This window comes from Streptomyces sp. NPDC051567 (assembly GCF_044454165.1).
Classification (GTDB): domain Bacteria; phylum Actinomycetota; class Actinomycetes; order Streptomycetales; family Streptomycetaceae; genus Streptomyces.
The window spans coordinates 57,672-115,024 of the sequence record NZ_JBITDK010000015.1; the positions used below are offsets into that span (position 1 = coordinate 57,672).

Consider the following 57,353-nt stretch of genomic DNA (forward strand, 5'->3'; position numbering starts at 1 on the left):
CTCGACCCCCGCGACCCCTTCCCCGCCGGCTTCCTGCTGTGACCCCACCGCGCGCCACCGCGCTGCCCCTCACCGGTCTGCGGACCACCGACTACCACACCGCGGGCGAGCCGTTCCGGATCGTCGACACCACCGCCGAGGGGTTCCCGGCCGTCCCCGGGGAGAGCGTCGCCGAGCGCTGCGCCGCCGCCATCGGACCGGGCGGGTCCGGGACCGCCCCGCGCCGGAGCGCGCTGGACGACGTCCGCAGGCTCCTCGTACGGGAGCCGCGCGGCCACGCCGGGATGTACGGCGGGTTCGTCGTCCCGGCGGACGACGAGGGGGCCCACTTCGGGGCGCTCTTCTGGCACAAGGACGGCTGGTCCACCGCCTGCGGCCACGGCACCATGGCGCTCGGGGCGTGGGCCGTGGAGAGCGGCCGGGTCGCGGCCCCGGACGACGGGGAGACGCGGGTGCGCATCGACGTGCCGTCCGGCCGGGTCACCGCCACCGTCCGGCGCGACGCCGGGCGCACCACCGGGGTCGCCTTCCGCAACGTCCCGGCCCGGGTGGGCGCCCGCAGGATTCCCGTCGCCACCACCCTCGGGCTCGCCGAGGTGGACATCGCGCACGCCGGGGCCTGTTACGCCTCCGTCGCCGCCCGCGACCTCGGCCTGGAGGTCTCCCCGGCGGCGCTGCCCGCGCTGGTCCGGGCCGGGCGGGAGATCCGGGCCGCGCTCGCCGCGCACCCGGCCGCCTGGCATCCCGGGGGAGCGCTCCTCTCGGGGGTCTACGGGGTGATCCTCCACGAGGATCTGCCCGACACCCCGTTCGGGCCGCACCAGCGCAACGTCACCGTCTTCGCCGACGGGCAGATCGACCGCTCGCCCTGCGGCTCGGGCACCTCGGCCCGGCTCGTGCTGCTGGCGGAGGACGGACGGCTCCCGGCGGGCCGGGAGCTGCTGCACGAATCGGTCGCGGGGACGGTCTTCACCGGGCGGATTCTGCCGGGGAAGGCGGAAGGCGGGCTGGTCACCGAGGTCACGGGCACGGCGTACCGGACGGGCGAACACACCTTCTTCACCGCCCCGCACGACGCCCTCGACACCGGGTTCCTGCTTTGACGGGAACTGGCGCGGGTGCGGGCGCGGGCGCGGGTGCCTGTTCCTGCGAGGCCGGAGCGGTTGCGGCGTCCGGTGCCGTGCCGTCGGGCGGCGGCGGGGCCCTGTCCGTGCCTCCGGCCGGGCCCGCGCCCGGTGCCGGTGGTGGTGGCGCCGTCGGAAGTGCCGGTGGCGGGCTCGTGCAGTGGGGTGCGCGGGAGACGGCCGGGCTGCTCACCCCGGCCGCGGCGGCCGACGCCCTGGCCGCCGCCCTGCTGGCCGGGCTGGACCCCGAGCGCTGCCCGCCGCGCGCCGCGGTCGCCGTGCCCGGCGGTGAACTGCTGCTGATGCCGGCCGCGTCCGGCGGGTACGCCGGGGTGAAGATCGCCGGGGTCGCGCCCGGCAACCCGGCCCGGGGGCTGCCCCGGATCACCGGGGCCTACCTGTTGCTCGACGGGCCCACCCTGCGCCCGCTGGCCCTGTTCGACGGCGCGGCCCTCACCGCGCTGCGCACCCCCGCGGTCTCCGCTCTGGCCCTGCGGTACCTGGCCCCGGCCGGGCGCCCGCTGCGGCTGGTGCTCTTCGGCTCGGGCCCGCAGGCGTACGGCCACCTCGAAGCGGCCCTCGCCGTGAGGGAACTGGCCGGGGTGGTGGTCGTCGCCCGCGACCCCGGGCGCGCGCGGAGGCTGGCCGCGCACGCCCGTTCCCTGGGCGTGGCCGCCCGCACCGGCACCCCGGCGGACGTGGCCGGGGCAGACCTGGTCATCTGCTGCACCAGCGCCCGGCGACCGCTCTTCGACGGGCGGCTCGTCGGCCCGGACGCGACCGTCGTCGCCATCGGTTCCCACGAGCCGCAGGCCCGGGAGATCGACACCGCCCTGGTCCGGCGCGCGGCCGTGTACGTCGAGTCGCGCGCGGCGGCCCTGCGCGAGGCGGGGGACCTGCTGATCCCGGCGGCCGAGGCCGGGGACGCATCCGGCGGCAACGGGATGACGGACGGGCCGGCCGGGTCCGCTGGCGCCGGCGGGCCCGTTCATATCAACGGCACCCTCGCCGACCTGGTGCGCGGCCGGAAACCGGGGGGAGGGCCGCCGGGTTGTCCACAGCTCTTCAAGGGCGTCGGCGCGGCCTGGGAGGATCTTGTCGTGGCGGTCGCGCTGTTCGAGGCCGCTGGGGCGAACAGCGCAACGTGACATTGTACGCTGTTGCCTCTGCCGATCGGTGGTGTCGGGGGTCTCGGAGGAAACGCAATGGGTGACCTGAAACAGCACAGTCTCATCAAGGCCCAGGAACGGCTCCGCGACCAGGTCGGCCACGCGCTGCGGGCAGCCCTGATAGCGGGTGAGCTCCGCCCCGGGAGCGTCTACTCGGCACCCGGCCTCGCGGCCGAACTCGGCGTCTCGGCCACCCCGGTCCGCGAAGCCATGCTCGACCTGGCCCGTGAGGGTCTGGTCGAACCGGTCCGCAACAAGGGCTTCCGGATCACCGAGGTCAGCGAGCGGGACCTGGACCAGTTCACCGAACTGCGCACGATGATCGAGGTACCGACCATCGGCCGGATCACCGAGATCGCCACGGCCGCGCAACTGGAGGCCCTGCGCCCGGTCGCGGAGGAGATCGTCACCAACGCGCGCGAGCACAACCTCATCGGCTACCTGGAGGCCGACCGCCGCTTCCACCTCACGCTGCTGGGGCTGGCGGGCAACGACCGCCTGGTCGAGACCGTGGGCGACCTGCGCAAACGCTCCCGGCTCTACGGCCTGACCGGCCTGGACGAGGCCGGCAAGCTCGTCTCCTCCGCCGAGGAGCACATAGAACTGCTCGACCTGATGCTCAGCGGGGACGCGCAGGCGGCGCAGGCGTGCATGCTCCGTCACCTCGGCCATGTCCGCTCGCTCTGGGCACAGGGCCGTGACGAGCCGGTGGGCCGACCGCCGAGCCGCCTGGGGAGCCCCGCCAAGGGCTGACCCGGACCCCGGTCCCGGGGAACGTCTCCCGGAACCCGGAGTGTCCGAGTGGTGGGGCCCGGAGCGCGGGCTTAGCGTCGAGAAGATGGACCAGAACGCAGCACCGAGCGGCGGCAGCGGGACCGGCGGCACGGTCCGGGGGAGTGCGAAGGGGAGCACGAAGGGGGAGCGGCCCGGCCTCGCACTGCTCGTCATCGCCTGCTGCCAGCTCATGGTCGTCCTCGACATCACCATCGTGAACATCGCGCTGCCGCACATCCAGAGCGCCCTCGGCTTCTCCACCGAAAGCCTCTCCTGGGTCGTCAGCGCCTACACCCTCACCTTCGGCGGCCTGCTCCTCCTGGGCGGCCGGACCGGTGACATCCTCGGCCGCCGCCGCGTCTTCGTCTTCGGCGTCCTGCTCTTCGGCCTGGCCTCCCTGCTCGGCGGCCTCGCCCAGAACGAGGGCCAGCTGCTGGCCGCCCGGGCGCTCCAGGGCGTCGGCGGCGCCATCGCCTCCCCGACCGCCCTCGCCCTGATCACCACCACCTTCCGCGAAGGCCCCGCCCGTAACCGGGCCTTCGGGGTCTACGCCGCCGTCTCCGCCGGTGGCGGCGCGATCGGGCTGCTGGCCGGCGGGGTCCTCGTCGAATGGCTCGACTGGCGCTGGGTGTTCTTCGTCAACGTCCCGATCGCGCTGCTGATCGCCCTGGCGGCGCCCCGGGTCATCCGCGAGTCCCCCCGCCACCCCGGGCACTTCGACTCGGTGGGCGCACTGCTGTCCACGCTCGGCATGGTCTCGCTCGTCTACGGCTTCATCCGCGCCTCCCAGGAGGGCTGGGGCGACGGGCTGACCCTCGGTTCCTTCGCGGCGGCCGTGGTCCTGCTCGCGCTCTTCGTCCTCAACGAACGGCACTCGCCCCAGCCGATCACCCCGCTGCACATGCTCTCCGACCGGAACCGGGCCGGCTCCTACGGCATCATGCTGCTCCTCGCCTGCGCCCTCTTCGGCATGTTCTTCTTCCTGACCCTGTTCGTGCAGGACGTGCTGGGCTTCAGCCCGCTGCGGGCCGGGCTCTCCTTCCTGCCGGTCAGCGTCGTGATCGCGCTGACCGCCGGGGTCACCTCACGGCTCCTGCCCAAGTTCGGCCCCAAGCCCTTCATGGTCTGCGGCGCGCTCTGCGCGACCGGCGGCCTGGCCTGGCTGACCCGGATCGACACCCACTCGACGTACCTGGGCAGCGTGCTGGGCCCGATGCTGCTCTTCAGTCTCGGCCAGGGCATGCAGTACATCTCGCTGACGCTGACGGCCCTGTCCGACGTGCCCGAGCGGGAGTCGGGCGCCGCCTCGGGGCTGCTCAACTCGATGCAGCAGGTGGGCGGATCGCTGGGCCTGTCCATCCTGGTGACGGTCTTCGGCACGGCCAGCCGCGCCGAGACCCGCCGCCAGCTGCCGGAGTTCCTCACCTCGGCGGACCCCGCACAGAAGGCCCTCTTCGCCCGCACCGGGCAACTGCCGGGGCCGTGGGGCACCCAGGTCCTCACCTCGGGCGTGAGCGCCGCCTTCGTCGTGGCGGCGGCGTTCGTCCTGGTCGCGGCCGCCATCGCGCTCTTCGTGATCCAGATCCGCCCCGCCGACCTCCAGCGCCTCCAGGGCAACCACATCCGTACGGCGGCCCCGGACACCACCCGGGCGCCCGGAACGCCGCCGTGACCCGTGGTCCCGGGAGGCCTCGGGCCGGTGTCAGCCGTCCAGTCGCCGGACCCGGCAGCGTGAGGGGCCCTTCGTCCGCAAGGTGATCCCGGCACCGACCGGGATCTCGGTGTCCACGGCCTCGAACTCGTAGGACCGCAGGATCATCGCCAGCGCGATCACCGACTCCAGCATGGAGAAGCGCTGGCCTATGCAGGCGCGCGGTCCGCCGCCGAAGGGGAACCAGGCGTAGCGCGGACGGGCCGCTTCCGCCTCCGGGGTGAAACGGTCGGGGTCGAAGCGGTCCGGGTCCGGCCAGTAGCGCGGGTGGCGGTGCGTCACCCACGGCGCGAGGATCACGTCCGCGCCCGCCGGGACGGTGTGGCCCCCGACCTCGGTGGCGGCGACGGCCCGGCGGCCGATGACCGGGGCCGCCGGGTAGAGCCGCATGGCCTCCTTGAGGACCTGGGTGAGGTACGGGAGCCGGTCCACGTCGGCGGCCTCCGGCGTACGGTCGCCCAGGACGCGGGAGATCTCCTCGCGGGCCCGGGTCTGCTCCTCGGGGTGGAGGGCCAGCAGGTGCAGGGCGAAGGCGAGGGAGGTGGCGGTCGTCTCGTGCCCGGCGAGGAGGAAGACCAGCACCTGGTCGCGGAGCTCGGTGGCGGCGAACTCGGCGTCCCCCGTGCTCCGGGCGGAGGCGAGCAGGCTCAGCAGGTCCTGTGCCGGTGCCGGTCCGTCGGCGCCGTCCCCGCCGCCACCCTCCGGGGCGGCGTCCCGCCGCTCGGCGATGATCTGGTCGCAGACCGCGTACAACTCGTCCAGCGCCGCCGCCGCCCGCTTGTTGGACGGGGTCGGCCAGGTGCGCGGAACGCTGACGGGGGAGTAGCCGCGGCGCAGCACGTAATCGGTGACGACCGGAAAGCACCGGTGCACGACATCGACGGTGGCGTCCACGTCGGTGCCGAAGAGGATGCGGGCGACCGCGCGCAGGGCCAGGTGCGCCATCGCCTCCGAGACGTCGACGACACCCTCCCCGGCCTGCGGCCAGTCCGCGAGGGCCGCCTCGGTCTCGGCGGCGACGGCCCCGGCGTAACTGTCGACCCGGCGCGGGGTGAACAGCGGCTGCACCAGCCGGCGCTGGCGCAGGTAGTCCTCGTCCTGGCTGGTCAGCAGGCCGTTGCCGAAGCTGTCCCGGATCTCCTGGTAGAAGAGGTTGTCCTTGCGGAAGTTGGCCGATTCCGAGGCCAGTACCTGCTGCACGCCCTCCGCGGAGAAGACGCAGTACAGCTCGGCGCGCAGCCCCGGAGGCCCGGCGGTGATCCGTACGACGTCACCGTGCTGGTGCCGGGCCCGCAGGTAGGTGCCGAGCGAGTCCGTCTTCAGATCGACGAGCGACCCGATCAGCGGGGCCCCGGAGAGCCCGGGGACCTCCGCCTTGGCACCTGTGTTCGTTCCGACCGCCATGGCCGCCCCCTCGTACCGTACCGACGTACCGACGAACCGATTCTCCGGGTTCCCCACCCCCACGATCACCGCCCCGCTCCCGCCATGGCCGAATCCCACCCCTGGGGGCCGGGAGGGGACCGCCACGGCCTCGGCGGGGTGCGGGGTCAGCTTTCGGCGTGGGGTCAGATGTCCCGGAAGATCTCGATCTGGGCGCCCACCGAGTTGAGGCGTTCGGCCAGTTCCTCGTAGCCGCGGTTGATGACGTAGACGTTGCGGAGCACCGAGGTGCCTTCCGCCGCCATCATCGCGAGGAGGACGACCACCGCCGGGCGCAGGGCCGGCGGGCACATCATCTCCGCCGCGCGCCAGCGGGTGGGGCCCTCGACCAGGACCCGGTGGGGGTCCAGGAGCTGGAGACGGCCGCCGAGGCGGTTGAGGTCGGTGAGGTAGATGGCGCGGTTGTCGTAGACCCAGTCGTGGATCAGGGTCTGGCCCTGGGCGGTGGCGGCGATGGCCGCGAAGAACGGGACGTTGTCGATGTTCAGCCCGGGGAACGGCATCGGGTGGATCTTGTCGATCGGGGCTTCGAGCTTGGACGGCCGGACCGTCAGGTCCACCAGGCGGGTACGGCCGTTGTCGGCGGTGTACTCCGCCGAACGGTCGTGGTCCAGGCCCATCTCCTCCAGTACCGCGAGTTCGATCTCCATGAACTCGATCGGCACCCGGCGGATGGTCAGCTCCGACTCGGTGACGACCGCGGCGGCGAGCAGGCTCATCGCCTCGACCGGGTCCTCGGAGGGCGAGTAGTCCACGTCGACGTCGATGTCCGGGACGCCGTGGACGGTGAGCGTGGTGGTGCCGACGCCCTCGACCTGGACGCCCAGGGCCTCCAGGAAGAAGCACAGGTCCTGGACCATGTAGTTGGAGGAGGCGTTGCGGATGACCGTGACGCCGTCGTGCCGGGCGGCGGCGAGCAGGGCGTTCTCGGTGACGGTGTCCCCGCGCTCGGTCAGCACGATCGGCCGGCCGGGGGAGACGCCGGCCTCGACCCGCGCGTGGTAGACGCCCTCGGTCGCGGTGATGTCCAGGCCGAAGCGGCGCAGGGCGATCATGTGCGGTTCGATGGTGCGGGTACCGAGGTCGCAGCCGCCGGCGTAGGGCAGCCGGAACTGGTCCATCCGGTGGAGCAGCGGGCCCAGGAACATGATGATGCTCCGGGTCCGGCGGGCCGCGTCCGCGTCCATGGACTCCATGTCGAGGCGGGCCGGGGGGACCAGTTCCAGGTCCACGCCGTCGTTGATCCAGCGGGTGCGGACACCGATGGAGTTCAGGACCTCCAGGAGGCGGTAGACCTCCTCGATGCGGGCCACCCGCCGGAGCACCGTACGGCCCTTGTTGAGCAGCGACGCGCAGAGCAGGGCCACACAGGCGTTCTTGCTCGTCCTGACGTCGATGGCGCCGGACAACCGCCGTCCGCCGACCACCCGCAGGTGCATCGGGCCGGAGTAACCGAGAGAGACGATCTCGCTGTCGAGGGCCTCGCCGATCCGGGCGATCATCTCAAGGCTGATGTTCTGGTTCCCGCGCTCGATGCGGTTCACGGCGCTCTGGCTCGTGCCGAGTGCGTCGGCGAGCTGACTCTGTGTCCAGCCGCGGTGCTGCCGGGCGTCACGGATGAGCTTGCCGATACGTACGAGGTAGTCGTCTGCCATGGGGGAACGGTATCTCAGATATGAGATGAGGTCTGCGGCGGGTGGGGCATACGGGTATCACTGGCCGTCAACTCAGGTTTCGGCGCTTCCTGCCGCTTCTTTCCGCTTCACGCCGCTTCCCACCACTTCCGATCGTTTCCGACCGCTTCGGTGCGGTGCCGTGGTGCCGTGGTGGCCGGACGGCGGCGACGAGGTGACGTCGCATCACGCCGTGGTCCGTGTGATCGCCGACACGCGCCGGGCGCACCGGGCGCGCCGGCGTCGTCCGGGAGCTCGTCGGCGACGCCGTGGGGACGGGCGAGGGCGACGGCGGCGTGGCATCGGGCGGCCCGGAGTGGTGGGGGGCATCGGAGCAGGCGGGAAGGTGTGGCCCGGGGGGTCGGCCGGGACGCGTGACGCGTCCCGTTCCGGGCGGGACGGCCCCGGGCGCCGCCCTGCTCGCGGCCCGCTCCGCGCCGCCCTCCGGGCATGCTGGAACACCGGGCCGCCGGGCGGTCCCGGCGGTGCGGCGGGTACGCACCTCGTCCCTTCGCCGGTACATGTACTAGAGTTATCTCGACATCGAGATATCTGCCGAAGGCGTACCGCAGCCGCCCCCATTGGTAAGGGTTACCTAACCTAGCCTTACCTTAGCGGATTGGCAGGGGTGGCGGCACCACGCGGCGGCAGCCGCATAAGAAACACTGTGCGGTAATACGCGCGAATTCATGCATGAAGGAGACTGTCGTGTCGGCGAACAGCTTCGACGCCCGCAGCACGCTGCAGGTGGGCGACGAGTCGTACGAGATCTTCAAGCTGGACAAGGTGGAGGGCTCGGCCCGCCTCCCCTACAGCCTGAAGGTCCTGCTGGAGAACCTGCTCCGTACCGAGGACGGCGCGAACATCACCGCCGACCACATCCGGTCGCTCGGCAACTGGGACTCGCAGGCCCAGCCCAGCGAGGAGATCCAGTTCACGCCGGCCCGCGTGATCATGCAGGACTTCACCGGTGTTCCCTGCGTCGTGGACCTCGCGACCATGCGCGAGGCCGTGAAGGCCCTCGGCGGCGACGCCTCCAAGATCAACCCGCTGGCCCCGGCCGAGCTGGTCATCGACCACTCCGTGATCGCGGACAAGTTCGGCACCCCGGACGCGTTCCTGCAGAACGTGGAGCTGGAGTACGGCCGCAACAAGGAGCGCTACCAGTTCCTGCGCTGGGGCCAGACCGCCTTCGACGAGTTCAAGGTCGTCCCCCCGGGCACCGGCATCGTCCACCAGGTCAACATCGAGCACCTGGCCCGCACGGTCATGGTCCGCAACGGCCAGGCGTACCCCGACACCCTCGTCGGCACCGACTCGCACACCACCATGGTCAACGGCCTGGGCGTGCTGGGCTGGGGCGTCGGCGGCATCGAGGCCGAGGCCGCGATGCTCGGCCAGCCGGTCTCCATGCTGATCCCGCGCGTCGTCGGCTTCAAGCTGACCGGCGAGCTGCCGGCCGGCACCACCGCCACCGACCTCGTGCTGACCATCACCGAGATGCTCCGCAAGCACGGCGTCGTCGGCAAGTTCGTCGAGTTCTACGGTGAGGGCGTCGCCGCCACCTCCCTCGCGAACCGCGCCACCATCGGCAACATGTCGCCGGAGTTCGGCTCCACCGCCGCGATCTTCCCGATCGACGACGAGACGCTGAAGTACCTGCGCCTGACCGGCCGCGACGCCCAGCAGGTCGCCCTCGTCGAGGCGTACGCCAAGGCCCAGGGCCTGTGGCTGGACCCGGCCGCCGAGCCCGACTTCTCGGAGAAGCTGGAGCTCGACCTCTCCACGGTCGTCCCCTCCATCGCCGGCCCGAAGCGCCCGCAGGACCGCATCGTCCTCGCCAACGCCTCGCAGCAGTTCGCGCTCGACGTGCGCAACTACGTGAGCGACGACGAGGAGGCGGGCAAGGAGTCCTTCCCGGCCTCCGACTCGCCGGCCTCGGCCAACGGCGTGCCGACCAGGCCCACCCCGGTCACCCTGGCCGACGGCACCTCCTTCGAGATCGACCACGGCGCCGTCACCGTCGCCGCGATCACCTCCTGCACCAACACCTCGAACCCCTACGTCATGGTCGCCGCGGCGCTCGTGGCCAAGAAGGCGTCCGAGAAGGGCCTGACCCGCAAGCCGTGGGTCAAGACCACCCTGGCCCCGGGCTCGAAGGTCGTCACCGACTACTTCGACAAGGCCGGCCTGACCCCGTACCTGGACAAGCTGGGCTTCAACCTGGTCGGCTACGGCTGCACCACCTGCATCGGCAACTCCGGTCCGCTGGACGAGGAGATCTCGAAGGCGATCAACGAGGCCGACCTCGCCGTCACCTCGGTGCTCTCGGGCAACCGCAACTTCGAGGGCCGCATCAACCCCGACGTCAAGATGAACTACCTGGCCTCGCCGCCGCTGGTCGTCGCGTACGCCATCGCGGGCTCGATGAAGGTGGACATCACCAAGGACGCCCTCGGCATCGACACCGACGGCAAGCCGGTCTACCTCCAGGACATCTGGCCCTCCGAGGCCGAGGTCAACGACGTCGTGGCGAACGCCATCGGCGAGGACATGTTCAACAAGTCCTACCAGGACGTCTTCGCGGGCGACGCCCAGTGGCAGGCGCTGGAGATCCCGACCGGCAACACCTTCGAGTGGGACCCGCAGTCCACCTACGTCCGCAAGCCCCCTTACTTCGAGGGCATGACGATGGAGACCACCCCGGTCTCCGACATCGCCGGCGCGCGCGTCCTGGCGAAGCTGGGCGACTCGGTCACCACCGACCACATCTCCCCGGCCGGTGCGATCAAGGCCGACACCCCGGCCGGCAAGTACCTCACCGAGCACGGCGTCGAGCGCCGCGACTTCAACTCGTACGGTTCCCGCCGCGGCAACCACGAGGTCATGATCCGCGGCACCTTCGCCAACATCCGCCTGCGCAACCAGATCGCGCAGGGCACCGAGGGCGGCTTCACCCGCGACTTCACCGTCGACGGCGCGCCGGTCTCCTTCATCTACGACGCCTCGCAGAACTACCAGGCCGCCGGCATCCCGCTGGTCATCCTGGCGGGCAAGGAGTACGGCTCCGGCTCCTCCCGCGACTGGGCGGCCAAGGGCACCGCGCTGCTCGGCGTGAAGGCCGTCATCGCCGAGTCCTACGAGCGCATCCACCGCTCCAACCTGATCGGCATGGGCGTCCTGCCCCTGCAGTTCCCCGAAGGCGCCACCGCGGCCTCGCTCGGCCTCACCGGCGAGGAGACCTTCGCCTTCACCGGTGTGGAGGAGCTGAACAACGGCACCACCCCGCGCACGGTCAAGGTGATCGCCGAGACGGCCCCCGGCGAAGCCGGGAACGTTCGCAGTGAGTTCGACGCGGTCGTCCGCATCGACACCCCGGGCGAGGCGGACTACTACCGCAACGGCGGCATCATGCAGTACGTGCTCCGGAACCTCATCCGAGGCTGAGCCGGACCGATCCGATCCGATCCGGACCGATCCGGACCGGACCGGTGAACTGAGGGCGCGCCCGGCGGAGCCCAATCAGCCGACACGGCTCCGCCAGTCGGCACCATAGGGCCGTACCCCCGAAAAGGGGGTGCGGCCCTTCCGCTTGTGCCGGGGCGTCCCGCGCGAGGTCCGGCTCCCCGGCGAGCGGGACCGGGAGACGCGCGGGTCCCCGGCCCGGAGCCGGACCCCGCACGGGACGCGCGGGGCCGGGCGGAGGCCGACCCCGACGAAGGCGAGGAGCCGAGGATGGCACCCACCCCCGCACCCGACGGGACCACCCCCGCACCCGACGGCACGGGCACGGGCACGGGCCCCGGCGCCGGGCCGGGCCGACGGGACCTCGTCACGCGCGCGGCGGCGCTCGGCCTGGCCGCCGGCCCGGTGGCGGGTCTCCTCGGCGGCTGCGCCTCCGGCGGCTCGTTCACCCCGGCCAACCGCTTCGGCACGGCCCCGAAGAGCCCGGCCAACCCCTTCGGCGTCGCCCGGGGCACCCCCCTGGACGTCGTGGTCTTCAAGGGCGGCTTCGGCGACGCCTACGCCAGGACCTGGGAGGCCGCCTTCGACCGCAAGTGGGGCACCACCACCTCCCACCTGGCCACCCAGGAGATCACCGCCAAGCTCCAGCCCCGGTTCAACGGCGGCAACCCGCCGGACGTCGTCGACGACGCCGGGGCCCAGCAGATCAAGCTGGACGTGCTCCTCAAGGCGGACCAGCTCGCCGACCTCACCCCGGTGCTCGACGCGCCCTCGCCCGACGATCCCACCCGAACGGTCCGCTCCACCCTGATCGCCGGCACGGTCGAACAGGGCACCCAGGGCGGCAGGTTCGTCGCACTGAACTACGTCTACACCGTCTTCGGCCTCTGGTACTCCGCGAAGCTCTTCGAGGAGCGGGGCTGGACACCCCCGAAGACCTGGGACGCGTTCCTGGGGATCTGCGCCAAGGCCAGGAAGGCGGGCATCGGCGGCCTCGCCCACCAGGGCAGGTTCCCGTACTACATCAACGTCGTCATCATGGACCTGATCGCCAAGAAGGGCGGCCCGCGGGCCGTGCGGGCGATCGACGACCTGGAGCCCCACGCCTTCGCGGGCAGTACGGCGGCCCTCGCGGCCGTCGAGGCCGTCTACGAGGTGGCCGAGAAGGGCCTGCTGATGCCGGGCACCAACGGCCTCACGCACACGGAGGCCCAGACCGCCTGGAACCAGTACCGGGCCGCCTTCGTGCCCTGCGGTTCCTGGCTGGAGAACGAGCAGCTGAAGCAGACCCCGGCCGACTTCGGGATGACCTTCCTGCCGGTCCCCGTGCTCGACGGCAGCGCGCTCCCCGTCGAGGCCGTCCGGGCCGGCGCGGGCGAGCCCTTCATCGTCCCGGCGCGGGCCGCCAACAGGTCCGGGGGCATGGAGTTCGTCCGCTCGATGCTCTCCCGCGAATGGTCGACCGTCTTCGCCCGGCAGGCCAACGCCCTGACCGTGCTCAAGGACGGCGTGGACCCCCGCGTACGGCTGCGGCCGGGCACCCGCTCGGTGGTGGACTCGCTCAGGGCCGCGGGCACCGACACCTTCACCTACCTGTACCCGGACCGGTACAGCGAGCTGGACACCGAGCTCCAGAACGCGTCCAACGAGCTGATGGCCCGGCGCATCCAGCCCAGGGAGTGGATCAGACGCGCCCAGGCCGCCGTGGACCGGGCCGCCGCCACCCCCGCGGCCCGGGACAACCGCCGCGGCTGACCCCCCGCCCCGACGCCCTCGTCACCACCGGGGACGGCCGACCAGTACGGCCGACCAGCACGGCCGATCAGCACGGACGACCAGGACGGACACCATGAGCCACGTATCCCGGGGGAAGCGCAGGACCGGCTTCATCACCGGTTTCCTCCTCGCGCCCCTCACGCTCTACCTGACCTTCGTCATCTGGCCGTACGTCCAGACGTTCGGCTACTCCTTCACCGACTGGACCGGCCAGTCACCGGTCCTCCACTTCGTCGGCCTGGACAACTACGCGACGCTGCTGCGGGACGAGGTCTTCCGCGGCGCCCTCGTGAACAACCTGCTGCTCCTGGTCCTCGTCCCGGTGACCACCATCCTGCTCGCCCTCTTCCTCGCCTTCATGGTCAACGCGGGCGGACGCGGCGGGTCCGGCGGGGTGCAGGGCGTACGGGGATCACGCTTCTACAAGATCGTCTACTTCTTCCCCCAGGTCCTCTCCCTCGCCGTCCTCGCGGTCCTCTTCGGCGCCGTCTACCGCAGCGACCAGGGCGGTCTCCTCAACGGCCTGCTCGTCCGGGCCGGCCTGGTGGACCCGGAGCACCCCGTCGAATGGCTCAACGAACCCGACCTCGTCCTGTGGTGCCTGCTGCTCGTCGTCGTCTGGCACGGCGTCGGCTTCTACCTCGTCCTCTTCTCGGCCGCCATGCAGTCCGTCCCCAGGGACGTCTACGAGGCCGCGCTGCTCGACGGCGCCGGGCGCGCCCAGACCTTCTTCAGGATCACCCTGCCCCTGCTGTGGGACTCCGTGCAGACCTCCGCGGTCTACCTGGGCATCGCCGCCATGGACATGTTCGTCCTGGTCTCCACCATGACCTCGGGCCAGTTCGGCGGCGGCCCCGACCACCGGAGCGAGGTCATGGCCACGGTGCTGATGCGCAACTTCCTGTACTTCGGCAAGAGCGGCTACGCCTGCGCCATGGGCGTGGTCATGCTCCTGCTGACCCTGATCCTCTCCGTCGTCGTGCTGCGCGCCACCCGCCGTGAGCGCATCGAGTTCTGAGCGGGAGACCACCATGACCACTGTGATCAAGGCGCCCGGCGAGACCGCCCCGGAGCGCTCCGGCCCCACCCGGGCGGCGGACGGGCGGCGGACGGGCGGCGGCGCCGAGGGCGTGGTCCTCGACGTCTTCTCCCACGGTTTCCTCGCCGTCTGGGCCGTCCTCGTCGTCCTGCCCCTGCTCTGGCTCGCGCTCGGCTCCTTCAAGACCGACGCGCAGATCGGCGGTTCGGCCCTGAGCCTGCCCTCCCACTGGCACGTCGACGCCTTCGGCCGGGCCTGGAGCAAGGGCATCGGCGACTACTTCGCCCACACGCTGACCGTGATGGCCTTCTCGGTCCCGCTGACCATGCTGTTCGGCGCCATGGCCGCGTACGTCCTGGCCCGCTACCCCTTCCCGGGCAACCGGCTCGTCTACTACTTCTTCGTCGGCGGGGCCATGTTCCCCGTCTTCCTCGCGCTCGTCCCGCTCTTCTTCATGGTCAAGCGGTTCGACCTGCTCAACACCTACCAGGGCCTGGTCCTGGTGTACGTCGCCTACTCGATGCCCTTCACCGTCTTCTTCCTGCACGCGTTCTTCCGGACGCTGCCGACGGCGGTCCACGAGGCGGCGGTCGTCGACGGTGCCTCGCACACCCGGATCTTCTTCCAGGTGATGCTGCCGATGGCCCGGCCCGGCCTGGTCAGCGTCGGGATGTTCAACATCCTGGGCCAGTGGAACCAGTACATCCTGCCCGCCGTGCTGATGCAGCCGCAGAGCGGCTCCGACCCGGAGCGGTACCTGCTCACCCAGGGACTCGTCCAGCTCCAGTACCAGATGGGGTACGAGACGGACCTGCCGGTGCTCTTCGCCGGGGTGACCGTCGCCATGATCCCGATGCTGGTCGTCTACCTGTCCTTCCAGCGCCAGATCCAGGCCGGCCTGACGTCCGCCACCCTCAAGTAGCGCGACTCCGGGTCCGGCACCACCGACCAGCTCACCGCCGAGACCGCGGGCTCCAGCGACAGGCTGGTGACCGCCTCCTCCAGGGCCCGGCCCTCGTGCCCCTCGGCGGTCAGCAGCGCGGACACGGTCACCTGGCCCGGCTCCGGGCCCTCCTGACTGCGGATCGAGCGCAGCTGGTAGCCGGGCCGGCCCAGCGCGTCGACGAGCCGGTGGCGGATGTGGGCCTCGTCCGACTGCCGGCACACCGCCTCGAAGTGGAAGTCGGTGGCCACCTCCGCGCCGCCGCGCGGCGCCCGGTCCAGCCGCCGGCCCAGCGGGCGCAGCAGGAGGTTGGCCCCCACCACGCCCGCCGTGCCGCAGGCCGCCAGGACGAACAGCCCCACACCGGCCAGACAGCCCACGGCCGCCGAACACCACAGGGTGGCGGCCGTGTTCAGACCCCGGACGTTCAGCCCGTCGCGCATGATCACACCGGCGCCGAGGAAACCGATCCCGGAGACGATCTGGGCGGCGACCCGCGAGCCGTCGTAGCTCACCCCCTCCGGGACCGTGCTGAGGAACCCGTACTGCGAGAGCAGCACGAACAGCGCGGCCCCGCCCGCCACCAGGGCATTGGTCCGCAGCCCCGCCATCCGGGCCCGCCACTGCCGTTCCAGGCCGATCGCCGCCCCGAAGCCGAGCGCGGCGGCCAGGTGCCCGGCCATCTCCCATTCGGTGAGCGGCATCGGCCTCTCCCTTCCGCTGCCCGGCTCTTGCGGCCAGGCGTCGAATCTACGGATGTACCAGGTCTTCACGCGCCGCGTAAGTACGCGGTACGGGAGCAGAACGCCGATCGGCCAGGGGAGGTAACCCGCGGGCAGGGGGACGAAGCCCGGCGTCGCCTTCGCCTTTGGCCAGGTGGGCGGCGGATTCGCGTAGCGTCCGGCTCTTGACGTCAGGAGGGCCAAAGGCTCGACTTGAGCTTCACAAGTTGGAGAGACGCCGGGGTCGCGGAGCGGGCAGCCGTGACATCCGGCCGGGGGGTGACGGCCCGGCCGTCGCCCATGGGCAGGAGTGGATGAGTCGTGCAGACTCCCGGATCGCAGTCCTCGCTGCATCGGGCGAACCTCGAACGGGTCGTGCGGGCGGTGCGGCTCGCGGGTTCGCTGACCCAGGCGGAGATCGCCCGGACGACCGGACTGTCGGCGGCCACGGTCTCCAACATCGTCCGGGAGCTCAGGGAGAGCGGGACCGTCGAGGTCACCCCGACCTCGGCCGGGGGCCGGCGGGCGCGCAGCGTCTCGCTGAGCGGGGACGCGGGCATCGTCATCGGCGTCGACTTCGGCCACACCCACCTGCGGGTCGCCGTCGGGAACCTCGCCCACCGGGTCCTGGCCGAGGAGGCCGGGCCGCTGGACGTGGACGCCTCCTGGGCGGACGGCTTCGACCGGGCCGAAGCCCTGGTCGGGCGGCTGCTCGCGGGCGCCGGGGTGAGCCTGGACAAGGTCGTCGGCGTCGGGCTCGGCGTCCCCGGCCCGATCGACGTGGAGTCGGGGAACCTCGGCTCGACCGCGATCCTGCCGGGCTGGGCCGGGACAAACCCCCGCCAGGAGCTCTCGCGGCGGCTCGGGGTCCCCGTCCACGTCGACAACGACGCGAACCTCGGGGCCCTCGGCGAACTGGTCTGGGGGAGCGGCCGGGGGGTCAAAGACCTCGCGTACGTCAAGGTGGCCGGGGGCGTCGGGGCCGGTCTGGTGATCAACGGCTCGATCTACCGGGGGCCCGGCGGCACCGCCGGGGAGATCGGGCACATCACGCTCGACGAGTCCGGCCCGGTCTGCCGCTGCGGCAACCGCGGCTGCCTGGAGACCTTCGCCGCGGCCCGGTACGTCCTGCCGCTGCTCCAGGGCACGCACGGGCCGGAGCTGACGATGGAACGGGTGGTCGAGCTGGCCCGCGCGGGGGACCCGGGGTGCCGCCGGGTCGTCACGGACGTGGGCCGCCACGTCGGCAGCGGCGTCGCCAGCCTCTGCAACCTGCTGAACCCGAGCCGGGTGGTGCTCGGCGGACCGCTCGCGGACGCGGGTGAACTGATCCTGGCCCCCATCCGTGAATCGGTGGGGAGGTACGCGATCCCCAGCGCGGCCCGGCAGCTGTCCGTACTGCCCGGTTCGCTGGGCGACCGGGCGGAGGTGCTGGGCGCGCTGGCCCTCGTCCTGAGCGAGATGGGCGACTCGAACTTCCTGGCGCAGCCGGGGGCCGGGACACGGGCTTCTGTCGTCATGTCTTCGGGCAGAGAACGGATGGCACCGTTGTCATCTCGTTAAGTGTTCACTCCTTGACGGCAAAGTTGCGGCCGGGGTTGACTCACCCCCACCTCGGCCGCAATGACGCGGCCCTGCCAAGGAGGTTCAGGACATGAACACGCGTATGCGCGCCTCCGCCGTCGCCCTCACCGCCTCCGCCACGGCCCTCTTACTCGCCGCCTGCGGCAGCGCGAAGCAGGCCGGCGACACGCCGAAGAGCTCCGGCGCCGCCCAGGGGGACGCGATCAAGGTCGGGCTGCTCCTGCCCGAGAACCAGACGGCACGGTACGAGAAGTTCGACAGACCCCTCATCGAGAAGAAGGTCGCCGAACTCACCGGCGGCAAGGGCGAAGTGGTCTACGCCAACGCCAAGCAGGACGCGACCACACAGAACTCCCAGGCCGACACGATGATCACCAACAAGGTGGACGTCCTGATCGTCGACGCCGTGGACGCCAAGGCCATCGCCGGCTCGGTCAGGAAGGCCAAGGAGGCGGGCATCCCGGTCGTCGCCTACGACCGCCTCGCCGAGGGCCCGATCGACGCCTACACCTCCTTCGACAACGAGGAGGTCGGCAGGGTCCAGGGCAGGGCGCTGCTGGCGGCGCTCGGCGACCGGGCCGAGGACGGCCGGATCGTCATGATGAACGGCTCGGTCACCGACCCGAACGCCGCCCTGTTCAAGAAGGGCGCGCACGCCGAACTCGACGGCAAGGTGACCGTGGGCAAGGAGTACGACACCAAGGAGTGGAAGCCGGAGAACGCCAACACCAACATGGCGGCGGCGATCGCCGCGCTCGGCAAGGACGCGATCGTCGGCGTCTACGCGGCCAACGACGGCATGGCCGGCGGCGTCATCACCGCCCTGAAGGCGGCCGGCCTGTCCACGCTGCCCCCGGTCACCGGCCAGGACGCCGAACTCGCCGGTGTGCAGCGGATCGTGGCGGGCGAGCAGTACATGAGCGTCTACAAGCCCTACGCGCCGGAGGCCGAGGCCGCCGCGAAGATGGCCGTCGCCCTCGCCCGGGGCGAGCGGCTCGACGGGATCACCACCTCGACCGTGGACAGCGCCACCGCCAAGGGCGTCCCGGCCGTGCTGATCCCGGTCGTCCCCCTCACCAAGGACAACATCAAGGACACCGTGGTCAAGGACGGTGTCCACCCGGTCAGCGAGATCTGCGCCGACCGCTACGCGGCGGCCTGCACCGCCCTCGGCCTCGGGTAAGGCCCTCCGCCGCCTCCGCACGTTCTCTTTCCGTACGCGTCCCGCCGGTCAGGCGGCGAAGGAGATGGTTCATGTGTCCGCTGCGCCCGTGCTGGCGTTGCGAGGGGTCTCGAAACGGTTCGGCGCCGTCCAGGCCCTGACCGAGGTGGACCTCGACGTCCACGCCGGCGAGGTGGTCGCCCTCGTCGGCGACAACGGCGCCGGCAAGTCCACGCTGGTCAAGACGATCGCCGGGGTGCATCCCGTCGACGAGGGGGTCATCGAGTGGCAGGGCCGCCCGGTCGTCCTCGGCACGCCCCACGACGCCCGGGCCCTGGGCATCGCGACGGTCTACCAGGACCTCGCGCTCTGCGACAACCTCGACGTCGTCGGCAACCTCTTCCTGGGCCGTGAGCTCACGCGCCGCGGTGTCCTGGACGAGGTGGAGATGGAGCGGCGCGCCCGGAAGCTCCTGGCCACCCTGTCCATCCGGATTCCCAGCGTCCGCGTCCCGGTCGCCTCGCTCTCCGGCGGCCAGCGCCAGACCGTGGCCATCGCCCGCTCGATGCTGGGCGAGCCCCGGCTCGTCCTCCTCGACGAACCCACCGCCGCGCTGGGCGTCGAGCAGACCGCCCAGGTCCTCGACCTGGTGGAACGGCTGCGCGAGCGCGGCCACGCCGTCGTTCTCGTCAGCCACGACCTGGCCGACGTGCGGGCCGTCGCCGACCGGGTGGCGGTCCTGCGGCTCGGCCGCAACAACGGGGTCCTCGCCGTCGCCGACACCTCGCACGAGGAGATCGTCTCCGCCATCACGGGAGCCACGGACAACGCCGTGACCCGCCGGGCGGACCGTACCCGTACCGACACCCCTACCGATGCCCGTACCGCTACCCCTACCGACATCCGTCCCGGGGAGGCCCGCGGATGACCACCGAGAACCCCGCCGCCGGCCCCACAGGCCCCAGCAGCCCCAGCTCCGCCGCTGCCGATCCCCGGCCGCCGGTCCGCGAGCAAAGGCTCTCCGGGCAGCTGGACGAGCTCGGACGCCGCCTGAGCGCCGGTGACCTGGGCTCCGTCCCGGTCGTCGGCGGGCTGATCGCCATCTGGGGCATCTTCCAGGCCCTGAACGAGAACTTCCTCTCCGCGGAGAACCTGACCAACATCGCGATCACGATGGTCGCCACCGGGATGATGTCCATCGGCGTCATCTTCGTGCTGCTGCTCGGGGAGATCGACCTCTCGGCCGGTTCGGTCAGCGGGGTCTCGGGCGCCGTCATCGCCGTCCTCGCCGTCACCCACGGCGTCGACGAACGGCTCGCGGTCCTCGCCGCCCTCGCGGGAGGAGCCCTGATCGGGGCCGTCCACGGCTTCTTCTTCGCCCGGATCGGCGCCCCGGCCTTCGCCGTCACCCTGTCGGGCCTGCTCTTCTGGTCCGGCGCGATGCTCCAGATCCTCGGCAGCAACGGCACGGTCAACCTCGACCCCGGGGGCGTGGTCGGACAGCTCACCACGTACTACTTCCCGGACGTGGCCGCGGGCTACGGGCTGGCCGCGGTCGCCGTGGCCGGATACTTCCTCGCCTCCTTCCTCGACGCGCGCCGCCGGGAGGCCGCCGGGGTCCCCTTCCGGCCACTCGCCGGCATCCTGCTGCGCACGGGCCTGCTCGCGGTGCTCAGCTTCGGCCCCGCCGTGGTGTTCAACCAGTACAAGGGCCTGCCGCTGGCCGTGGTGCTCTTCCTGCTCGCCCTGACCGGCACGGACTTCGCCTTGCGCCGTACCCCTTTCGGCCGCAGGGTCCTCGCGCTCGGCGGCGGCGTCGAGGCGTCCCGCCGGGCGGGCATCGACGTCGACGGTGTCCGGATCGCGGTCTTCACGGTCGCGGGCACCTTCGCCGCCGTCGGCGGGCTCTTCTGGGCCTCCAAGATCGCGGCGGCCAACCAGAGCGCCGGCTCGGGGGACCTGCTGATGAACGTGATCGCGGCGGCCGTCATCGGCGGCACCAGCCTCTTCGGCGGCCGGGGCCGGACCTGGAACGCGCTCCTCGGCGTCATGGTGATCACCTCCATCCAGTACGGTCTGGCACTGGAGGGCATCGCGACGCCGGTCCAGTACATGATCACCGGCGCGGTGCTGCTCGCCACGGTGGTGATCGACTCGGTCACGCGCAGGAACCGGAGGACGGCCGGACGCGCCTGACCGCGCCCCCGGAGCCCTCCCGGCCGGTGGGAGACCGGTCACAGTCCCGGTAAGACCGGTCACATGCCCGGCGCCGTTCCGTGCGGCACCGGGCACCCGCGTGTGCCCGTGCGCGTACAGCTGTGCGGGTATACGCCCGTTTGGTATGTGTGACCCCGCGATCCCATGTACATGTATGACAAAGGTGTAACCCGGCCGGGACGGCCCGATGACCGTGCCCCCGAGCGGAACATTAGACTCGACAGACCAGCAAGCAACTGCAAGGAGGCACGGGTGCTGCTGACCCGCATCAAGGGACCGCGCGATCTGGACCGGCTCAGCCAGGAGGAGCTCGACCAGCTCGCCGCCGAGATCAGGTCCTTCCTCGTCGACGCCGTCTCCAAGACCGGCGGGCACCTCGGCCCCAACCTCGGGGTGGTCGAACTGACCATCGCCCTGCACCGGGTCTTCGACTCGCCCAAGGACAAGGTCCTCTTCGACACCGGTCACCAGGCGTACGTCCACAAGCTGCTCACGGGCCGCCAGGACTTCGGGAACCTGCGCACCAAGGGCGGCCTCTCCGGCTACCCCTCGCGCGCCGAGTCCGAGCACGACGTGATCGAGAACTCGCACGCCTCCACCGTGCTGGGCTGGGCCGACGGCTTCGCCAAGGCCAACGAGGTGCTCGGCCGCGAGGACCACCACGTGGCCGCCGTCATCGGCGACGGCGCGCTCACCGGAGGCATGGCCTGGGAGGCGCTGAACAACATCGCCGCCGCCAAGGACCGCCCGCTGGTGATCGTCGTCAACGACAACGAGCGCTCCTACGGCCCCACCATCGGCGGCCTCGCGAACCACCTGGCCACCCTGCGCACCACGGACGGCTACGAGCGCTTCCTGGCCCGCGGCAAGGACCTCCTGGAGCGCACCCCGGTCGTCGGGAAGCCGCTCTACGAGACCCTGCACGGCGCCAAGAAGGGGCTCAAGGACTTCATCGCCCCGCAGGGCATGTTCGAGGACCTGGGCCTGAAGTACATCGGGCCCATCGACGGCCACGACATCGAGGCCCTGGAGTCGGCCCTCCAGCGCGCCAAGCGCTTCAGCGGCCCGGTCATCGTCCACTGCCTCACCCAGAAGGGCCGGGGCTACGAACCGGCCGTCCAGGACGAGGCGGATCGTTTCCACGCGGTCGGCGTGATCCACCCGGACACCGGTCTGCCGGTCAAGACCGCCGCCGCCAGCTGGACCTCCGTCTTCGCCGACGAGATGGTCAAGCTGGGCAAGGACCGCCCGGACGTCGTCGCGATCACCGCGGCCATGCTCCAGCCGGTCGGCCTGAAGAAGTTCGCGGACGCCTACCCGGACCGCATCTTCGACGTGGGCATCGCCGAGCAGCACGGCGCCACCTCGGCGGCGGGCCTGGCCAGCGGCGGGGTCCACCCGGTCTTCGCCGTCTACGCCACCTTCCTCAACCGCGCCTTCGACCAGGTCCTGATGGACGTGGCCCTGCACAAGTGCGGGGTCACCTTCGTCCTGGACCGGGCCGGGGTCACGGGTGACGACGGCGCCTCCCACAACGGCATGTGGGACATGTCCATCCTCCAGGTCGTCCCCGGCCTGCGGCTGGCCGCCCCGCGCGACGCCGAGCAGCTGCGCGCGCAGCTGCGCGAGGCCGTCGCCGTCGAGGACGCCCCGACCGTCGTGCGCTACTCCAAGGGCGTCGTGGGGCCCGCGGTCCCGGCCGTCGGCAGGATCGGCGGCATGGACGTGCTGCGCACCCCGGGGCCCGAGGTCGTCCGGCCGGACGTACTGATCGTCTCGGTCGGTGCGCTCGCCCCGATGTGCCTGGAGGTCGCCACGCTCCTCGACAAGCAGGGCATCTCCTCCACCGTGGTCGACCCCCGCTGGGTCAAGCCGGTGGACGAGGCGCTGGCCCCGCTCGCCGACCGCCACCGGGTCGTCGTCACCGTCGAGGACAACGGCCGCACCGGCGGGGTCGGCTCCGCCGTCTCCCAGGCGCTGCGGGACGCGGGGGTCGACGTACCGCTGCGCGACTTCGGCATCCCCCAGCGCTTCCTCGACCACGCCTCCCGCAAGGAGGTCATGGCCGAGATCGGGCTGACCGCGCCGGACATCGCCCGCCAGGTCACCGGTCTGGTGGCCAAGCTCGACGGGCGCTACGACAGCGAACCGGCCGCCGCCGTCGACTGACCGGTGTGCCGGTCGCACGTCACGTGATCACCGTGCGGTTGCACGTCACGGGCCGGGAGGTTCACCCTTGGGGGGTGGGCCTCCCGGCCCGTTTTCACGTGCGTCACCTGTTCGGAGGTGCGTCGGTGAGCAAGGACCTGAACAGTCCCTTCCGCACCAAGTCCGTGGAACAGTCCATCCGTGACACCCAGGAGCCGGAGCACGCGCTGCGCAAGTCGCTCTCCGCCTGGGACCTCACCGTCTTCGGTGTCGGTGTCATCATCGGCACCGGCATCTTCGTCCTCACCGGCAAGGTCGCCAAGGAGAACGCCGGTCCCGCGACCGCCCTGGCCTTCGTGGTGGCCGGCATCGTCTGCGCGCTCGCCGCCCTCTGCTACGCGGAGTTCGCCTCGACCGTCCCCGTCGCCGGTTCGGCGTACACCTTCTCCTACGCCTCGATCGGCGAGCTGCCCGCCTGGATCATCGGCTGGGACCTGGTGCTGGAGTTCGCGCTCGGCACCGCGGTCGTCGCCGTCGGCTGGTCCGGCTACGTACAGTCGCTGATGGACAACGCGGGCCTCCATCTGCCGCCCTGGCTCCAGGGGCCCGACATGCCCGGCGGCACCTTCGACCTGCTCGCCTTCCTGCTGGTCCTGGCGCTCACCGCGGTCCTGGTCGTCGGCGTGAAGCTGTCGGCCCGGATCACCTCGGTCGTCGTCGCGATCAAGGTCGCGGTGGTGCTCATCGTGATCTTCGCGGGTGTCTTCTTCATCAAGGGCAGCAACTACCGGCCCTTCATCCCCCCGGCGCAGCCCCGGCCGAGCGGCTCCGGACTGACCGAGCCGCTGATCCAGGTGCTGTCCGGCTACACGCCCACCGACTTCGGTGTCATGGGCATCTTCACCGCGGCCTCCGTCGTCTTCTTCGCCTTCATCGGCTTCGACGTCGTCGCCACCGCCGCCGAGGAGACCAAGCTCCCGCAACGGGACATGCCGCGCGGCATCCTGGGCTCCCTGGTGATCTGCACCGTGCTGTACGTCGCCGTCTCGCTCGTCGTCACCGGGATGCAGCACTACTCGGACCTCTCGGTCAGCGCCCCGCTGGCCGACGCCTTCAAGGCCGCCGGGCACCCGGTCTACGCCGGCATCATCAGCTTCGGCGCGACCGTGGGCCTCATCACGGTCTGCATGATCCTGCTGCTGGGCCAGACCCGGGTGTTCTTCGCGATGAGCCGCGACGGCCTGCTGCCCCGCTTCTTCTCGCGGACCCACCCGAAGTACCGCACCCCCTACCGGCCGACGATCCTGCTCGGCGTGGTCATCGCGGTCGTCGCCGGGTTCACCAGCCTCAGCGAACTCGCGACCCTGGTGAACATCGGCACCCTCTTCGCCTTCGTGGTCGTGGCCCTCGGCGTGATGATCCTGCGCCGCACCCGCCCCGACCTGCCCCGGGCCTTCCGCACCCCGCTGGTGCCCCTGGTCCCGATCGCCTCGATCGCCGCCTCGGTCTGGCTGATGCTCAACCTGCCGGCCGAGACCTGGCTGCGGTTCGCGATCTGGATGGCGATCGGCGCCGTCGTCTACTTCCTCTACGGGTACCGCCACAGCCGGCTGCACCCGGCCCGGGACACGGGCGGGAAGCCGGGCGGGGAAGGGCGGTAGGTGTCCCGCCGTTCAGCCGGCCTTGGCGGGGGAGTCCTTCGCCGAGGCCGGGATCTTCCGGTCCGTCCGCAGGGCCTCCCACAACTGGTCCGCCTGCGGCTGCGCGACGACGACCCGGTTGCGGTCGACCTTGTCGTAGGCCACCGGGAGCATGACCGTCTCCATGGTGGCAGGGTCCACGCCCTGCATGGACCGCGCGAACTCCGACAGGGCGCTCAGCGAGGCGAGGTCGGAGTCGGTGGTCAGCGCCTTGGTGCCGGCGTCGGCCAGCCGGTAGAGGCGGGCCGGGTTGCCCAGGACGTCCTGCTTCTTGATCTCGGACAGCATGGCCATCAGGAACTGCTGTTGGAGCCCTATCCGCCCCAGGTCGCTGCCGTCCCCGTAGCCGTAGCGGGTACGGACGAACGTGAGCGCGTCGGTGCCGTCCAGCCGGTGCGTGCCCGCGTCGAGCCTGAGACCGCCCTTGGCCCCGGTCATCGGCTTGTCCAGGGTGACGGTGACCCCGCCGAGCGCGTCCACCAGGCCCTTGAAACCGGCGAAGTCCACCTCGACGAAGTGGTCCACCCGGATTCCGGACAGCAGTTCCACCGTCTTGACCACACAGGCCGGACCGGCCAGCGTGTAGACGGAGTTGAACATGACCCGCTGCGCGGACGGCACGGACCGTCCCTCGCCGTCCTTGCACTCGGGCCGGGTGATCAGGGTGTCGCGCGGGATGCTCACCGCGGTCGCCCTGGCCCGGCCCTCAGGTATGTGCACCAGCATCGCGGTGTCCGAGCGGGCCCCGCCGACGTCGCCGTGGTCCAGCTCGGCGTTGGCCCCGGCCCGCGAGTCGGAGCCGAGCACCAGGATGTTCCGCGCGAGGGGGGCCACCTTGGGCGGCCTGCTGTCGGCCTCGATCGCCTGGTCCAGGTCCACGCTGTCGATGTTGCCGTCGAGGTGGCTGTAGGTCCACCAGCCCGCTCCGGCCGTGCCCAGGATCACCACGGCGGCCAGCAGCAGGACGATCCGCAGAAGGCGGCGCCGCCGCCGGGGCCGCGTGAGCTTGTCCGTCATGGGGGTGAATCTTAGACAGATTTTCGAATGGCCGAAGCCCGCCCCCCGGAAGGGAACGGGCTCCGGCTCGGAAAACTTCCGCGGAAGCGGAGTTACGCCGGGACGCTCGCCACACCGGGGGCCAGGAACCGCTTGCCGTTCACCCGCTCCGAGACGCCCTCACGGTCCAGGTACGGGGTGACACCGCCCAGGTGGAAGGGCCAGCCGGCGCCCGTGATGAGGCAGAGGTCGATGTCCTGGGCCTCGGCCACGACACCCTCCTCCAGCATCAGGCCGATCTCCTGCGCCACCGCGCCCAGGACGCGGTCGCGCACCTGCTCCTCGGTCAGCACCACGTCACCCTGCACCAGCAGCGCGGCGACCTCGGGGTCCAGCTCCGGCTTGAAACCGTTCTCGGCGGAGTAGACGTAGAAGCCGCGCTTGCCCGCCTCGACGACCCGCTTGAGGTTCGGCGAGACGGTGAAGCGCTCCGGGAAGGCGCGGCCCAGGGTCTCGGAGACGTGCAGGCCGATGGCCGGGCCGACGAGCTCCAGCAGGACCAGCGGGGACATCGGCAGACCGAGCGGCTCGACGGCCTTCTCGGCGGTGGCCACCGGGGTGCCCTCGTCGATGACGTTCTGGATCTCGCCCATGAACCGGGTCAGGACGCGGTTCACGACGAACGCCGGGGCGTCCTTGGTGAGGACGGCCGTCTTCCTCAGCTTCCGGGCCACCCCGAAGGCGGTGGCCAGCGCCGCGTCGTCGGTCAGCTCACCGCGGACGATCTCCAGCAGGGGGAGGACCGCGACCGGGTTGAAGAAGTGGAAGCCGACCACGCGCTCCGGGTGCCGGAGCTTGGAGGCCATCTCCGACACCGACAGCGAGGAGGTGTTGGTGGCGAGGATCGCGTGCGCCGGGGCGACCGCCTCGACCTCGGCGAACACCTTCTGCTTGACCGACATCTCCTCGAACACGGCCTCGATGATGAAGTCCGCGTCCGCGAAGCCCTCGGCCTTGTCCAGCACACCGGTCACCAGGGCGGTCAGGCGGTTGGCCTTGTCCTGGTTGATCCGGCCCTTGCCGAGCAGCTTCTGGATCTCGGCGTGGACGTAGCCCACCCCCTTGTCCACGCGCTCCTGGTCGATGTCGGTGAGGACCACCGGCACCTCCAGGCGGCGCAGGAACAGCAGCGCGAGCTGCGAGGCCATCAGGCCCGCGCCGACCACGCCCACCTTGGTGACCGGGCGGGCCAGGTTCTTGTCGGGGGCCCCGGCCGGGCGCTTGGCGCGCTTCTGGACCAGGTTGAAGGCGTAGATGCCCGAGCGCAGCTCGCCGCCCATGATGAGGTCCGCGAGGGCCTTGTCCTCGGCGTCGAAACCGGCCTGGAGGTCGCCGTCCTTGGCCGCCTCGATGATCTCCAGCGCCCGGTAGGCGGCCGGGGCCGCGCCGTGCACCTTGGAGTCCGCGATGGCACGGCCCCTGGCGACGGCCGCGTCCCAGCCCTCGCCGCGGTCGATCCCGGCCCGTACGACCTCGGTCCCGCCGGTCAGGACCTTCGCGGTCCACAGGAGCGACTGCTCCAGGAAGTCGGCCCCCTCGAACAGGGCGTCCGCGATGCCCAGCTCGAAGACCTGCTCGCCGCGCAGCTGCCGGTTCTGGTTCAGCGAGTTCTCGATGATCACCGAGACCGCGCGGTCCGCGCCGATCAGGTTCGGCAGCAGGGCGCAGCCGCCCCAGCCCGGTACCAGGCCGAGGAAGACCTCGGGCAGCGAGAAGGCCGGGATGGCCTTCGAGACGGTGCGGTAGGTGCAGTGCAGACCGACCTCGACACCGCCGCCCATCGCCGCGCCGTTGTAGTACGCGAAGGTGGGGACGGCCAGCGCCGAGAGGCGCTTGAAGACGTCGTGGCCGCCCTTGCCGATGGCCAGTGCCTCGTCGTGGCTCTTCAGCAGCTCGACGCCCTTGAGGTCGGCGCCGACCGCGAAGATGAACGGCTTGCCGGTGATGCCCACGCCGACGAGCGAGCCCTCGGCGGCCTCCTGCTCGACCTGGTCGATCGCCGCGTTCAGGTTGGCGAGGGACTGCGGGCCGAAGGTGGTCGGCTTGGTGTGGTCCAGGCCGTTGTCCAGCGTGATGAGCGCGAAGCGCCCGGCGGCGGGCAGGTCCAGGTGACGGACGTGCGCGGAGGTGACGACCTCGCCCGGGAACAGCGCGGCGGCGCCCTTCAGGAGTTCAGCGGTGGTGCTCACTCGGACTCTCCCTCGGCGGTCGTGAAGTGCGGGTTCTCCCAGATGACCGTGGCGCCCATGCCGAAGCCGACGCACATGGTGGTCAGTCCGTAGCGGACGTGCGGCTGGTCCTCGAACTGGCGGGCCAGCTGGGTCATCAGGCGTACGCCCGAGGAGGCGAGCGGGTGGCCGAAGGCGATGGCGCCGCCGTACTGGTTGACCCGGGCGTCGTCGTCGGCGATGCCGTAGTGCTCCAGGAAGGCCAGCACCTGCACGGCGAAGGCCTCGTTGATCTCGAAGAGACCGATGTCGTCGATGGTCAGCCCCGCCCGGGCGAGCGCCTTCTCGGTGGCCGGGATCGGGCCGTAGCCCATGACCTCCGGCTCCACACCCGCGAAGGAGTACGCGACCAGGCGCATCTTGACCGGGAGGTTGTTCGCGCGGGCGAACTCCTCGGAGGCGACGATCGCGGCGGTGGCGCCGTCGTTGAGACCGGCGGCGTTGCCCGCGGTGACCCGGCCGTGGGTACGGAAGGGGGTCTTCAGCCCGGCCAGGTTCTCCAGGGTGGTGCCCGGCCGCATCGGCTCGTCGGCGCTGACCAGGCCCCAGCCGGTCTCACCGACCTCCGGGTCGGTGTTGCGCACCGAGACGGGCACCAGGTCCTGCTGGATCTTGCCGTCGGCGTACGCCTTGGCGGCCTTCTCCTGCGAGCGCACGGCGTACGCGTCGGCGCGGAGCCGGGTGATCGCCGGGTAGCGGTCGTGCAGGTTCTCGGCGGTCATGCCCATGAAGAGGGCGGACTCGTCGACCAGCTTCTCGGAGACGAAGCGCGGGTTCGGGTCCACGCCCTCGCCCATGGGGTGACGGCCCATGTGCTCGACCCCGCCCGCGACGGCGACGTCGTACGCGCCGAAGGCCACCCCGCCCGCGACGGCGGTCACGGCGGTGAGCGCGCCGGCGCACATGCGGTCGATGGAGTAGCCCGGGACGGAGTGCGGGAGGCCCGCGAGGATGCCGGCCGTACGGCCCAGCGTCAGGCCCTGGTCGCCGATCTGCGTGGTCGCGGCGATGGCGACCTCGTCGATCTTCGCGGGGTCCAGCTCCGGGTTGCGGCGCAGCAGCTCCCGGATCGCCTTCACGACGAGGTCGTCGGCACGGGTCTCGTGGTAGATGCCCTTCGGGCCCGCCTTGCCGAACGGGGTGCGGACGCCGTCGACGAAGACGACGTCCCTGACGGTACGAGGCACGATGGCTCTCCTCCAGGTGCGGAATGGCACTGCTGCGCGTGGGCGGCGCCGACTGAGCGCGCGCTCACCCCGCACATGCTACTTGCGGGTAACCCATGTGGACACCCCCTCTCCCAACAGCGGCGAAGGTCACATCCGTTCCCGCCCCGGCCCCGGTACGCACGGGAGCCCCCGGCCGACGGCCGGGGGCTCCCGTACAGCGCACGTACAGCGCATGTGTGAGGTCAGGCGGTCGCGGCCAGGGCGGTGACCAGGGCCGGGGTGACCTGTTCGATCTGCCACGGGCGGGCGCCGTGGGCGGCCAGGGCCTCGGCCACCGCGTCCGCGTCGAGCCGCTGCGGCGGCTCCCAGCACAGCCGGCGGACCGTGTCCGGGGCGATCAGGTTCTCCTGGGGCAGGTTCAGCCCCTCCGCCAGCGCCGAGACGGCGGTACGGGCCGCCGACAGCCGGGCCGCGGCGGCCGGGTCCTTGTCGGCCCAGGAACGCGGCGGCGGCGGCCCGGCCTGGGTCGAGCCCGGCTGCGGCAGCTCGTTCTCGGGCAGGGCCCGCGCCCGCTCCACGGCGGCCATCCACTGGTCGAGCTGGCGCCGTCCCATCCGCTGGCCGTAGCCGGGCAGCGCGGAGAGCGCCGCCGCCGTGGCCGGGAGGGCCAGTGCGGCCTCGACGATCGCGGCGTCACCGAGCACCTTGCCGGGCGACACGTCACGCCGCTGGGCGATCCGGTCCCGGGACTCCCACAGCTCCTTGACGACGGCCATCTGCCGGCGCCGGCGCACCTTGTGCATCCCGGACGTACGGCGCCACGGGTCCTTGCGCGGGGGAGCGGGCGGCGCGGCGGCGATGGCGTCGAACTCCTGGTGGGCCCAGTCCAGCTTGCCCTGCCGGTCCAGCTCCTTCTCCAGCGCGTCCCGCAGGTCCACCAGCAGCTCCACGTCCAGCGCGGCGTAGCGCAGCCAGGGCTCGGGGAGCGGACGGGTGGACCAGTCGACGGCGGAGTGGCCCTTCTCCAGCGCGTAGCCGAGCACGCTCTCGACCATCGCGCCGAGCCCGACCCGGGGGAAGCCGGCGAGCCGGCCCGCCAGCTCGGTGTCGAAGAGGGAGGTGGGCACCATGCCTATGTCCCGCAGGCACGGCAGGTCCTGGGTGGCGGCGTGCAGAATCCACTCGGTGCCGGACAGGGCCTCGCCCAGCGTGGAGAGGTCGGGACAGCCCACCGGGTCGATCAGCGCGGAGCCCGCGCCCTCCCGGCGCAGCTGCACCAGGTAGGCGCGCTGGCCGTACCGGTAGCCGGAGGCGCGTTCGGCGTCGACGGCGACGGGCCCGGTACCCGCGGCGAACGCCGCGACCACCCGGGCCAGCGCGTCCGCGTCGGCGACCACCGCGGGGATGCCCTCACGGGGCTCCAGCAAGGGGATCGGCAGCCCATCGGACGGAATAACGACGTCGTCCGGGGGGCCGCCCCCGGTGGTGGTGCGCAGGTCTGCTGCGGTCTCTTGGGCGTCGGTCACCGGTCAAGGGTATCCGTGGATGCGGCGCGCCCGTCGCCGGAACGTTCCGGCGACGGGCGCGAAGGGGAGGTGAGGGGGGAGCGAGGGGAACGCGCGGACGATTCCCCGGGGTTCCCGGGCGTCCGCCCGGGAGGTTCCGGGCGGGATCAGTGGATGATCCCGGTCCGCAGGGCGACGGCGACCATCCCGGCCCGGTCGCCGGTGCCCAGCTTGCGGGCGATCCGGGCGAGGTGGGACTTGACGGTCAGGGCGGACAGGCCCATCGAGACGCCGATGGCCTTGTTGGACTGGCCCTCCGCGACGAGGCGCAGGACCTCGACCTCGCGGCCGGAGAGCTCCCGGTACCCACCCGGGTGGTTCGGGGCGCCCGGGGGGCGGCGGTGCATACGGGCGGCGGCGGCGCCGATGGGGGCCGCGCCGGGACGGTTGGGGAGTCCGATGTTGGTCCGGGTGCCGGTGACGACATAGCCCTTCACCCCGCCCGCGAGGGCGTTGCGTACGGCGCCGATGTCGTCGGCGGCGGAGAGGGCGAGGCCGTTCGGCCAGCCCGCGGCGCGGGTCTCGGAGAGCAGGGTGAGACCGGAGCCGTCCGGCAGGTGGACGTCGGCCACGCAGATGTCGCGCGGGCTGGCGACGCGGGGACGGGCCTCCGCGATGGACGAAGCCTCGATCACGTCACGTACTCCGAGGGCCCACAGATGGCGGGTCACGGTGGAACGGACGCGCGGGTCGGCCACGACGACCATGGCCGTCGGCTTGTTCGGGCGGTAGGCGACCAGGCTTGCGGGCTGCTCGAGAAGAACGGACACCTAGGCCTCCTGGGGGGAGTGGCGGGACGGCCGGCGGGGAGAAGCGAGCCGGTGCGAACCGTGCGGATGGTCACTGACTCCTTCGGCACGTCACCCGCCCGGCTTTAGGGAATGATCACGATTTGGTGAGTAACAATTCGGGCAATTCAGACGAGTGATCGATCATCGAGCGATCAGAAGCCCGCAACGGACGCCCTGTTCTGGCATTCCGTTGCGGGCTCGGTCAGCAGTTCCCCGCTCCCGCGCCTCGCCGTACGCCCCCGCGCCGTGGCCGTGGGGCCGTCCGGCCCCACGGCTACGGGTGGTGCGGACCGCGCCGCTGTGGCAGGGAGACCACACCCGTGCCGGAGTCCGTCGGCCCGGCCGGGGGCAGCCCCGCGATCTGGCACAGCAGCTCGCACCAGGCCGACAGGTGCGCCGAGGTGTCCGGCACCCCGCCGACCCCCTCACGCGGTGTCCACGAGGCCCGGATCTCGATCTGTGTCGCCGGACGCCGCTGTGCGAGCCCGCCGAAGTAGTGCGAGCCCGCCATGGTCACGGTCCCGCTCGCCTCCCCGTACGTGAGCCCGCGCGCGTCCAGGGCCCCCGTCAGCCAGGACCAGCACACCTCCGGCAGGAGCGGGTCCGCGGCCATCTCCGGTTCCAGTTCCGCCCGTACGAGCGTCACCAGCCGGAAGGTACCCTGCCAGGCGTCGTGGCCGGCCGGGTCGTGCAGCAGGATGAGACGGCCGTCGGCGAGGTCGTCCTCCCCGTCCACCACCGCCGCCTCCAGAGCGTAGGCGTGCGGGGCCAGCCGCTGGGGCGGTTTGGTGGGATCGATCTCGATCCCCGGACGCAGCCGCGCCTTCTTCAAGCCGTCGACCGCCCGCCGGAACGGGAGCGGGACGGAGCTCTCCTTCGCGCTGTCCGTACCGTCGGCGCCATCTGAAAATCGTCCCTGAGCCGCAGCCATGCGGGGAAGACTAGGCGGAAGGGGAGCCCGGACGGCGCAGGGACACCCGCGGCGGGCCGCGCACTTCTTCATACGTGCGAAGATTTGGCGCGTGAGCGCCAACGACCTTCCCCTCGACCGAGGCTTCGCCCGAGCCGGGGAGACCCCCTCCACGGGCCAGCCGAGCCAGACGTACGACTCCGCCTTCCTGAAGGCGTGCCGGCGGGAGCCGGTGCCGCACACCCCGGTGTGGTTCATGCGGCAGGCGGGGCGCTCGCTCCCGGAGTACCGCAAGGTGCGCGAGGGGACGCAGATGCTGGAGTCGTGCATGCGACCCGATCTGGTCACCGAGATCACGCTCCAGCCGGTCCGCCGCCACCACGTGGACGCGGCGATCTTCTTCTCGGACATCGTGGTCCCGCTCAAGGCCATCGGCGTCGACCTGGACATCAAGCCGGGCGTCGGCCCGGTCGTCGCCCGGCCGATCCGCCGCCGCGAGGACCTCGCACAGCTGCGCGACCTCACCCCGGACGACGTCCGGTACGTCACCGAGGCGATCGGCATGCTCACGGGCGAGCTGGGCGCCACCCCGCTCATCGGTTTCGCGGGCGCGCCGTTCACCCTGGCGAGCTACCTGGTGGAGGGCGGCCCGTCCAAGAACCACGAGCACACCAAGGCCCTCATGTACGGGGACCCGGAGCTCTGGGCGGACCTGCTGGACCGCCTCGCCGAGATCACCTCCGCCTTCCTGAAGGTCCAGATCGAGGCGGGCGTCTCCGCCGTCCAGCTCTTCGACTCCTGGGTCGGCGCGCTGGCCCCGGCGGACTACCGCCGCTCGGTGATGCCCGCCTCGGTGAAGGTCTTCGACTCCGTCGCCTCCTACGGGGTCCCGCGCATCCACTTCGGCGTGGGCACCGGCGAGCTGCTCGGGCTGATGGGCGAGGCCGGCGCGGACGTCATGGGCGTCGACTGGCGCATCCCGATGGACGAGGCCGTCCGCCGGGTGGGCCCCGGCAAGGCGCTCCAGGGCAACCTGGACCCCGCGGTGCTCTTCTCCACCCCGGAAGCGGTCGCGGCCAAGACGGACGAGGTCCTGGACGCCGCCGCCGGCCTGGAGGGCCACATCTTCAACCTCGGCCACGGCGTCCTCCCGACGACGGACCCCGACGCCCTGACCCGCCTGGTGGAGCACGTCCACACCCGCACCGCGCTCTAGTGCCCGTCCGGTCCGGGGTGCGTGCCGGGCCGGACGGCCCCTGTCACATTCCCGCCGCGCGGACCGCCGTGACCGTCTTGCGGGCCGCCACCAGGACCGGGTCCCACACCGGGGAGAACGGCGGGGCGTAGCCCAGGTCCAGGGAGACGACCTGGTCGACCGTCATGCCCGCCGTGAGGGCGACCGCCGCGACGTCCACCCGCTTCGCCGCGCCCGCCCCGCCCACGATCTGGACGCCGAGCAGGCGCCCCGTCCGCCGCTCGGCCAGCATCTTCACCGTCATCCCGGTCGCGCCCGGGTAGTAGTCGGCCGTGCCGGTCGACTCGATCGTCGCCGTCACGAAGCGCAGCCCGGCCGCGCGCGCGTCCCGTTCGCGCAGCCCCGTCCGGGCGATCTCCAGGTCGCAGACCTTGCTCACCGCCGTGCCGACCACCCCGGGGAAGGTCGCGTAGCCGCCGCCCACGTTCGAGCCGATGACCTGGCCGTGCTTGTTGGCGTGGGTGCCCAGCGGGATGTGGCGGGTGCGGCCCGCGACCAGGTCCAGCACCTCCACGCAGTCGCCGCCCGACCAGACGTCCTCCTGGCCGCGGACCCGCATCGAGAGGTCCGTGAGCAGACCGCCCGAGCTGCCCAGCGGGAGCCCCGCCGCGCGGGCCAGGGCCGTACGGGGCTCCACGCCGATGCCGAGGACGACCATGTCCGCCGGGTGCTCCGCGCCCGCCGCCGTCACCACCGCGCGGGCCCGGCCCTCCGTATCGGTCAGGATCTCCGTCACCTCGGCGCGGGCCACCGTACGGATGCCCATGCCGTTCATCGCGGTGTGCACCAGGGCGCCCATGTCCGGGTCGAGCGTGGACATCGGCTGCTCGCCCCGGTGCAGGACGGTGACCTCGAAGCCGCGCCGGACCAGCGCCTCCGCCATCTCCACCCCGATGTAGCCCGCGCCGACCACGACCGCCCGGCGGCCCCGCGTCCGCTCCAGGTCGTCCCTCAGCCGCTGGCCGTCGTCCAGGGACTGCACGCCGTGGACCCCGTGCGCGCCGATGCCCGGCAGGCGCGGGCGGACCGGGCGGGCGCCCGTCGCCAGGACGAGCTTGTCGTAGCCCGTCCAGGACTCGGACCCGGATTCCAGATCGCGGGCGCGGACCCGGCCGCCCGCGAGGTCCAGCTCCACCACCTCCGTGCGGAGGCGCAGGTCGATCCCGCGCGCCCGGTGCTCCTGCGGGGTCCGGGCGATCAGCTCGTCCCGCCCGGCCACCTGGCCGCCGATCCAGTACGGGATGCCGCACGCCGAGTACGAGGTGAAGTGCCCCCGCTCGAAGACGACGATCTCCAGCTCCCGCGCCCCCTTGAGCCGCCGGGCCTGGGAGGCCGCGGACATCCCGGCCGCGTCCCCGCCGACCACCACCAGTCGCTCCGTCGCCATCCCCCGCACCGTCCTTCGCCGTCGTCGCCGTGTGGGGGCCACGCTACGGGCCGCCCCCGGGAGCGGAGTCCCGTGCCGGCCCCCGTGTCAGTGCCCGGGGTCCGCGTCGGGTGCCTCCTCGGCCGGGGTGGGGGCGGGCGCCGCCCCGGGTGTCGTCGTGGCGGCGGGTCCGGCCGGGGCGGGGGCGGGCCAGGGCTGCCGCGCGGGTACCCGCTTCGGGGCGAGTCCCGTCCTCGGCCGCGCCGGGCGGAGTTTCCGGTGGACCCGGAAACCCGCCATGACCAGCCCGGCCGTCAGCGCGAACGGCAGGACGGCGGCCACCGCCAGGACGAGGTACCGCACCAGGGTCGCGAACACCCTCCAGCCGCCCTCCAGGGCGTCGGCGAAGGCCGGTTCGTCCTTCTCCTCCCGGGCCCCCGGCTCCGAGACCTCCAGCGTGACCGTGCCCATCGATGTCCGGTCCTTCAGCCCGCTCTGCTGGGCCAGCAGCGACTCCAGGTCGGACTGGCGCTTGCTCAGCTCGCCCTCCAGCATCACCACGTCACTCAGCGCCGACGCCTTGCCCATCATCTCCCGCACCCGGGCCACACTGGCCTGCTGCGAGCGGACCCGGCTGTCCACGTCCGTGACCTTCTCCGTCACGTCCTGCGCGTCGACCTTCCGGTTCAGCAGCTTCCCGCCGCCCTCCAGCGCGCCGAGGACGGAGTCGAAGCGCTCACCCGGCACCCGCAGGGTCACCGTCGAGGTCACCCGGCCGTCCCCGTCGCGGTGGGTGGACTCGCCGCTCACATAGCCGCCCGCGCCCTCGACCGCCGTACGGGCCCCGGCGAGGGACTTCTGGACGTCCGCCGTCTCGATGCCGAGCGTCGCCGTGCGGATGACGTGCGTGCGGAGCGCCGCGGACTGTCCCCCGCCCTCGGGGGCCGCCGAGGAGACGGCCGTCGCCCCCGTCCCGCCCGCCCCCGGCTTCCCCGCCTCCGGGCCCTGCCGCGCCGCGTCCTCCCGGGAGTCGGCGACGGCCTCGGCGCTCTTGCGCGCGCCGCTGTCGGAGGCGGCGCCGCAGCCGGTGAGCGCGAGCGCCCCGGCCAGGCAGAGCGCGGCCAGGCCCGCGGCCGTGCGGCCCCGGCCCGCGCGGTTTCTTCGCGTCGTGGCCGTCCGGCTTCGCGTCGTGGTCGTGCGTGCGGTGCGCGTCATCGGTACCCCCGGGGTCGGCTGGTGTCGCCGTTCGACGTCCAGGGTCGGGCCGCAGGTCGCGTCTTCGCGTTCCGCAGCGATCCCGATGCGGTCACGGTCCGGCCTCGGTGACCGGTCTGAGACGATGTGCCCATGCGCGCAGCGGACAGGTGTACGGACCGGCCGGGCCCTCCCGGCCACCTCGGCCACGTCGTCGTCATCGGCGGCGGCATCGCGGGCCTCGCGGCAGCCCACCGGCTGCTCGCCGACGGCGTCCGCGTCACCCTGCTGGAGGCCGGGCCGCGGCTCGGCGGCAAGCTGTACGCCGGTGAGCTGGCCGGCGCCCCCGTCGACCTCGGCGCCGAGTCCGTGCTCGCCCGCCGCCCCGAAGCCCTGGACCTCGCGAAGGCCGTCGGGCTCGGCGACGCCCTCCAGGCCCCCGCCACCGCCACCGCCCACCTGTGGACCCGGGGCGCGCTGCGGCCCATGCCGCGCGGCCACGTCATGGGCGTCCCCGGCGAGCTGGGACCGCTCGCCGCCTCCGGGGTGCTCTCCGCCGAGGGGCTGGCCCGGATCGGGGCCGAGCGCGAGCTGCCGCCCGCCGAACTCGGCGAGGACGTGGCCGTCGGCGCGTACGTCGCCGCCCGGCTGGGCCACGAGGTCGTCGACCGCCTGGTGGAACCGCTGCTGGGCGGGGTCTACGCGGGTAACTCCTACCGTCTCTCGATGCGCGCCGCCGTCCCCCAGCTCTTCGAGGCCGCCCGCACCCACCGCTCCCTGACCGAGGGCGTACGGGAACTGCAGCGCCGGGCGGCGGCGTCGCCCCAGGCCGCCGGGCCCGTCTTCGCGGGCATCGAAGGCGGGGTCGGACGGCTCCCGGAGGCCGTGGCCGACGCCTGCCGCGCGGCCGGCGCCCGGCTGCGCACCGGCACCCCCGCCCGCGGGCTCCTCCGTACGGCCGGAGGCTGGCAGGTGGTGACCGACGACGGCGTGACCGAGGCCGACGGGGTGGTCCTGGCCACCCCGGCCGGGCCCGCCGCCCGGCTGCTGGACGGGCTCGCCCCGGCCGCCGCGGCCGAACTGCGCGCCGTCGAGTACGCCTCGATGGCCCTGGTCACGATGGCTTTCCGCCGCTCCGAACTGCCCGCCCCGGTCGCCGAGGGCGGCGCCAGCGGCTTCCTCGTCCCGCCCGTGGACGGCCGGACCGTGAAGGCGTCCACCTTCTCCAGCAACAAGTGGGCCTGGTCCGGGGCCGACCCCGAGCTCTTCCTGCTGCGCACCTCGGTGGGCCGCCACGGCGACGAACAGGACCTCGGACGGGAGGACGGCGAGCTGGTCGGGCTCTCCCTCACCGACCTCGGCGAGGCCGTGGGCCTGACGGCCCGTCCGGTCGCCACCACCGTCACCCGCTGGGACGGCGGACTGCCGCAGTACCCCGTCGGTCACCTCGGCCGCGTCGCCCGCATCCGTACCGCCGTCGCCGCCCTGCCGGGCCTCGCGGTGTGCGGCGCGCTCTACGACGGCGTGGGCATCCCCGCCTGCGTCGCGAGCGCGGACCGGGCCGCACAGGCCCTGACCGCCGCGTTCGGCACCCCTGGCACAGACCACTGATCAGCACACGGGACAATGGACACATGACCGCACCAGAGAAGATTCCCAACGCGGGGAAGAAGGCGAAGGACCTCAACGAGGTCATCCGCTACACCCTGTGGTCCGTCTTCAAGCTGAAGGACGTGCTCCCGCAGGACCGCGCCGGCTTCGCCGACGAGGTCCAGGAGCTCTTCGACCAGCTGGCAGCCAAGGACATCACCGTCCGCGGCACCTATGACGTCTCCGGCCTGCGCGCCGACGCGGACGTCATGATCTGGTGGCACGCGGAGACGTCGGACGAGCTGCAGAGCGCCTACAACCTCTTCCGCCGCACCCGGCTGGGCCGCGCGCTGGAGCCGGTGTGGTCGAACATGGCCCTGCACCGCCCGGCCGAGTTCAACAAGTCGCACATCCCGGCCTTCCTGGCCGACGAGAACGCCCGCGACTACGTCAGCGTCTACCCCTTCGTGCGCTCCTACGACTGGTACCTGCTGCCCGACGAGGACCGCCGCCGGATGCTCGCCGACCACGGCAAGATGGCCCGTGGTTACCCCGACGTCCGCGCCAACACGGTCGCCTCCTTCTCGCTGGGCGACTACGAGTGGATGCTGGCCTTCGAGGCCGACGAGCTGTACCGCATCGTCGACCTCATGCGTCACCTGCGTGCCTCCGAGGCCCGGATGCACGTCCGTGAGGAGGTGCCCTTCTACACCGGGCGCCGCAAGTCCGTCGCCGACCTGGTGGCCGGGCTCGCCTGATACCTCCCCTGGGGGGAAGGACCGGCGGCGCGCACCCGTGAACGAGGTGTCCCGCCGGTGGATCGGGAGGCCCTGCCCCCGAAACGACGCAGCCGGAGATCCCGCCCGGAAGTTCAGACGACCGGCGGCGGCCGCCCACAGGGCGCCGCTGCCGCCCGGCCGTCCAGCGACACCGGTGCGGGCTCCGGATGCGGCGTGACAGACCACAGCTGACAGGCCACAGATGACGGCTGACGGCGGCGGACGCTCAGGAGCCCCCGCCGCAGCCTCCCCCACCTCCGCAGCCGCCCCCGCAGCTCGATCCGCCCCCGCCGTCGGAGCCGGAGGAGCCCCCGCCGGAGCCGGAGGAACCGCAGCCCGTGCCGTTGCCGCCGCCGCAGCCGGACGAGCCGCCCCCGTCGCTCCCCGCGCACCACACCACCGGCAGGACCACGGCGGAGGCCCCCACCGCCGTGTCCGAGGCCCGGGAACGGGACCGCTCCTGGTGGGCCGCCAGCCGGGTGGAGCGGGCCGCCGAGCCCAGCAGTCCGCGCAGCGGCGGGTCGGGCAGCGCGCGCAGCCCGAAGAGCGCGGTCAGCACGTACGGGTCCGTCGCCGTCGCCTTCGCGTGCTCGGCCCGCAGTACGCGCAGCGCCCGCCGCCCGGCGGGAGTGGTCCGCTTCCGGGCCCGCTTCGCACCGGCCACGCCCACCACGATCCCGGCCAGCAGGACGGGACCCACCAGGACGACGAACGGCGGCCGGGAGCCGTCCTGGCCCGTGTACAGGACGAAGGTGACCGGGACGGACACCAGCGTCAGCACCGCGCAGACCACCGCCTGGACGATCCCCCAGCGCCGCCAGGTCCGGGTGGAGCCGGAGGTGGAGACCAGCCCGCGCTCCGCCAGCGCGTCCCCGAGGCGCTGGACGGCGGGGTCGCGCATCGCGGCGTACCGCACCTGGTACAGCCAGCCGGACGGTACCGCCCGGCAGGCGCGGAACACGGCCTCCTCGACGGCGTTCCCCGGCTGCGCCCCGGTCCCCGGCTGGATGATCCCGGGGCCGCCGCCGACCAGCCGGCCGTCCTGGAGGAGCGAGACGAGCGTGGCCTCCACCACCGTGCCGGGGCCGCCCACGAGGAACGCGGCGTCGGTCAGGTCGCGCACGCGCGGCGCCGGGACCGGCACGGGGGGCCGCGACCGGCGCAGGCCGTGCAGGAGCACGGCACTGGAGAGGAGCACGGCGGTCCAGACCGCCACGACCAGGATGTTCATGCCGCCCTCCCCGTGAGCGTCCGCGCCCAGCGCACGATCCGGCGCGACGGTCGGTCCCCCGACCGCTCCTGCCACCAGGCGGTGAGCCGGCGGTGTGCGGCCCGGTCCGCCGGAAGCTCCCGGATCAGCAGGTGCCCGGCGAAGTCCAGCGCGTCCCGCCGGTACCCGTCCGTCATCGGGCGGTGGCGGGCGTAGGCGAGGAACGCCTCGCGGTAGGCGTCGGCGCCGCCCAGGATCGAGGGCAGCTCGGGCGCCACCTTCGCCACGACATCGGCCCGCTTGGCCGCCAGCGCGCGGGCCTGCACCCGTATCCGCTGCCGGTCGAAGCCCTCGGGCACCGGGGTCCCGGCCACCAGCGCCGACAGCAGCGCCGCCTGCCGCAGCCCGATCCGCGTCCGCGTGGCCTCGTCGGCACCGGCCGTCCCGCATGTCCCGGCCGGGGCGGGGCTCGCGGGGGCCGGGGCCGGGACATGCGGGACGGCCGGTGCCACCACGGCCCGGATGCGGGCCAGTTCGTCCGCGAGCTGCGGCTCCGGCGGGAAGTCGTCGTCCCGCTCCAGCAGGACGCCCGGCGGTGCCACCCGCGCGCGCAGCCCGGCCAGGATGTCGAGGACCACCGGAGGGACGGGGTGCGCGTGGGTGTCGTGCCAGACGCCGGCCCGCTCGATGCCGCCCGCCACGTGCACGTACGCCAGTGCCTCCAGCGGGACCGCGTCCAGCACGGCGGCCGGGTCCTCGCCCCGGTTGACCCGGTTGGTGTGCAGGTTGGCCACGTCGAGGAGGAGCCGGACACCGGTCCGCTCGACCAGCTCCGTCAGGAACTGCCCCTCCGTCATCTCCTCGCCGGGCCAGGAGATCAGCGCCGCGATGTTCTCCAGCGCCAGCGGCACCGGCAGCGCGTCCTGGGCGATCCGCACGTTCTCGCAGAGCACGTCCAGCGCGTCCCGCGTCCGTGGCACCGGCAGCAGGTGCCCGGCCTCCAGCACGGGCGAGGAGGTCCGTACGAAGGCGATGTGCTCGGTGACGAGCGGCGCCCCCAGCGCCACCGCCCGCTCGCCGAGCGCCGCCAGTTTCGCCGGATCGGGCCGGTCCGCGCCGCCGAGGCCCAGCGAGACCCCGTGCGGCACCACGCGGACGCCGCGCTCGCGCAGCCGCAGCAGCGACGCGGGCAGGTGCCCCGGGCAGACGTTCTCGGCCACCACCTCGACCCAGTCCAGCCCCGGCAGCCGCTCGACCGCGTCCGCGATCTCCGGCCGCCATCCGATGCCCAGCCCCAGGTGTTCCATGGGTTTCATGTGCCCTCGCCCCCCTCGCGTCAGACCGTTTCCGATGTCATGACCGCGACGGAGCCCGGCCAACCACGGAAGGGGACGTTCAGAGCGACATTTGAGGTTCCCGGACCCGGAGGGCCGTACTCAGAGCCGGGCGCGCAGCGCCGGATGGTCGGCGACCACCGTGCAGGAGCCCGGCGCGATCTCCGTGAACCCGGCGTCCCGGACCACCGGCAGCCCGCTCCCGCTCAGCTCCGCCCACCGCCCGGGGGCGGCCGTCCGCACGGCCAGCGGGAAACCGCGCTCCCGCCACGCGGCCCGCTCCGGGCCGGTCAGCTCCCACCAGGCGAGCTGGGCCGCGTGCCCGGCCTGGGCCATCGCCTTGCCCGCCGACATGTCCAGGCCGGGGTTGAGCCAGAGCACGGGCAGGCCCGGGGCCGCCAGGGCAGCCGGGTCGACGGGTTGCGGGTCGTCCAGGTCGGTGCCCGACACCTGGAGCTTGACGAGCTCCTTGGGCCAGCCGTCGAGCGGCACCGGGGGGAAGACCCGGACCTCGGCCGTGTCCCCGTCGACGGTGATGCCCGGCAGGGTCTGGGCCTTGCGCCACTCCGCCCCGCGCGCCCGCCGGACCACCTTGCGGATGCGGGCGTCCTGCCAGTCGCGGACCGCCTCGGCCCACTCGCCGCCGCCCCGCGCCCGCTCGTCCGCCAGCAGCACCAGCACCGCGCGGGCCGCCGTCTCCAGCGCGTCCGTCCGCGTCGGCGGCCCGGTCTTCTCGATCCGCACCACCAGCGGCAGGACGAACTGCGGGGCCTCGTCGTGCGCGGCGCCCCGCTCCCCGGACGGGGTCGGCGAAGGGGCCTCGTAAGGGCTCTGGGCATGCTCGGTGCTCATCCGCAGAGTCTGTCAGCCTCCGCCTTCAGGATGATGCCCCGGGTGGGCGCCCCGGGTGAGGATCGAAGGCATGAAGAGCGACCTTTTCGCATCCGAGAACCTGGCCCAGGCCGCCACCGCCCCCGGTATGACCTTGCAGAACTCCAAATCGGTGAAGTACACCGTCGACGGCGAGATGCTGGCCCGCCAGGGCTCGATGATCGCCTTCCGCGGCGACCTCCGGTTCGAGCGCAAGGGGCAGGGCATCGGCGGCCTGCTCAAGCGCGCCGTCACCGGGGAGGGCCTGGCGCTCATGTCGGTGCGCGGCAAGGGCGAGGCCTGGTTCGCGCACGAGGCCGGCAAGTGTTTCATCATCGACTTCGAGCCGGGTGACGCCCTGACCGTCAACGGCCGCAACGTGCTCTGCTTCGACCCCACCCTCTCCTACGAGATCAAGGTGGTGAAGGGCGCCGGGATGACCGGCGGCGGCCTCTTCAACAGCGTCTTCACCGGCACCGGCAAGCTCGCCGTGGTCTGTGACGGCAGCCCGCTCGTCATCCCGGTCACCCCCCAGGCCCCGGTCTACGTGGACACGGACGCGGTGGTGGGCTGGAGCGCCCAGCTGGAGACCGGCCTGCACCGCTCCCAGTCGGTCGGCTCGATGATCCGCGGCGGCTCGGGCGAGGCCGTCCAGCTGATGCTGCGCGGCGAGGGCTTCGTCATCGTCCGCCCGAGCGAGGTCACCGAGCCGACGGCGTCGAACTGACCCCGGGCCCTACCGGCCCTACCGGCCCTCCGCCCGGGGCGGCCCGGGGCGCGGCGGGGCTGAGTACGCTCGTACGCATGGACCGCGACGAGTCGTACTGCCCCGCCCCCGCGGCGCCCGCCGGGCCGGTGCCGGGGCCGCCCTACGCCGACTGCCCGGAGTGCGGCAGACCCACCGAGTACGGGGTCGCCACCCCGGGTGTGGTGCTGTGCCCGGTGTGCGAGTGGCAGGAGGCCCAGCGCACGGCCTGCTCCGGCTGACGCTCCCGGCCCCCCGGCCTCGGCCCCCGGCCCGGCCGCGCGGGCCGCTCGGGTCGGTCGGTCCGCCGGTCACTTGCCGATCAGCGCGGAGACCTTGACGAAGCGGTAGCCGCGCTTGCGCAGCTCCGGCACGATCTTGCGGACGGCCTCCTCGGTGACGGGGGCCGCGCTGCGCGTGCAGTGCATGACCACCACCGAACCGGGCTTGACCCCGGCGAGCACCTGCTCGGCCACCGCGTCCGGGTCCTTCGCGAAGGCGTCCCCGCTGACCACGTCCCACTGGACGGCCGTGACCTTGGCGGTGGACAGGGCCCGCAGCGCCCGGTCGTCGTAGCAGCCGCCGGGGAAGCGGAAGTAGGGGACGGTGTTGACCGCGCCCGCCTGGCGGAAGGACTCGAAGGCCCGGTCCACATCGGCCCGCGCGGCGGCTCCGTCGAGCGCGGGGAGCCCGTAGCAGGGGGACGTGAAGGCGTGGTGGCTGTACGAGTGGTTGGCGATCTCGAAGTTCGGGTCCGTGCCGATGGCCTTCGCCTGGTCCGGGTACTCCTCGGCCCAGCGGCCCGTCATGAAGACGGTCGAGGGCACCTGGAGGGTGCGCAGGGCGGCGATCAGCCCGGGGTTGTCGAAGCGCTCGCCGCCGGCCGCGCGCGGCCCCTGGTCGGAGGTCATGTCGGCGTCGAAGGTCAGCGCCACCACCTTGTCGCTCTGCTGCCCGGTCCGCTCGAAGACCGGGGTCAGGCCGTTCGGGCCGGGCGCGAGCGTGGCCACCTTGGCCGGGGTGCCCGCCAGGGCGCCGCCGGACGGCGAGGCCGCAGCGGACGGTACGGGGGCGGACGGTACGGGCGTGGCCGCGGCGGGGGCGCCCGTACGGGCCCGGCCGCCGGCCTCGGAGGTGCCGGCGGCGCCCCCGCATCCCGCCAGGGCGGCACTGAGCGCGGCCACGGCCGCGGCTTTGCGTACGGAGACGATCACCTGTGCAACGTATCCGACCCGGTGCCGGGCGGGCGCGTGCGGCGCTCCGGACGGCGCCGGGGGAAGGGGACGCCGTGAGCCGGTCGGCCGGTCCGTCGCACGGTCGGCCGGTCCGGCGCCCCGCGCGGCCGGGCCGGGCGGGGCGTGGTCCGCGGCCTGCGGTCCGCGCCCCGCCCGGGGCCGTGGGCGATCAGACCAGTTCGGCGGTGAGCGTGATCGTCGTGCCCGTCAGGGCCTGGCTGACCGGGCAGTTCTTCTTCGCGTCCTCGGCGGCGGCGGCGAAGCCCTCCGCGTCCAGACCGGGGACCTCCGCGCGCACGGTGAGGTGGATTCCGGTGATGCCCTCACCCGGCTGGAAGGTGACGTCGGCCTTGGTCTCCACCCGGGTGGGCGGGGTGCCCGCACCGGCCAGACCGTGGGAGAGCGCCATCGAGTAGCAGCTGGAGTGGGCGGCGGCGATCAGCTCTTCCGGGCTGGTCTTGCCGTTGGCCTGCTCCGCGCGGGAGGGCCAGGAGACGTCGTAGGAACCGATGCCCGAGGAGTCGAGGGTGACGACGCCGGACCCCTTGAGGAGGTCGCCTTCCCAGACGGTGTGGGAGGTGCGGGTGGTGGCCATGGTGAATCCCTTCGCGGAAAATGGCACAGAAGTGGGAACGGCCGGACCCGTGGAGCCGCCCGGCGCCCCCAAACCTACTGGGCCACCAGGGGCTTCGCGTCGCGTGCCAGCGCGGTGAGCCGTGAGATGGCCCGGAAGTACTTCTTCCGATAGCCGCCGTTGAGCATTTCTTCACTGAAGAGCCGGTCGAAGGGGTCCCCGGAGGCCAGGACCGGTATCTCGCGGTCGTACAGCCGGTCGGCCAGCACCACCAGCCGCAGCGCCGTCGACTGGTCGGGCACCGGGCCGACGCCGGTCAGGCAGACGGCCGAGATCCCGTCGGTCAGCGCGCCGTAGCGGCTCGGGTGGACCCGGGCCAGGTGCTCCAGCAGGGCGGGGAAGGCGTCCAGGCTGGCGCCCGGGGTCGCGTACGCGGCCCGGGTCACCTGCTCGTCGGAGAAGGGGGCCGGGGCCTCGGGCAGTCCCCGGTGGCGGTAGTCCTGGCCGTCGATGCGCAGGGGCCGGAAGTGCGCGGACAGCCCCTGGATCTCGCGCAGGAAGTCGGCGGCGGCGAACCGGCCCTCACCGAGCTTGCCGGGCAGCGTGTTGGAGGTGGCGGCCAGCGCCACGCCCTGCTCGACCAGGCGGCTGAGGAGGCTGGAGACCAGGACGGTGTCGCCCGGGTCGTCCAGCTCGAACTCGTCGATGCACAGCAGCCGGTGGCCGCCGAGCGTGCGCACGGTCTGCTGGAAGCCGAGCGCGCCGACCAGGTTGGTCAGCTCCACGAAGGTGCCGAACGCCTTGAGCGCGGGTTCGGCCGGGGTGGCGTGCCAGAGCGAGGCGAGCAGGTGGGTCTTGCCGACGCCGTAGCCGCCGTCGAGGTAGACCCCGCGCGGGCCCGTGGGCGCCGCCTTGCGGGGGCCCTTCCCGAACAGGCGTCCGCCCGTCGTCCGCCACCAGCCCTCCGCCGGGGCACCGGGGGCCCCGGCCCGGCCGACGCCGCTGGCGTGCGCCCCGCCGAGCCCGGCGGCGAAGCCGCTCAGCACGGTGACGGCCTCGCTCTGGCTGGACTGCGCCGGGTCCGGCACGTACGTGTCGAAGCGCACCGAGTCGAAGCGCGGCGGCGGCACCATCTCGGCCACCAGCCGTTCGGCGGGCACCCGGGGTTCGCGGGCGCACAGGGCCCGCGGTCCGGCGTCGGCGGTCGAAGGACGCCCGGCGGCGGGATCTGGGGCGGGGAGTGATGTTGACACAGCCCTTCACTCTACGGGCCGTGGCAGACTGCACCGATGCGACGCCTGTTCCCTGTGACCGATCAGACATCAGCCTCCCCGGGCTCCTCGGGCTCCCCGGGTTTCCCGCAGGACGCGGCCGACCGGGAGTGGTCGCTGGACGAACTCGCGGACGCCTACGCCTACCCCCCGCTCGACGGGGAACCGGGCGGGCCGGGCGGTCACTGGCTGCGCGCCAACATGGTCTCCAGCCTGGACGGGGCCGCGCAGCACGAGGGACGTTCGCAGCCCCTCTCCGGTGAGAGCGACATGCGGATCTTCGGCACCCTGCGGGCGCTGGCCGATGTGGTGGTCGTCGGTGCGGAAACGGTTCGCCAGGAGGGGTACCGCCCCGCGCGCGCCCGGGAGGCGTTCGCGGCCCGCCGCGAGGCCGCCGGGCAGGGCCCCGCCCCCGCCGTCGCGGTCGTCACCGCCGGGCTGGACCTGGACTTCTCGCTGCCGCTGTTCACCTCCCCGCTGGTGGCGACCCTGGTGGTCACCGGCGCCGCCGCGCCCGCCGACCGGGTGGCCGAGGCCGTCCGGGCCGGGGCCCGGGTCGTGGTGGCGGGCGACGGCGCGGCCGTGGACCCGGCCCGGGTGGTCCGGGAGCTCGCCGGGCGGGGGCTGCGCCGCCAGCTCACCGAGGGCGGGCCCCGGCTGCTGGGCCAGTTCGTGGCCGCCGACGTGCTCGACGAGCTGTGCCTGACCATCGCCCCGGTGCTCACCGCGGGCGACGCCCAGCGGATCTCCGGCGGCCCCTCCGTCGCGGTGCCCCACCGGCTCGCACCCGCCTGCGTACTGGAAGAGGCCGGGTTCCTGTTCACGAGCTACCGTCGGATCTGACAACGGGCGGAATTCGTCGTTCCGCTTAGCTTCCGCTGGGCACATATACCTGCGCAGGCCCCGTGCGACAGCGGGGCAGGATGGTTTCCGCAGGGGCCGGTCCGCCGGCCTTGGCCCATGAAGGAGAGGGCGTCCGTGTTCACGAGCGTATTGATGATCGAGCAGCCGCTGACCACGGTGGACGTGGACTTCGTCACCACCCTCCACGGAGACGACGCCGTCTCCTTCGTCGTCCTCATGCAGCCCCGGGGCGACCAGGACCGACTGCTGCGCGCCATCGACGACGTCGCGCTCGGCGAGCTGCCCGAAGCCGTCCACGAGGGCGACGAGCCCGAGGGCGACGACGCCCGGGGCCCCGCCGTACAGGCCCTCGCCCACTCCCTGGAAGCCCTGCGCGCGAAGGGGGCCAAGGCCGTCGGCCACGTCATCGGGGACCACCCGCTCGACAAGCTCAAGGCCGTGGTGGAGGAGACGGGCGCCGACGAGGTGATCGTCCTGACCGCCCCGCACTTCGTCGAGGAGTTCTTCCACCGCGACTGGGCCTCCCGGGCCCGCCACAAGGTCGGCGTTCCCGTGCTCAAGCTCTTCTCCCACAACGAATAGGCTGGGCCGGTCACACCCCCCTCACCTCACCCCCTCGAAACTGGAGCGACCTGAATGAAGCCCGGCCTGCCGACCGCCATGGAACGGCCCCACTTCATCGGCATCGGCGGCGCCGGCATGTCCGGCATCGCGAAGATCCTGGCCCAGCGCGGCGCGCGCGTCGCCGGCAGCGACAGCCGCGACTCCGAGACCGCCCAGGCGCTGCGCGCCCACGGCGCCACCGTCCACATCGGGCACGCCGCCGCCCACCTGGCGCCCGACACCAGCTGCGTCGTCGTCTCCAGCGCCATCCGCGCCGACAACCCGGAGCTGGCCCGCGCCGCCGAGCTCGACCTCCCCGTCGTGCACCGCTCCGACGCCCTCGCCGCCCTCATGGACGGCGTGCGGCCCATCGCCGTCGCCGGTACGCACGGCAAGACCACCACCACCTCGATGCTGGCGGTCTCCCTGTCGGCCCTGGGCCTGGACCCCTCCTACGCCATCGGCGGCGACCTGGACGCCCCCGGCTCCAACGCCCACCACGGTGAGGGCGACATCTTCGTCGCCGAGGCGGACGAGAGCGACCGCAGCTTCCACAAGTACCGCCCCCAGGTCGCGATCATCCTCAACGCGGAACTCGACCACCACGCGAACTACGCGTCGATGGAGGAGATCCACGAGTCCTTCGAGACCTTCGTCGGCCGGATCGTCCCCGGCGGCACCCTGGTCGTCGCCCACGGCCAGGCGGGCGCCGCCGAGATCGCCGCCCGGGTCGCCGGCCGTCCCGGCCTCACGGTCGTCACCTACGGCGAGGAGGACGGCGCCGACGTCCGGATCACCCGGATCACCCCGCGCGGCCTGAGCAGCGAGGTCACCGTGGTCATCGGCGGCCGGATGCTCACCTTCACCGTCTCCGTCCCCGGCCGCCACTACGCGCACAACGCCGTCGCCGCCCTCGCCGCGGGCGTCGCCCTGGGCATCCCCGCCCACAACCTCGCCTCCGCCCTCGGCACCTACACGGGCGTCAAGCGCCGCCTCCAGCTCAAGGGCGAGTCCGCGGGCGTCCAGGTCATCGACTCCTACGCGCACCACCCCACCGAGATGACCGCCGACCTGGAGGCGATCCGCGGCGCCGCCGGGGAGGCCCGCATCCTGGTCGTCTTCCAGCCCCACCTGTTCTCCCGCACCCAGGAGCTCGGCAAGGAGATGGGCCAGGCGCTGGCGCTCGCCGACGCCTCCGTGGTCCTGGACATCTACCCGGCCCGCGAGGACCCGGTCCCCGGGGTCACCAGCGAGATCATCGTCGCCGCCGCCCGCGCCGCCGGGGCCGACGTCTTCGCCGAGCCCGACAAGGAGGCCGTCGCCGACGTCATCGCGGGAATGGCCAAGCCCGGCGATCTCGTTCTCACCATGGGCGCGGGAGACGTCACGGACCTCGGTCCGGCGATCCTGGCCCGCCTGGCCGACTGAAGGAGCGCGGAGCCATGTCGTACGAGGTCGAGAAGACGGACGAGCAGTGGCGGGCGGAGCTGACCCCGGCCGAGTACCAGGTGCTGCGCCGGGCCGGGACCGAACCGGCCTTCCGCGGTGAGTACACCGACACCCGCACCGAGGGCGTCTACTCCTGCCGCGGCTGCGGCGCCGAGCTGTTCCGCTCCACGGAGAAGTTCGCGTCCCACTGCGGCTGGCCGTCCTTCTACGACCCGAAGGACAGCGGGGCCGTCGAGCTGATCTCCGACACCTCGCACGGCATGACCCGTACCGAGGTCCGCTGCGCCAGGTGCGGCTCCCACCTGGGCCACGTCTTCGAGGGCGAGGGCTACCCCACCCCCACCGACCAGCGCTACTGCATCAACTCCGTCTCGCTGCGGCTGGAGCCGGCCGCCGACGTTACGTAGGGCGCCGCCGTCCGGCGCGGGCCCGTTCACGGTCCGCGCGCGGACCGGTCGTGGTCCGGCGGTGTGATGGTAGGTCCGGTGGGCAGAAGGTACGGCGTCGGCCCGTCACCCGCCACGAGGAGAACGCATGGCCATCGCCCACCGCAGGATCGGTACCGGACCCGTCCGCGTCATCGTGCTGCACGACTGGTTCGGGACCACGGCCAACTGGGGCTCCGTCCTGGACTACCTGGACCCCGGGGCGTTCTCGTACGCCTTCCTCGACTACCGCGGCTACGGCGACCGCAGGGACGTCCCCGGCTCCTACGACCTGCCCGAGATCGCCGACGACGTCCTGGCCCTCGCCGACGAGCTCGGCTGGGCCACCTTCTCCCTCCTGGGCCACTCCATGGGCGGCAAGGCCGCCCAGCAGGTGCTGGTCCGCGCCCCCGAACGCATCGAGAAGCTGATCGGGCTGACCCCGGTGCCCGCCTCGCCCTACGCGATGGACGAGGCGACCCACGCGCTCTTCTACGGCGCCGCCGAGGCCCCGGAGAACCGCCGGGCCATCCTCGACCTGGTCACCGGCAACCGTGCGAGCCGCCACTGGCTGGAGCGGATGCTCGCCCACTCCCTCGCGGTCTCCCGCCCCGAGGCGTTCGCCGGGTACCTCGCGAGCTGGCAGCAGTCGGACCTGTCCGCCGCCGTGAAGGGCAACACGGTCCCCGTGCTGGTCCTGGTGGGGGAGTACGACCTCGCGCTCACGGCCGGGACCGCGCGGGACACCTGGCAGACCTGGTACCCGAACTGCCGGGTCCGCACGATCCCCGGCAGCGGCCACTACCCGCCGCACGAGACCCCGGTGGCCTTCGCCACCGAGGTGGAGGAGTTCCTGCGCGGCTGACGCCACCGCGCCGGGGCGGTCCGCCCCGGCGCGAGCGACCGCGGGACTCCCGGAGGCGGGAACGCCCGTAGGGGCACGAGGAGAACCTCGTGCCCCTACGGGACCTACAGGGTGAGTGACGGGACTTGAACCCGCGGCCACCTGGACCACAACCAGGTGCTCTACCAGCTGAGCTACACCCACCGCGAAGGGCGGCGAACGCCCGTCGATGTGCATGCACAGCATAGCCGATCGCCGAGGTGGTCCCGCATCCCGGGCGCCCCGGCGCCCACGGCCCCGGCGCGGACCCCGGCCCCGCGCCCTTCACCGCCCCGGACGGCCGCCGCGACGCACGATCCCCGGCAACGGGCCTACGGGCCGAGGACCACCGCCGACTCGCCCGGTACGTGGACCCGCCCGTCCTCGCCCGGGTGCTCCATCGGCTCCCAGGCGGCCAGCACCCGCACCCCGTTGCGGCCCAGCGCGATCGTGGCCGGCTCGGGGGAGAGGTTCACGACGACCCGGATGTCGCCCCGCCGGAAGGTGAGCCAGCGCCGCTCCTCGTCGTGGGCGACCCGGACCCCCGCCAGGTCCGGGTCGCGCAGGTCCGGGTGGGTGCGCCGGAGGGTGACGAGGGTGCGGTACCAGGCCAGCAGCCGGGCGTGGCCCTCCCGCTCGGGCTCGGCCCAGTCCAGGCAGGACCGGTCCCGGGTGGCCGGGTCCTGCGGGTCGGGGACCTCCTCGGCCTTCCATCCGTGCGCCGCGAACTCCCGGCGCCTGCCGGTCCGTACCGCCTCGGCCAGCTCCGGGTCCCGATGGTCGGTGAAGTACTGCCACGGGGTGCCCGCGCCCCACTCCTCGCCCATGAAGAGCATCGGCACGAACGGCCCGGTCAGCACCACGGCCGCGGCGCACGCCAGCAGCCCGGGGGAGAGGGAGGCGGCGAGCCGGTCGCCCGGCGCCCGGTTGCCGACCTGGTCATGGGTCTGGGCGTAGCCGAGGAAGCGGTGGGCCGGGGTCCCGCGCCGGTCCACCGGGCGGCCGTGGGTGCGGCCCCGGAAGGAGGACCAGGTCCCGTCGTGGAAGAAGGCCCGGGTCATGGTCTTGGCGAGGGCGGCGAGCGGGGCCCCGGCGAAGTCGGCGTAGTACCCCTGGGACTCACCGGTCAGCGCGCAGTGCAGGGCGTGGTGGAAGTCGTCGTTCCACTGGGCGTGCAGACCCAGGCCCCCGGCCGCGCGCGGGGCGGTGGTGCGCGGGTCGCACCGGTCGGACTCGGCGATCAGGAAGAGCTGCCGGCCGGTCTCCGCCGCCAGCTCGTCCACGGCCGCCGCCAGCTCCTCCAGGAAGGTCAGGGCCCGCCCGTCCGCCAGCGCGTGCACGGCGTCGAGCCGGAGCCCGTCGATCCGGTGGTCGCGCAGCCAGGCCAGCGCGGAGCCCAGGAGGTAGGCGCGGACCTCGTCGGAGCCGGGCGCGTCCAGGTTCACCGCCGCGCCCCAGGGGGTGTGGTGGGTCTCGGTGAAGTACGGGCCGAAGGCGGGCAGGTGGTTGCCGGAGGGACCCAGGTGGTTGTGGACCACGTCCAGCACCACCCCGAGCCCGGCCGCGTGCGCCGCGTCCACGAAGCGGGCGAGCCCGGCCGGGCCCCCGTACGGCTCGTGCACCGCCCAGGGCGCGACCCCGTCGTACCCCCAGCCGCTCCGGCCGGGGAAGGGGCAGACCGGCAGCAGTTCCACATGGGTGACGCCGAGGGCGGTGAGGTGTCCGAGCCGGGCGGCGGCGGCGTCGAAGGTGCCTTCGGGGGTGAAGGTGCCGATGTGCAGCTCGTACAGGACGGCGTCCTGGAGCGGGGTGCGCGGGGACGGCTCCCGGGCGGCGGGCTCCTCGAAGGAGACCACCGCCGACAGGCCGTCGGGCCCGTCCGGCAGCCGCCGCCCGCGCGGGTCGGGCCGTACGGGGCCGTCGTCCAGCAGGAACCCGTACCGGGACCCCTCGGCGGCGGTGTCGGCCTCGGCGGTCCACCAGCCGTCCCGCTCCGGATCGCGCGCCATGTCGTACGTCAGGTCGTCGAGCCGCAGCGCGACCCGGTCTGCCAGCGGTGCCCACACCTCGAACTGCACGGACGGTCCCCTCGTCTCCGGCGGTGCCCAGCATGCGTATCGTGGCCCATCATCCCGGGCCGGGGGCGGGAGTTCTGGACACTCCGGCCCCGACGGGCCGACAATCACCCGATGACGTCGAGTTTCGAGTTCCCCGCCTACCCCGCGCCGCGGCTCTCCGACGCCGAGCGGGACCGGGCACTGGAACACCTCAGGGAAGGCGCCGCCCTCGGCCGGCTCTCGCACGACACCTTCCTGCGCCGGATGGAACTCGCCCTGGCCGCCCGCCACTCGGGGGATCTCGCCGTCCTCACGGCCGACCTCGAAGGGCGCGCGGGCGCCGAAAGCCCGTGGACGCGCAGGCTCTTCGGCTGGGTCGGCCGCGCCTCCGCCCTGTCCGTGGGCGTCCGGCGCGCCTGGGCCGCCGAGAAGCTGCCCCGGCTGCTGCTCCCGCACCCGGGCGCGGCGGCCCTGCGGATAGGCCGCGACCCCGGCAACGGGCTGCGGCTCAGCCACGAGACCGTCTCCCGGGTCCACGCGGAGCTCGTGCTGCGCGACGGCGTGTGGGTGCTCACCGACCTCGGCTCCACCAACGGCACCACCGTCAACGGGCGCCGGGTGACGGGCTCGGCCATGGTCCGGGAGGGCGACCAGGTCTCCTTCGGCCGGATGACCTTCCGCCTCTCCTCCCCCTGACGACGGCCCCTGACGAGGCTCCTCGACGGCGGCCCTGACACCGGGCGGGGCGGCCCGCGCGCCGGCGCCTCCGCCCCCGTCACCCCGTCCCGTCCACCCGGAGCAGGACCGCCGCGGGCCAGGCGTCCGGCAGCCCGGCCAGGGGCAGCTCCCCCTCGTACGGGGACCCGGGCGGCCACCCCGGCACCGGCAGCGGGGTCCACCGGCCCGGGGGCAGGGGCAGGGCGGTGCCGCGCCAGCCGCCCGCGCGGGCCAGCCGGTACGGGAGCCGGGTCGCCAGCGCCACCAGGCCGGGCGAGCGGGCGAAGGCCAGGCAGTGCTCCGCCGCCGGGCCCCGGGCCGGGAGCGGGGCGTAGCCGGTGAAGAGCTCCGGCCGGTCCCGCCGCAGCCGCAGCAGGGCGGCGGTGACCGCCAGCTTCCGGCCCGCCGCGCCGTGCGGGACGGCCCCCGCGTCCAGGCGGGCCAGTTCCTCCCGGGGGAACCGGGCCGGACGCCGGTTGTCCGGATCGACCAGGGCCCGGTACTCCGTCTCGGAGCCCTGGTAGACCTCGGGGACCCCCGGCATCGTCAGGTGCAGCACCGTCATGCCGAGCAGACCCGTCTCCGCCGCCCGCGCCGCCTCCGGCGGGAGGTCCAGCGGGGCCGCGTACCCGGGCACGGTCGCCTCGTACGCCGTGTCCTGGCCGGTCCAGCTCGTGCGCAGGGCGGCTTCGCGGACCGCCTTGAGCAGGGCCTGTTCCAGCCGGTCCGCGGCCTGCGGGGCCTCCCCGAGCCCCAGCGCGCTCTGCCGGGCCACCCAGGCCAGCTGCGGGTCCGGGCCCTGCGGGCGGCCCATCACCTCCGGGACCTGCGACAGCACCGCGATCCGGGCCCGGACGTCCGCGCTCCGCTTGGTGTCGTGGGTGGACAGGACCGTCCCGGAGCCGGGCCACTCCCGCTCCAGCCGGGCGCAGTGGGCGTGGAACTCCGCCGCCCCCACCGCCGGGTGCCCCGGATCACCCCCGACCTCGTTGGCCGACAGCAGCGGGGCCCAGCGGTAGAAGGCCCGGTCCTCCAGGGACTTGGCGCGCAGCGCCGCCGAGGTCTGGGCGAAGCGGGCGGCGAAGGCCCGGTCGGTCAGCAGCAGCTCCCGTACGGCGTCCACCGGACCCCGGCCGGCCTGTGCGGCGGCCTCCTCCAGCGCCCCGGGCGCGGGCCGCGGGTCCTCGGGGTAGGACCGGTAGACGGGGGAGGCGATCAGCAGCTCCCGGACGGCGCCGGCCAGCTCCGGCCCGGCGCGGCGCGCCAGCGCCGCCAGCTCGGCGGCCAGGTCGCCGGTCAGCACCTCCCGGGCGCAGGCGGCGGCCGTCCGCTCCCAGGGCCCGAGCCCGGTGGCCTCCGCGTACCGCCGGGCCAGCAGCGCGGCGCCCTCCGGGTCGGTGAACACCCCGTCCACCCGTCGCAGCGTGTCGTACCCGGTGGTACCCGCCACCGGCCACGCGGACGGCAGCCGCTCCGGCCCGGCGAGGATCTTCTCGACCACCACCCAGCAGTCGTCGCCCACCGCCGCCCGCAGCCGCCCCAGGTACCGCGCCGGGTCCGCCAGCCCGTCCACGTGGTCGATCCGCAGCCCCCGCACCACCTTGTCCCGGACCAGCTCCAGCACCTTCGCGTGGGTGGCGGTGAACACCTCCGGGTCCTCGACCCGGACCCCGATCAGCTCCGAGACGGTGAAGAACCGCCGGTAGTTCAGGGCGGTACGGGCCTCCCGCCACCAGGCCGGGCGGTACCACTGCGCGGCCAGCAGTGCGGCCGGCTCCAGCCCCGCCGTCCCCGCCCGCAGGGGGAACTCGTGGACCCCGTGGCGCAGCACCTCCCCGTCCACCGCGAACGCGCCGGGCTCCGCCGGCCCGGCGAGGACCGGCAGCAGGACCTGCCCGCCGCCCGCCTCCCAGTCGATGTCGAACCAGCGCGCGTACGGCGAGCGCGGCCCCTCCCGCAGCACCTCCCACAGGGGCCGGTTCAGCCGCAGCGGCGTCGGCACCGCCATGTGGTTCGGCACGATGTCGAGGACCAGGCCCAGCCCGTGGCCCCGGGCGGTCCGGGCCAGCGCCCGCAGCCCCGCCTCGCCGCCCAGCTCGGCCCGGACCCGGGAGTGGTCGGTGACGTCGTACCCGTGCGCCGAACCGGGCACCGCCTCCAGGACGGGAGAGAGGTGCAGGTGGGACACCCCGAGCGAGGCGAGGTAGGGCACGAGGTCCCCGGCCGCCGCGAAGGGGAACTCCGGGCGGAGCTGGAGACGGTAGGTCGACGCCGGGACGGACCGCTGGGCAACGGGCCGCCCCGGGACGGCCCGTTCCGGGGCGGTGGATTGCGGCGGGCTGCTTGACCGAGGCTGGCTCATGAGGACGTACGTACCCAGCCCGCCGCGATCCGTGCCACCACCGCCCGGCATCCGGGTGACCGCACCGCCCGGCGCGGCGCCCGGCACCCCGCGCTCTCACGCCGGGCGCTGGAGCACCACCAGGCACCGGCCCGTCAGCGCCACCCGGTCCCCGGCCGCGTACCGGGTCCCCGTACCGGGCGCCAGGACGTCCGCCCGCGCCGTGTCCACCACCAGGTGCCACTGCGCGCCGTACCCGGCCGGGACGGTGAAGTCCTGCGGATCGGCGCCCGTGTTGAACAGCAGCAGGAACGAGTCGTCGGTGATCCGCTCCCCCCGGCCGCCCGGCTCGGAGATCGCCTGCCCGTTGAGGAACACCGTCAGCGCCCGCGCGTGCTGCGCCTGCCAGTCGCGGGCCCGCATCTCCTCGCCGTGCGGGGTGAACCAGGCGATGTCGGAAAGCGCGTCGTGCGCCCCCTGCACCGGCCGCCCGTGGAAGAACCGGCGCCGCCGGAAGACCGGGTGCTCGCGCCGCAGCCGCACCATCCGCCGGGTGAACTCCAGCAGCGCCGGGGGCGGCTTCCCCGGCTCCGGCCAGCGCACCCAGGACAACGCGTTGTCCTGGCAGTACGCGTTGTTGTTGCCGCCCTGGGACCGGGCGAACTCGTCGCCGTGGCTGAGCATCGGCACCCCCTGCGACAGCATCAGGGTGGCCATGAAGTTGCGCATCTGGCGCTCGCGCAGCTCCTGGACGTCCGGGTCGGCGCTCTCGCCCTCGGCCCCGCAGTTCCACGACCGGTTGTGGGCCTCGCCGTCCTCGTTGCCCTCCCGGTTGGCCTCGTTGTGCTTCTCGTCGTACGAGACCAGGTCGTTCAGGGTGAACCCGTCGTGGCAGGTGGTGAAGTTGACGGAGGCGATCGGGCGCCGGCCGTCGTCCTGGTAGAGGTCGGAGGAGCCGGTCAGCCGCCCCGCGAACTCCGCGAGCGTGCGCGGCTGACCCCGCCACAGGTCCCGCACGGTGTCCCGGTACTTGCCGTTCCACTCGGACCACAGCGGCGGGAAGTTGCCCACCTGGTAGCCGCCCTCGCCCAGGTCCCAGGGCTCCGCGATCAGCTTCACCTGGCTGACCACCGGGTCCTGCTGGACCAGGTCGAAGAACGAGGACAGCCGGTCCACCTCGTGGAACTGACGTGCCAGGGTCGCCGCGAGGTCGAAGCGGAAACCGTCCACGTGCATCTCGGTGACCCAGTACCGCAACGAGTCCATGATCAACTGGAGGACGTGCGGGGACCGCATCAGGAGCGAGTTCCCCGTCCCGGTGGTGTCGGTGTAGTGCCGCATGTCCTGCGCGAGCCGGTAGTACGAGGCGTTGTCCAGCCCCCGGAAGGACAGCGTCGGCCCCAGGTGGCTCCCCTCGGCCGTGTGGTTGTAGACCACGTCGAGGATCACCTCGATCCCCGCCTGGTGCAGCGCCCGGACCGCCGACTTGAACTCCAGCACCTGCTGGCCCCGGTCGCCCGACGCGTAGCCGTTGTGCGGGGCGAAGAAACCGATGGTGTTGTAGCCCCAGTAGTTGCTGAGCCCGTCGTCCACGAGACGGTGGTCGTTGACGAACTGGTGGACGGGCATCAGCTCCAGCGCCGTCACCCCGAGCCCGGTGAGGTGCCCGATCACCGCCGGGTGCGCGAGCGCCCCGTACGTGCCGCGCAGCTCCTGCGGCACCTCCGGGTGACACATGGTCAAGCCCTTGACGTGGGCCTCGTAGAGCACGGTGCGGTGGTACTCGTGGCGCGGCGGCCGGTCGTTGGCCCAGTCGAAGTAGGGGTTGACCACGACCGAGCTCATGGTGTGCGGGGCCGAGTCCAGGTCGTTGCGCGAGTCCGGACGGCCGAAGTGGTAGCCGTACACCTCCGCGCCCCAGCGCACGCTCCCGCTGACCGCCCGCGCGTACGGGTCCAGCAGCAGCTTCGCCGCGTTGCAGCGCAGCCCGCGCTCGGGCTCGTACGGGCCGTGGACACGGAACCCGTAGCGCTGCCCCGGCATGACCCCGGGGAGGTAGGCGTGCCGGACGAAGGCGTCCGTCTCGCGCAGCTCGACGGCGGTCTCCGAACCGTCGTCGTGCAGAAGGCACAGTTCGATGCGTCGGGCGGCTTCGGAGTAGACCGCGAAGTTGGTGCCGGCGCCGTCGTAGGTGGCGCCGAGCGGGTATGCCCGTCCCGGCC

The 57,353-nt window shown here is 73.1% G+C and carries 46 protein-coding genes and 1 tRNA gene (2 of these 47 cut by a window edge); 26 read left to right on the forward strand and 21 right to left on the reverse strand.

Going from position 1 to position 57,353, the window contains the following annotated elements:
• The 5 genes from ACIA5F_RS18270 to ACIA5F_RS18290 form a co-directional block, all read left to right on the forward strand.
• Positions 1-42, forward strand: partial view of a proline racemase family protein gene (locus ACIA5F_RS18270; RefSeq protein ID WP_399354066.1) — the 3' end only. Its footprint begins 963 nt before the window's first position; the window shows 42 of its 1,005 coding nt (coding positions 964-1,005); its start codon lies off the left edge, out of view; the stop codon is at positions 40-42.
• Complete coding sequence (locus tag ACIA5F_RS18275; RefSeq protein ID WP_399354068.1) at positions 39-1,103, forward strand: proline racemase family protein; 1,065 nt, start codon at positions 39-41, stop codon at positions 1,101-1,103. The genes ACIA5F_RS18270 and ACIA5F_RS18275 overlap by 4 nt, the downstream gene beginning before the upstream one ends.
• A gap of 176 nt (positions 1,104-1,279) precedes the next feature.
• On the forward strand, positions 1,280-2,272 hold the full coding sequence (locus ACIA5F_RS18280; RefSeq protein WP_399354070.1) for an ornithine cyclodeaminase family protein: 993 nt from the start codon (positions 1,280-1,282) through the stop codon (positions 2,270-2,272).
• A gap of 57 nt (positions 2,273-2,329) precedes the next feature.
• Positions 2,330-3,046: a GntR family transcriptional regulator gene (locus ACIA5F_RS18285; RefSeq protein WP_399354072.1), complete on the forward strand. Its 717-nt coding sequence runs from the start codon at positions 2,330-2,332 to the stop codon at positions 3,044-3,046.
• Between the two features lie 85 nt (positions 3,047-3,131).
• A complete protein-coding gene (locus tag ACIA5F_RS18290) occupies positions 3,132-4,739 on the forward strand; it encodes an MFS transporter (protein ID WP_399354074.1) in 1,608 nt (535 codons plus the stop codon).
• Between the two features lie 30 nt (positions 4,740-4,769).
• On the opposite strand, the gene ACIA5F_RS18295 is transcribed toward ACIA5F_RS18290, so the two are convergent.
• Together ACIA5F_RS18295 and ACIA5F_RS18300 are read right to left on the reverse strand one after the other, a co-directional pair.
• Positions 4,770-6,182: a cytochrome P450 gene (locus tag ACIA5F_RS18295; RefSeq protein ID WP_399354076.1), complete on the reverse strand. Its 1,413-nt coding sequence runs from the start codon at positions 6,180-6,182 to the stop codon at positions 4,770-4,772.
• 164 nt (positions 6,183-6,346) lie between these two features.
• Positions 6,347-7,876, reverse strand: a complete 1,530-nt coding sequence (locus ACIA5F_RS18300; RefSeq protein WP_399354078.1) for a helix-turn-helix domain-containing protein — start codon at positions 7,874-7,876, stop codon at positions 6,347-6,349.
• A 726-nt stretch (positions 7,877-8,602) separates the two neighbouring features.
• Between ACIA5F_RS18300 and acnA the strand changes: the two genes are divergently transcribed.
• The 4 genes from acnA (at position 8,603) to ACIA5F_RS18320 (ending at position 15,096) form a co-directional block, all read left to right on the forward strand.
• Positions 8,603-11,341, forward strand: coding sequence for an aconitate hydratase AcnA (gene acnA, locus ACIA5F_RS18305; RefSeq protein WP_399354227.1), 2,739 nt, complete (start codon positions 8,603-8,605; stop codon positions 11,339-11,341).
• A 288-nt stretch (positions 11,342-11,629) separates the two neighbouring features.
• Positions 11,630-13,114: an N-acetylglucosamine/diacetylchitobiose ABC transporter substrate-binding protein gene (gene ngcE, locus ACIA5F_RS18310; RefSeq protein WP_399354080.1), complete on the forward strand. Its 1,485-nt coding sequence runs from the start codon at positions 11,630-11,632 to the stop codon at positions 13,112-13,114.
• A 94-nt stretch (positions 13,115-13,208) separates the two neighbouring features.
• Positions 13,209-14,153, forward strand: a complete 945-nt coding sequence (locus tag ACIA5F_RS18315; protein WP_399354082.1) for a carbohydrate ABC transporter permease — start codon at positions 13,209-13,211, stop codon at positions 14,151-14,153.
• 13 nt (positions 14,154-14,166) lie between these two features.
• A complete protein-coding gene (locus ACIA5F_RS18320) occupies positions 14,167-15,096 on the forward strand; it encodes a carbohydrate ABC transporter permease (RefSeq protein WP_399354083.1) in 930 nt (309 codons plus the stop codon).
• Here ACIA5F_RS18320 and ACIA5F_RS18325 read toward each other — a convergent pair.
• Positions 15,039-15,821 (reverse strand): MgtC/SapB family protein, encoded by a 783-nt coding sequence (locus ACIA5F_RS18325; protein WP_399354085.1) that lies wholly within the window; start codon positions 15,819-15,821, stop codon positions 15,039-15,041. The genes ACIA5F_RS18320 and ACIA5F_RS18325 overlap by 58 nt on opposite strands.
• A 339-nt stretch (positions 15,822-16,160) precedes the next feature.
• Between ACIA5F_RS18325 and ACIA5F_RS18330 the strand changes: the two genes are divergently transcribed.
• The 6 genes from ACIA5F_RS18330 to ACIA5F_RS18355 all read left to right on the forward strand — a co-directional run bounded on the left by ACIA5F_RS18330 (position 16,161) and on the right by ACIA5F_RS18355 (position 24,611).
• Complete coding sequence (locus tag ACIA5F_RS18330; RefSeq protein ID WP_399354087.1) at positions 16,161-17,402, forward strand: ROK family protein; 1,242 nt, start codon at positions 16,161-16,163, stop codon at positions 17,400-17,402.
• A 91-nt stretch (positions 17,403-17,493) separates the two neighbouring features.
• A complete protein-coding gene (locus ACIA5F_RS18335; protein WP_399354089.1) occupies positions 17,494-18,606 on the forward strand; it encodes a sugar ABC transporter substrate-binding protein in 1,113 nt (370 codons plus the stop codon).
• Positions 18,607-18,670: 64 nt separating this feature from the next.
• Positions 18,671-19,513: an ATP-binding cassette domain-containing protein gene (locus tag ACIA5F_RS18340; RefSeq protein WP_399354091.1), complete on the forward strand. Its 843-nt coding sequence runs from the start codon at positions 18,671-18,673 to the stop codon at positions 19,511-19,513.
• On the forward strand, positions 19,510-20,781 hold the full coding sequence (locus ACIA5F_RS18345) for a sugar ABC transporter permease (RefSeq protein ID WP_399354093.1): 1,272 nt from the start codon (positions 19,510-19,512) through the stop codon (positions 20,779-20,781). The genes ACIA5F_RS18340 and ACIA5F_RS18345 overlap by 4 nt, the downstream gene beginning before the upstream one ends.
• A 273-nt stretch (positions 20,782-21,054) precedes the next feature.
• Positions 21,055-22,971 (forward strand): 1-deoxy-D-xylulose-5-phosphate synthase, encoded by a 1,917-nt coding sequence (gene dxs / locus ACIA5F_RS18350; RefSeq protein ID WP_399354095.1) that lies wholly within the window; start codon positions 21,055-21,057, stop codon positions 22,969-22,971.
• Positions 22,972-23,096: 125 nt separating this feature from the next.
• Positions 23,097-24,611 (forward strand): amino acid permease, encoded by a 1,515-nt coding sequence (locus tag ACIA5F_RS18355; protein ID WP_399354097.1) that lies wholly within the window; start codon positions 23,097-23,099, stop codon positions 24,609-24,611.
• A gap of 12 nt (positions 24,612-24,623) precedes the next feature.
• Here the strand turns inward: ACIA5F_RS18355 and ACIA5F_RS18360 are convergent, their stop codons facing one another.
• The 6 genes from ACIA5F_RS18360 to ACIA5F_RS18385 form a co-directional block, all read right to left on the reverse strand.
• A complete protein-coding gene (locus tag ACIA5F_RS18360; protein WP_399354099.1) occupies positions 24,624-25,667 on the reverse strand; it encodes an LCP family protein in 1,044 nt (347 codons plus the stop codon).
• A gap of 92 nt (positions 25,668-25,759) precedes the next feature.
• Positions 25,760-27,895 (reverse strand): 3-hydroxyacyl-CoA dehydrogenase NAD-binding domain-containing protein, encoded by a 2,136-nt coding sequence (locus ACIA5F_RS18365; protein WP_399354100.1) that lies wholly within the window; start codon positions 27,893-27,895, stop codon positions 25,760-25,762.
• A complete protein-coding gene (locus ACIA5F_RS18370) occupies positions 27,892-29,121 on the reverse strand; it encodes a thiolase family protein (protein ID WP_399354102.1) in 1,230 nt (409 codons plus the stop codon). Before ACIA5F_RS18370 ends, ACIA5F_RS18365 begins: the two co-directional genes overlap by 4 nt.
• A 224-nt stretch (positions 29,122-29,345) precedes the next feature.
• Positions 29,346-30,629 carry an HRDC domain-containing protein gene (locus ACIA5F_RS18375; protein ID WP_399354104.1) on the reverse strand — a complete coding sequence of 428 codons (1,284 nt, stop codon included), beginning with the start codon at positions 30,627-30,629 and terminating at the stop codon, positions 29,346-29,348.
• 146 nt (positions 30,630-30,775) lie between these two features.
• Positions 30,776-31,438, reverse strand: a complete 663-nt coding sequence (locus ACIA5F_RS18380) for a LuxR C-terminal-related transcriptional regulator (RefSeq protein WP_399354106.1) — start codon at positions 31,436-31,438, stop codon at positions 30,776-30,778.
• Positions 31,439-31,733: 295 nt separating this feature from the next.
• Positions 31,734-32,390 carry a DUF3000 domain-containing protein gene (locus ACIA5F_RS18385; protein WP_399354108.1) on the reverse strand — a complete coding sequence of 219 codons (657 nt, stop codon included), beginning with the start codon at positions 32,388-32,390 and terminating at the stop codon, positions 31,734-31,736.
• Positions 32,391-32,481: 91 nt separating this feature from the next.
• On the opposite strand from ACIA5F_RS18385, the gene hemE reads away from it, so the two are divergent.
• Positions 32,482-33,585, forward strand: coding sequence for a uroporphyrinogen decarboxylase (gene hemE, locus ACIA5F_RS18390; protein WP_399354110.1), 1,104 nt, complete (start codon positions 32,482-32,484; stop codon positions 33,583-33,585).
• 43 nt (positions 33,586-33,628) lie between these two features.
• On the opposite strand, the gene ACIA5F_RS18395 is transcribed toward hemE, so the two are convergent.
• Positions 33,629-35,011: an FAD-dependent oxidoreductase gene (locus ACIA5F_RS18395; RefSeq protein WP_399354112.1), complete on the reverse strand. Its 1,383-nt coding sequence runs from the start codon at positions 35,009-35,011 to the stop codon at positions 33,629-33,631.
• Positions 35,012-35,098: 87 nt separating this feature from the next.
• Positions 35,099-36,205, reverse strand: a complete 1,107-nt coding sequence (locus ACIA5F_RS18400) for a DUF4349 domain-containing protein (RefSeq protein ID WP_399354114.1) — start codon at positions 36,203-36,205, stop codon at positions 35,099-35,101.
• Between the two features lie 132 nt (positions 36,206-36,337).
• Between ACIA5F_RS18400 and hemG the strand changes: the two genes are divergently transcribed.
• Positions 36,338-37,795 carry a protoporphyrinogen oxidase gene (hemG, locus tag ACIA5F_RS18405; protein WP_399354116.1) on the forward strand — a complete coding sequence of 486 codons (1,458 nt, stop codon included), beginning with the start codon at positions 36,338-36,340 and terminating at the stop codon, positions 37,793-37,795.
• A gap of 23 nt (positions 37,796-37,818) precedes the next feature.
• On the forward strand, positions 37,819-38,532 hold the full coding sequence (hemQ, locus tag ACIA5F_RS18410; protein ID WP_399354118.1) for a hydrogen peroxide-dependent heme synthase: 714 nt from the start codon (positions 37,819-37,821) through the stop codon (positions 38,530-38,532).
• 247 nt (positions 38,533-38,779) lie between these two features.
• Here the strand turns inward: hemQ and ACIA5F_RS18415 are convergent, their stop codons facing one another.
• From ACIA5F_RS18415 to ACIA5F_RS18425, 3 genes are all read right to left on the reverse strand, one after another.
• Positions 38,780-39,784, reverse strand: a complete 1,005-nt coding sequence (locus ACIA5F_RS18415; RefSeq protein ID WP_399354120.1) for a TIGR04222 domain-containing membrane protein — start codon at positions 39,782-39,784, stop codon at positions 38,780-38,782.
• On the reverse strand, positions 39,781-41,070 hold the full coding sequence (locus ACIA5F_RS18420; protein WP_399354229.1) for a DUF692 domain-containing protein: 1,290 nt from the start codon (positions 41,068-41,070) through the stop codon (positions 39,781-39,783). Before ACIA5F_RS18420 ends, ACIA5F_RS18415 begins: the two co-directional genes overlap by 4 nt.
• Before the next feature lie 129 nt (positions 41,071-41,199).
• On the reverse strand, positions 41,200-41,949 hold the full coding sequence (locus tag ACIA5F_RS18425; RefSeq protein WP_399354122.1) for an aminoacyl-tRNA hydrolase: 750 nt from the start codon (positions 41,947-41,949) through the stop codon (positions 41,200-41,202).
• Between the two features lie 70 nt (positions 41,950-42,019).
• Here ACIA5F_RS18425 and ACIA5F_RS18430 point away from each other — a divergent pair, with 70 nt between their 5' ends.
• On the forward strand, positions 42,020-42,694 hold the full coding sequence (locus ACIA5F_RS18430) for an AIM24 family protein (RefSeq protein ID WP_399354124.1): 675 nt from the start codon (positions 42,020-42,022) through the stop codon (positions 42,692-42,694).
• 77 nt (positions 42,695-42,771) lie between these two features.
• Positions 42,772-42,954, forward strand: coding sequence for a hypothetical protein (locus ACIA5F_RS18435; protein ID WP_399354126.1), 183 nt, complete (start codon positions 42,772-42,774; stop codon positions 42,952-42,954).
• Between the two features lie 69 nt (positions 42,955-43,023).
• On the opposite strand, the gene ACIA5F_RS18440 is transcribed toward ACIA5F_RS18435, so the two are convergent.
• From ACIA5F_RS18440 to zapE, 3 genes are all read right to left on the reverse strand, one after another.
• Entirely contained in the window at positions 43,024-43,926 is a 903-nt protein-coding gene (locus ACIA5F_RS18440; protein WP_399354128.1) for a polysaccharide deacetylase family protein, read from the reverse strand.
• A gap of 190 nt (positions 43,927-44,116) precedes the next feature.
• Positions 44,117-44,542 (reverse strand): OsmC family protein, encoded by a 426-nt coding sequence (locus tag ACIA5F_RS18445; RefSeq protein WP_399354130.1) that lies wholly within the window; start codon positions 44,540-44,542, stop codon positions 44,117-44,119.
• 74 nt (positions 44,543-44,616) lie between these two features.
• Positions 44,617-45,654 carry a cell division protein ZapE gene (gene zapE, locus ACIA5F_RS18450; RefSeq protein ID WP_399354231.1) on the reverse strand — a complete coding sequence of 346 codons (1,038 nt, stop codon included), beginning with the start codon at positions 45,652-45,654 and terminating at the stop codon, positions 44,617-44,619.
• Between the two features lie 156 nt (positions 45,655-45,810).
• On the opposite strand from zapE, the gene ACIA5F_RS18455 reads away from it, so the two are divergent.
• The 5 genes from ACIA5F_RS18455 (at position 45,811) to ACIA5F_RS18475 (ending at position 49,998) form a co-directional block, all read left to right on the forward strand.
• Positions 45,811-46,635, forward strand: a complete 825-nt coding sequence (locus ACIA5F_RS18455) for a pyrimidine reductase family protein (protein WP_399354132.1) — start codon at positions 45,811-45,813, stop codon at positions 46,633-46,635.
• Between the two features lie 135 nt (positions 46,636-46,770).
• Entirely contained in the window at positions 46,771-47,238 is a 468-nt protein-coding gene (locus tag ACIA5F_RS18460; RefSeq protein WP_399354134.1) for an indole-3-glycerol phosphate synthase, read from the forward strand.
• 54 nt (positions 47,239-47,292) lie between these two features.
• Positions 47,293-48,687 carry a UDP-N-acetylmuramate--L-alanine ligase gene (gene murC / locus ACIA5F_RS18465; protein ID WP_399354136.1) on the forward strand — a complete coding sequence of 465 codons (1,395 nt, stop codon included), beginning with the start codon at positions 47,293-47,295 and terminating at the stop codon, positions 48,685-48,687.
• A gap of 14 nt (positions 48,688-48,701) precedes the next feature.
• A complete protein-coding gene (gene msrB / locus ACIA5F_RS18470; RefSeq protein ID WP_399354138.1) occupies positions 48,702-49,115 on the forward strand; it encodes a peptide-methionine (R)-S-oxide reductase MsrB in 414 nt (137 codons plus the stop codon).
• 127 nt (positions 49,116-49,242) lie between these two features.
• Positions 49,243-49,998 carry an alpha/beta fold hydrolase gene (locus ACIA5F_RS18475; protein ID WP_399354140.1) on the forward strand — a complete coding sequence of 252 codons (756 nt, stop codon included), beginning with the start codon at positions 49,243-49,245 and terminating at the stop codon, positions 49,996-49,998.
• 110 nt (positions 49,999-50,108) lie between these two features.
• On the opposite strand, the gene ACIA5F_RS18480 is transcribed toward ACIA5F_RS18475, so the two are convergent.
• Positions 50,109-50,181: transfer RNA gene (locus ACIA5F_RS18480), tRNA-His, on the reverse strand.
• Between the two features lie 167 nt (positions 50,182-50,348).
• Entirely contained in the window at positions 50,349-52,094 is a 1,746-nt protein-coding gene (treZ, locus tag ACIA5F_RS18485; protein WP_399354142.1) for a malto-oligosyltrehalose trehalohydrolase, read from the reverse strand.
• Positions 52,095-52,205: 111 nt separating this feature from the next.
• Here treZ and ACIA5F_RS18490 point away from each other — a divergent pair, with 111 nt between their 5' ends.
• A complete protein-coding gene (locus ACIA5F_RS18490; RefSeq protein ID WP_399354144.1) occupies positions 52,206-52,769 on the forward strand; it encodes a DUF1707 and FHA domain-containing protein in 564 nt (187 codons plus the stop codon).
• Between the two features lie 79 nt (positions 52,770-52,848).
• Here ACIA5F_RS18490 and treY read toward each other — a convergent pair whose 3' ends face one another.
• Both treY and glgX read right to left on the reverse strand, forming a co-directional pair.
• Positions 52,849-55,152 carry a malto-oligosyltrehalose synthase gene (treY, locus tag ACIA5F_RS18495; protein WP_399354146.1) on the reverse strand — a complete coding sequence of 768 codons (2,304 nt, stop codon included), beginning with the start codon at positions 55,150-55,152 and terminating at the stop codon, positions 52,849-52,851.
• Positions 55,153-55,248: 96 nt separating this feature from the next.
• Positions 55,249-57,353, reverse strand: partial view of a glycogen debranching protein GlgX gene (glgX, locus tag ACIA5F_RS18500; RefSeq protein WP_399354148.1) — the 3' portion only. It continues 10 nt past the right edge of the window; only the last 2,105 of its 2,115 coding nucleotides appear in the window; its start codon lies beyond the right edge, outside the window — the gene reads right to left on this strand; its stop codon occupies positions 55,249-55,251.

Bases quoted from the DNA above. Each gene is read 5' to 3' on its own strand.
- ACIA5F_RS18285 (WP_399354072.1), top strand. From the start codon at position 2,330: ATGGGTGACCTGAAACAGCACAGTCTCATCAAGGCCCAGGAACGGCTC.
- ACIA5F_RS18290 (WP_399354074.1), top strand. From the start codon at position 3,132: ATGGACCAGAACGCAGCACCGAGCGGCGGCAGCGGGACCGGCGGCACG.
- ACIA5F_RS18295 (WP_399354076.1), bottom strand. From the start codon at position 6,182: ATGGCGGTCGGAACGAACACAGGTGCCAAGGCGGAGGTCCCCGGGCTC.
- ACIA5F_RS18300 (WP_399354078.1), bottom strand. From the start codon at position 7,876: ATGGCAGACGACTACCTCGTACGTATCGGCAAGCTCATCCGTGACGCC.
- ngcE (WP_399354080.1), top strand. From the start codon at position 11,630: ATGGCACCCACCCCCGCACCCGACGGGACCACCCCCGCACCCGACGGC.
- ACIA5F_RS18315 (WP_399354082.1), top strand. From the start codon at position 13,209: ATGAGCCACGTATCCCGGGGGAAGCGCAGGACCGGCTTCATCACCGGT.
- ACIA5F_RS18320 (WP_399354083.1), top strand. From the start codon at position 14,167: ATGACCACTGTGATCAAGGCGCCCGGCGAGACCGCCCCGGAGCGCTCC.
- ACIA5F_RS18325 (WP_399354085.1), bottom strand. From the start codon at position 15,821: ATGCCGCTCACCGAATGGGAGATGGCCGGGCACCTGGCCGCCGCGCTC.
- ACIA5F_RS18335 (WP_399354089.1), top strand. From the start codon at position 17,494: ATGAACACGCGTATGCGCGCCTCCGCCGTCGCCCTCACCGCCTCCGCC.
- ACIA5F_RS18340 (WP_399354091.1), top strand. From the start codon at position 18,671: ATGGTTCATGTGTCCGCTGCGCCCGTGCTGGCGTTGCGAGGGGTCTCG.
- ACIA5F_RS18345 (WP_399354093.1), top strand. From the start codon at position 19,510: ATGACCACCGAGAACCCCGCCGCCGGCCCCACAGGCCCCAGCAGCCCC.
- ACIA5F_RS18360 (WP_399354099.1), bottom strand. From the start codon at position 25,667: ATGACGGACAAGCTCACGCGGCCCCGGCGGCGGCGCCGCCTTCTGCGG.
- ACIA5F_RS18385 (WP_399354108.1), bottom strand. From the start codon at position 32,390: ATGGCTGCGGCTCAGGGACGATTTTCAGATGGCGCCGACGGTACGGAC.
- ACIA5F_RS18395 (WP_399354112.1), bottom strand. From the start codon at position 35,011: ATGGCGACGGAGCGACTGGTGGTGGTCGGCGGGGACGCGGCCGGGATG.
- ACIA5F_RS18400 (WP_399354114.1), bottom strand. From the start codon at position 36,205: ATGACGCGCACCGCACGCACGACCACGACGCGAAGCCGGACGGCCACG.
- hemG (WP_399354116.1), top strand. From the start codon at position 36,338: ATGCGCGCAGCGGACAGGTGTACGGACCGGCCGGGCCCTCCCGGCCAC.
- hemQ (WP_399354118.1), top strand. From the start codon at position 37,819: ATGACCGCACCAGAGAAGATTCCCAACGCGGGGAAGAAGGCGAAGGAC.
- ACIA5F_RS18415 (WP_399354120.1), bottom strand. From the start codon at position 39,784: ATGAACATCCTGGTCGTGGCGGTCTGGACCGCCGTGCTCCTCTCCAGT.
- ACIA5F_RS18420 (WP_399354229.1), bottom strand. From the start codon at position 41,070: ATGGAACACCTGGGGCTGGGCATCGGATGGCGGCCGGAGATCGCGGAC.
- ACIA5F_RS18425 (WP_399354122.1), bottom strand. From the start codon at position 41,949: ATGAGCACCGAGCATGCCCAGAGCCCTTACGAGGCCCCTTCGCCGACC.
- ACIA5F_RS18430 (WP_399354124.1), top strand. From the start codon at position 42,020: ATGAAGAGCGACCTTTTCGCATCCGAGAACCTGGCCCAGGCCGCCACC.
- ACIA5F_RS18435 (WP_399354126.1), top strand. From the start codon at position 42,772: ATGGACCGCGACGAGTCGTACTGCCCCGCCCCCGCGGCGCCCGCCGGG.
- ACIA5F_RS18445 (WP_399354130.1), bottom strand. From the start codon at position 44,542: ATGGCCACCACCCGCACCTCCCACACCGTCTGGGAAGGCGACCTCCTC.
- zapE (WP_399354231.1), bottom strand. From the start codon at position 45,654: ATGGTGCCGCCGCCGCGCTTCGACTCGGTGCGCTTCGACACGTACGTG.
- ACIA5F_RS18455 (WP_399354132.1), top strand. From the start codon at position 45,811: ATGCGACGCCTGTTCCCTGTGACCGATCAGACATCAGCCTCCCCGGGC.
- murC (WP_399354136.1), top strand. From the start codon at position 47,293: ATGAAGCCCGGCCTGCCGACCGCCATGGAACGGCCCCACTTCATCGGC.
- msrB (WP_399354138.1), top strand. From the start codon at position 48,702: ATGTCGTACGAGGTCGAGAAGACGGACGAGCAGTGGCGGGCGGAGCTG.
- ACIA5F_RS18475 (WP_399354140.1), top strand. From the start codon at position 49,243: ATGGCCATCGCCCACCGCAGGATCGGTACCGGACCCGTCCGCGTCATC.
- ACIA5F_RS18490 (WP_399354144.1), top strand. From the start codon at position 52,206: ATGACGTCGAGTTTCGAGTTCCCCGCCTACCCCGCGCCGCGGCTCTCC.
- treY (WP_399354146.1), bottom strand. From the start codon at position 55,152: ATGAGCCAGCCTCGGTCAAGCAGCCCGCCGCAATCCACCGCCCCGGAA.